Source organism: Breoghania sp. L-A4 (genome assembly GCF_003432385.1).
GTDB lineage: Bacteria > Pseudomonadota > Alphaproteobacteria > Rhizobiales > Stappiaceae > Breoghania.
The window spans coordinates 1,254,269-1,310,761 of record NZ_CP031841.1 but is presented as its reverse complement, the minus strand read 5'-3'; the positions used below and the strand labels follow the sequence as shown (position 1 = coordinate 1,310,761).

Genomic DNA, 56,493 nt, shown 5'->3' with positions numbered 1-56,493 from the left:
CCCCGTGGCACTCGCCATTCAGCGCACGGTGACGTTTCGCGGGCGGCGGAAAATCCTGCTGATCTCGACCCCGACGATTGCCGGCGTGTCGCGGATCGAGAAGGCCTATGCGGAGAGCGACCGGCGGAAATTCTTCGTGCCCTGCCCGCACTGCGCCACGCACCAGGTGCTGGAGTGGTCCGGCGTCACCTGGGACGCGGATTCGCCGCGCGCGGCGTTCTACAGCTGCCGGGCGTGCGGCGGCGTGATCGAGGAACGCGACAAGCCCGACATGCTGGCCAAGGGCGAATGGCGCGCCACGGCGACAGGCGACGGGCTGACGGCCGGTTTCCATCTCTCTGCGCTCTACTCGCCGTTCGAGAGCTGGGGCGAGATCGCGGTGGATTTTCTGGCCTGCAAGTCCGATCCGGTGCGGCTGAAAAGCTGGGTCAATCTGAAACTCGGCGAGGCCTTCGAGGACCGCGAAACGGCCCCGGTGGAGGCGGACACGCTGATGGCCAGGGCGGAAGCCACAGACGGCGAAGATTGGGGCGAGCTGCTGCCGGACGGCGTGGCGCTGATCACCGCCGGAATCGACACGCAGGACGACCGGCTGGAGGCGGAAATCGTCGGCTGGGGGATGGGCGAGGAATCGTGGTCGCTCGACTACCAGGTGTTCTGGGGCGATCCGGCAAAGCCGGACGTGTGGCGGCAGTTGGACGGTTATCTCGCGCGGCGCTTCCGGCATCCGCGCGCGGTGCCGGACTTGGCCGTTGCGGCCGTGGCGATCGACACCGGCGGACACCGCACCGGCGAGGTGATGAAATACGTCCAGGCGCGGCAGAACAGGCGCGTGTGGGCGATCAAGGGGCGCGGCGGGCCCGGCGTGCCGGCATGGCCGAAACGGCCTCCCAAGCCCAAAAGGAACGCGCTTGCGCCGCTGTTCATCATCGGCGTGGACGGCATCAAGCACACGCTGCTGGCGCGGCTGCGGATCACCGAACCCGGCCCCGGCTGCTGTCACTTCCCGGCGGAGCGCGACCGGGACTGGTTTCTCGGGCTGACGGCGGAGCGGCCGGTGCGAAAATGGAAAAAGGGCGTGGCCAAAATCGAATGGGTGAAGGATTCCGGCGTGCGCAATGAGCCGCTGGATTGCCGCGTCTATGCGGCGGCGGCGTTGCAGGGGTGGAGAACAATAGGACAAGATCTTGTTCAAATTGCACTTCCAATTAAATCCATGCAATTACGAAGCGGGCAACCGGAGGTGAGCTTATGCAATAGCACTCCTCAATCATATGAATCCAAGTGGCTGAATTGAGAAAAAATTCTCAAATTTCATTAACTATCCTCTCAAAAACTATTCTAATTCTTTAATAGCCTTCTCTACCGCCTTTAAACGAGCATCTTTATCTTTCTTTTCTTTATCTTCTTCTAGAATTAGCAATATCATATGATATATTATTTCAAATAGCCCCCACATTTATCCTCAGTGTAATCATGTACTCCGGCGCTTAGCATCCCGTATATTTTTTTATTATCCACCATAATTTTAGGTAAATGTTCTTTCAATAGATCTATCTTCTCACCAATTCTCGCTTCTTTAAATTCTTTCATTTCAGCCATATTTTGCTCAATCGCCCTGAGCTCTATTAGACCCTCAAATACTCTTCGTAAATATACAAAGGCACCTATATTAGCACCGTGAGATGCTAAACCTATAGCTTTGTTTAATTCTGACTGATATTCCGAAGTTAAAACGGAACGATACTTACGTAACTCGGCCTTTGAAATATCTGCCAAAGTAGGATACTGACCAATTTTTTGCCAATACGCCACATCGAGCTTCATAATTACATCTATTACATGATCTTTATCCGCAGAGCATTCATATCTAACAAAAGATATGTTTCCTCCAACTTCTTGATGATAAACAATACCATTTGGATGCTGCCTCATTAGAGTTTGCATTCCGCTCTTCACAGAAATGCAGTAAAATATTCTAGTCCTTTTACATATATTGCAGAATCCTTCTATATGTTCATTCTGCAATTTAAGTATGTCGGCACCACTGAAATCATTTATATATTTAATTTTTGAGTATAATGGAAAATCAAAAACAAATTCTGAATGGTCTGCCTTCTTAAATTCATTACTATTTTCGTTTAAATTCGACTCGTCAACTTCATACTCAGACATTCTTTAACCTCACTCCAGGACCATCGCCATTTTGATCAATAAATGTCACGCCCATAACTTCCAACGCCAATCGAACGGCGCCTACTGTCCTTGGTTTTAGTTCTTCTCCGCGCTCCAAGCGCGCGATCGTATCCGGCGATACAGCCGCAAGCTTCGCTAAATCGCGAATACCTAAGCCAAGGGCAGCTCTTGCCATTTTACATTGAACCGCTAACAAATCAGAACACCGTTACGATTATGATTGACGGAAACTGAAAGACGCATTATCGTCTCAGTGTTACGAATTCAGAACATACCACAGGAGCCACGAATGGACACCCATTTTCGTGAACGGCAGAGCTTTGCCCCGCTCTGGCTGACGGTCGAGCCGCAGATGCGCAAACGCATCGAGGCGGCGATTGACGGGCTTGTGGCGCTGCTCGACCAGATCGACGGAGACCCGGACCTGGAGGACGGCGGCGATTTCGAGCCGACCGTGAGCCGGCCGGAATACACCGGCCACTTCGCGCGCCACCCGATGCGCGGCGATTTCCGCGACCAGCCGGAACTCTGCAACGAGGACGGCGAACGGGAAATCGATCACGACCGGGAGGAGGATTATGGTTGATCTCTCCCGCCGCCAGGTCTTCGGCGTGGCGCTCGCCCTTCCCGCCGCATGTCCCGCTGATCGCATTGCCTTCCACGCCCGTGCGCTGAAAGACGCCCTGGACGCGGCCACCTGCCAGCCGGGCAGCCGCTGGTGCTTTGTGATGGCCGGCCGCGCCGGCGAACCCTGCGAGATGCTGGAGGCGAAGCGCTTCGACAGGAGCGCCGCCGGCGAGACAAGCACGCTGATCCTGCCGCGCGAAAGCAAATCGAAATTCGCCCGCATACGTATCTGATACACTTGCAACGGTCCTATTTTTTGTGATACGCCCGTATCGTTATGACCAATGCGCCCCAATACCGCCCCTACAAGAGCTCCACTGCGGTCGCCGTCGCCGGCTGCAAACCCTCAACCTTTCGGGCGTGGTGCAACCGGAATGGCCTGTTCAAGGATCGATACCAGGACAAGGGCGATAAATGGGCCAGGTTCACGGTCCCCGATATCTGCATGCTGCGCCTTGTGGTGGTGCTGACGAACATGGGCATTTCCGCGCAGATTGCCGTTGCCCATGCATCGCTCCTGCAAGCGAAATTCGATGAGCTTTACGACAAGGGCAAGCTGGACAGCTCGATTGTATTTATCAGCGCTCAGCCCGACGAGGACGACGAGGAAGACGCCTACTACATGGACGGATTCGACTATCAGCCGGTCGCGGTTGCGATGCGCACCGCCGAATACGGCGGTCGGTTTCCCAATGGAACCGCGATTGTCATCGACCTGATCACTCTCATGGACGAAGTGCTCTTCCAGCTCGACAAGCTCGACGCGCCGGAGTCCCCCCCATCACCTCGCAAGCCGATTTGGAGCGGATGGCGTGCGACGTGCTGATCGAGGTACTGGACCCGGGAGACGAGGAGGACACCGAATGATCGCCGCCCTGTCCCGCCTGTTTCGTCGTTCCGCGCCGGCCCTTGACGCCGCCGGCGGCGGGCGGCGTTGGCGCGACAGCGGCGTGATCTCCAACGCCGCCACGGTTCACGCGCTGGCCTCCACCGTGGCGGCCCGCGCGCAGCACTACGCGCTCAACAACCCCACCGGCGTGCGGATGCTGGAGAGCCTTGCCACCAACGTGGCCGGCGACGGCATCAAGCCGCGTTCCGAGCATGAGGACGAGGCGACGCGGCGCATGCTGCACCGGCGCTTCAAGGCCTGGACGGACGAGGCGGACGCGGACGGGCGCACCGATTTCTACGGCCTGCAGCAACTGGCGGTGCGCGATCTCGCCACCTTCGGCGAGGCGCTTTTTCTGATCCTGGGCAATCCCGAGACCGGCGCGCCGCAGCTGCGCCGGCTGCACCCCGAACAGCTGGACCGCTCCAGGACCCAAAGCCTCGCCAACGGCGGCGCGATCCACCAGGGCGCGGAATTCGACGCCTCGGGGCGCATCGCCGCCTACTGGATTCGCCGGGCAGCGCCCGGCGATGCGCTCGCCGGCATTCCGCTCGCGCCCGTGCGGATGCCGGCGGGCGGTGTCATTCACCTGTTCCGGCAGCTGATCCCCGGACAGATTCGCGGGCTGTCGTGGTTCGCCCCGGTGCTGGTGCCGGCGCGCGAGCTGGACAGCCTGACCGACGCCATGCTGGTGCGCGCCCGCGTGGCCGCACTGCACGCCGGCTTCATCACCGACCCGGACGGCACCCCGCCCTATGACGGCGAACAGGCCGACGCCACCTTGCAGGCGGGGCTGGAGCCGGGCGCGCTGATCAACCTGCCGATCGGCAAGCATATCGAGTTTCCCGACGCCCCCGACCAGGGCGGCGCGGGACCGCTGATGGACACCACCTTGCGCATGATCGCCGCCGGCATGGGCGTGACCTACGAACAGGCGACCGGCGATTATTCGCACACCAACTATTCCAGCGCGCGGGCCGCGCTGATGGAATTCCGCCGCTTCTGCCAGTCGATCCAGCACCACACGCTGGTGTTCGGCCTGTGCCGGCCCGTGTGGCGCGGCTTCGTGCGCGCGCAGGTGCTCACCGGCGCGATCCCGGCGGCGCGCTACCAGAGCGACCGCAGCGCGCTCGAGGCGGCCAAGTGGCTTCCCCCGGCATGGCCCTGGGTGGACCCGCAGAACGACGCGAAGGCGGCGGAAATCGCCCTTGCCAACCGGCTGCGCTCGCGCTCGGAAATCATCGCGGAACGCGGCTACGACGCGGAAGACGTGGACGCCGAGATTGCGGCGGACGCGGCGCGGCTCAAGACCCTGGGAGTTGAACAGGAGGCGACGCAATGAACGCTCCGGTGACGATCCGCGCGGGCTTTGAGCCCGTCAGCATCGACGACAAGAGCCGCACCGTGGACCTGGTCGCCTCGACCGGGGCGGGCGTGGAGCGGCGCGACATGGACGGCCCCTTCGTGGAGGTGCTGGAAGTCTCCGAACAGGCCATCGACCTTTCCCGGCTGGACGGCATGCCGCTGCTGGACAGCCACCGCCAGGACGGGCTGGAGAACGTGCTGGGCGCGGTGCGCGCCGTGCGTTTCGAGGCCGGCAAGCTGATCGTCAAGGTCCAGATTTCCCCCCGTCATGACGCCTTCTGGCAGGACATCAAGGCGGGGATCATTCGCAACGTGAGCGTCGGCTATCTCCCGAAAGACTGGCGTGACGGCAAGGATGCGGCGGGCGCACGCATCCGGACCGTCACCGCCTGGGAGCTGCGCGAAGTGAGCCTTGTGCCGGTGGGAGCCGACCCCGCCGCACGCACCAGAGGACAGGACATGCCTCCAGAACTTGAGACGCCGGAAGCGCCCCCGGCAGAAACCAGGGTGAACACACCGCCGGCGGAAACCCGTGCGGCGGTCAATCAGGAAATCCGTGCCCTGGGCACCACCTTCGATCTCGGATCGGATTGGGCGAATGGCCTGATCGATCGCGGCGCATCGGAGAACGAAGCCCGCGCGGCGGCGCTGGAGGCCATGCGGGAGCGCCAAAGCGGCGCGCCCACGGCCCGCACCAGCATCATCGCGCAGCACGACGACCCGGCGGCGATCGCCACCCGCATGGGCGAGGCGATCTATGCCACGCGCGTCAACCCGGCGCACGAGCTGTCGGAACCGGCGCGCGCCTATGCCGGCATGACGGTGCTGGACATGGCGCGCGACTGCCTGCGGCGCGGCGGGATCTCCACCACCGGGCTGAACCGGGCGGAGACGATCACGCGGGCGCTGACCACCACCAGCGATTTCCCGGTGATCTTCGGCGACACCGGCAACCGGGCGCTGCGGGCGGCGTATCAGGCGGCCCCCGCGCCGCTCAAGATGCTGGCGCGGCAGACGACGCACAGCGACTTCCGCGCCAAGACCAAGGTGCAGGCGGCGGACCTCGCCAAGCTGGAGAAGGTGAACGAGCACGGCGAATACAAGCACTCCGGCTTCATCGAGGCCAAGGAGACCTACGCGATCGGCACCTATGGCACGATCGTGGGGCTGTCGCGCCAGGCGCTTGTGAACGACGACCTGGGCGCGTTCACCGACCTTGCCGGCAAGCTGGGCGTGGCCGCGGCGGAATTCGAGGTGCAATTCCTCGTTGACCTGCTGGTCAAGGCCGCGGGGCTTGGCCCGACGATGGACGACGGCAAGGCGGTGTTCCATGCCGACCACGGCAACCTCGCCGCAGCCGGCGGGGCGATTGCCGTGGACACGCTGTCCGCCGCACGCCTCGCCATGCGCCGGCAGACCGGCCTCAACGGCCGGCCGATCTCGGTCACCCCGAAATACCTGCTGATCCCGCCGGAACTGGAGACCACGGCGGAAACCATCCTCGCCAGCATCCAGCCGAACAAGACGGAAGACGTGAACCCCTTCGGCGGCAAGCTGACGCCGCTGGTGGAGGCGCGGCTGGTCGATGCGGCACGCTGGTACATCGCAGCCGATCCGGCGACCATCGAAGGGCTGGAATACGCCTACCTGCAGGGATCGGAGGGACCGCAGACCGACAGCCGCGCCGGCTTCGACATCGACGGCGTGGAGGTGAAGGTGCGGCTGGACTTCGGCGCGTCGTTCCTGGACTGGCGCGGCTGGTACATGAACCCCGGCGAGTGAGGCTGAGCCATGGCCGAAACGCTTGAAGCCCTGCAGACGCGCCTGGACAAGCTGCGCGACGCCCGCGAATGCGGCATCCGCAGCGTGCGCTACGGCGAGGATGAGGTCGCCTACAAGTCGGACGCCGAAATGGCCGGCGCAATCGACGCCCTGGAACGCCGCATTGCCGCGCTCCAGGGCAGGAAACCGGTGCGAACCGTCTACATCAATTCCACAAAGGGACTGTGAGCCATGCAGAATTTTGTGCAAGCCGGCGGGACGATTACCGCCACAGCGCCGAGCGGCGGGGCAACCTCCGGCGACGGCGTTCTGATCGATCACCTGTTCGGCGTGGCCGCGATCACGGCGGCCGAGGGCGCGGAGGTGGAGCTGGTCACCGAGGGCGTGTTCGATATCGCCAAGGAAGCCGGCGCGGCGTTCGCGGCCGGCGCGCCGGCCTATTGGGACGCATCCGCCAAGGTCACCACCCCGACCTCGACGGGCAACATGCGCATTGGAACCGCGATCGCGGACGCTGCGACCACGGACGCCACGGCACGCGTCAAGCTTTTGGGACATGCGATCTAGCGGCGGGGTGCGAGGGGCGGCGCGGTCCCGCCTCAAGCGGTTGCCTGCCGCCGCAATGCCCTTCCAGGCAACCGCAGACCGCTTTCATTTGGAGACAAGGCTATGGCAACAGCAAAGCTGAACCTGCAGGTGCAGCCCTACCGGATGCTGAAAAAGTCGGAAGCGGCATCCTATTGCGGACTGCCGGCGGCGAAACTGGCGACGGTCTGCCCGGTTGCGCCCGTGCAGTTCCCCGGCGGCGCGCTGCTTTGGGACGTGCGCGACCTGGACGCATGGCTGGAAAGCCTCAAGACCGGCGCGGCGGACAGCGACGACGCCATTCTCGGCAGGCTCGACCCGTCATGAGCATCGTGCGCATCAAGGGCTTCCAGATCTTTCGCGACCGGTTCGGCAAGATGCGGTGCTACCACCGCAAGAGCCGGACGCCGGTCAACCTGGACAATGCCCCGCTCGGCTCTGCGGCCTTCCTCGCCGAATGCACGCGCATCAACGCGCTGGAAGCACCGCCGTCGAAGCCCGGCACCCTGGGCGGACTGATCGAAAAGTACCGGGCAAGCCCGGCGTTTCTCGATCTCGCCCCGCGAACGCGCTCCGACTACCAGCGGGTATTCGATTATCTCCAGCCGATCCGCGACACGCCGCTGACGCGCTTCACGACGCCGTTCATCGTCAAGCTGCGCGACAAGACGGAACACAGGCGCAAGCGGCGGTTCGCCAACTATGTGCGGGCGGTTCTTTCCTCGCTGTTCTCATGGGGCAAGGAACGCGGATACCTGAAGGAGAACCCGGCCCTGGGCGTGCGCAACGTGCGCAAGCCGAAGGGCACTCCCGACGCCAACCGGCCATGGTCCGATTCCGAACGCCACGCCGTGCTTGAAGCCGCATCGCCGCAGATGCTGCCGGCGATCGCCCTGATGATGTTCACCGGGCTGGGGCCGCAAGATGCGCTCACCCTGCCCCGCACGTTCTATCGCGACGGCGACATCGCCACCAGGCGAAGCAAGACCGGGGAGCCGGTGTTCTGGCCGGCCATAAGCCCCTTGCGGGACGCCCTGGACGCGGCCCCGGAGCACGACGCCATCACCCTTTGCGCGAACTCTCGCGGCCGTCCCTGGACCGTGAGCGGCTTTCGCGCGTCATGGCGGCCGTTGCGCGAACGGCTGGAGAAGGAAGGCAAGGTGCAGCCAGGCCTGACGCTCTACGGCCTGCGCCACACCGTGGCGGTGATTCTGAAGGAACTCGGCTACGACGACCGCAGCATTGCCGACGCGCTCGGGCAGAAGACCGAGGCCATGGCGCGGCACTATTCGAAGGGCGCGAACCTGCGCCAGAAGATGACCGGCGTCGCCGCCAGTCTGGAGGCGGAAGTGAACAGCCGGCGAACAAAAGTTGTCAAACCGGACGTAAAATAACGTCAAACTCGGAGGCTTGCGAAATGCAGCGGAACGAGAATGCCAATGATTTCAATGGGGGAAGTGGTGCCCGGAGGCGGATTCGAACCACCGACACGCGGATTTTCAATCCGCTGCTCTACCAACTGAGCTATCCGGGCCTGTCCGGGGCGTTGAGCGCCTTGGCGCCGTCCCGTGAGGTTCGCGTTTTATAGAGAAGGCTATTGCCGCTGTCCAGCGCCTCGCTGGCATTTATCCAACGCTGAATCCGAATTGCCGCACCGCCGCGCAGCGGACCCGAAAATACACGCCGGCGGCGCGCGATTTCCGTTCAACGCCAAGGCATTGCCGCGGCGCAAGGCAATCGCCCCCGCACGTCCCGGCTTCGGCGCTGCACGCGCCACGCTACTCCTCGAACTGCGAGGGGTCGATGTCGTCGAGTTCGACAACCGGCACGGAATAGGCCGCGTTGAGCCAGCGGTGCAGGTCGACGTCGGCGCAGCGCTTGGAGCAGAAGGGGTAGAATTTATCGACCGAGAGTTTCGAGCAGTTCGGACAGGGCCGCGCGCGGCGCGCGGGCCGCGTCTCCTCGGTCTCGCCGCCGGAGGCGGGGCCCTTTGCAGGATCTTCGGTGTCGTTACTCATCGCATTGTCCGCCAAGGCAGGTTTGGAATGGATCAGGGCGCCGCGTGAGGCGGGGCTCCATCGATGCAGGATAACTCTGGCGCGCGGGGCGTGGCCAGCGTCACCAATTGCGGCATCGCGCGCGCGTCACGCTCAGCCTTCCGCCATCGACAGCGGATCGCTCCAGTTGGCGCGCAACGGGTATCCCGCGCCCCCCAGCAGGCTCGCGGTCTCATAGAGCGGCAGGCCGACCACATTCGAGTAGGAGCCGACCAGCTTGACGACAAAGCTGCCTGCGAGACCCTGGATGGCATAGCCGCCGGCCTTGCCGCGCCATTCGCCGGAGGCGACGTAGTCGTCCACTTCCTCGCTGGACAGCCGCTTGAAACGCACACGCGTCTCGACCAGCTTCTGGCGGACCGCGCCGTTGGGCGCCATCAGGCACAGTCCGGTATAGACCCGGTGCGCGCGGCCGGACAGAAGCCGCAGGCACTGTTCGGCTTCCTCGGACAGCTCCGCCTTGGGCAGTGCGCGGCGTCCGACGGCGACAACCGTATCGGCGGCGAGAACCAGCGCGCCGGCGTATTCGTCGTCGCGTTCGGCCGAGCGGCGGGCGGTCTCCGCCTTGATCCGCGCCAGACGGGCGGCGAGCGCCCGGGGCGTCTCGTTCTTTTCGGGCGTCTCGTCGGCATCCGACGGCAGCAGGTAGTCCGGCTTTATTCCAATCTGCTCAAGCAAAGCGAGCCGCCGAGGCGACCCTGAGGCAAGAACCAGCAACTTGCGATCCGTCATCGCGCACAACCCGTCAACGCATGAAAATGGTCAGACTGCGAGCCGAAAGAGCCCGCGGCCGCCCCGAGATGAGCATCTGTCGCAAAAAGGGAGCCGCTTGCGCACCGCAAACCGGCTCCGGAGCCCCGGAACCGCGGCGGCGTCCTGTCGCCCATGCAGCCCCATACGCGCGAAAAACGCCCCCGGTGGCGACCTTGCAACATCTACTTGAAACGATAGGTGATGCGGCCCTTGGTCAAGTCATAGGGCGTCATTTCAACGAGCACCTTGTCGCCGGCAAGAACGCGAATGCGGTTCTTGCGCATGCGGCCAGCGGTGTGCGCGATGATCTCGTGGTCGTTTTCCAGCTTTACGCGAAAGGTCGCGTTGGGCAGAAGTTCCGTGACCATGCCCGGAAATTCCAATATTTCTTCTTTAGCCATTCGGTTTCCTGGCTCTCCTGTTCCAATGTGCGCGCGAACCTAGCGGATTGCCGCGAGAAATGGAACAGTCCAAAGACGGTGCCGCGCACGTATTCCCATTCCCTCCCGCCAAATCGCTTCAAGATCAGCGCGGCAACGCGAAAAGAATGTTCCGCGGATGCTTGACGCCCGCCCGCCGACGGGGTTCCGCCGCCTTGGCGCGCGCGCGCGCGCGCGCGCAAGCGCTAGCCGCTGGGCGACGGCCGCCAGCCCAGGCGCTGCTTGATGCGCGCCATCAGCTGATCGCGCACCGCGCGGTAGGCATCCATGATCTGCTCGCGGCTGCCGGTGGCCAGCGTCGGATCGGGGGTGGGCCAATACTCCACATCCAGCGCCTGCGTGCGGGTCAGTTCAAGCGCCATGTGATGGGCCTCGGGCGCCAGCGTGATGACCAGATCGAAATTGGTGTCCTCGAGCTCCTTCAGCGTATGCGGCTCGTGGGCGCTGATATCGAGGCCGATTTCCTCGATCGCGGCGGCGACGAAGGGATCGCGCTCGCCCTTGCGGACGCCGGCCGATTCCACATAGATCTGACGCGGAAACAGGTGCCGGGCGATGGTTGCGGCCATGGGCGAACGCACCGCGTTCATGCCACAGACAAACAGCACCGCGCCCGGCCGGGCTGGCGCGCCGCCGGCCTCCGGACCGGGATCCGGAGCATCGGGCGTCGGCGCGCCGCGATCATCGCCCCCGGGGGCGCCTCGCGCATGCCGTTCAACCCTTCCAATGCAGCGCGCAGACCAGCGTGAACAAACGCCGCGCGGTGTCAAAATCAACCGTGATCTTGCCCTCCAGCCGCTCGACCAGCAGCTGCGAGCCGTCGTTGTGCACCCCGCGACGGCCCATGTCGATCGCCTCGATCTGGCTCGGCGTGGCCGTCTTGATGGCCTCGAAATAGCTCTCGCAGATGAGAAAGTAATCCTTGACGATACGCCGGAAGGGCCCGAGCGACAGGATATGGGTGACTACCGGCTCGCCGCTTTCGCGCTCCACCGCGAAGACGAGCTTCTTTTCCACCACCGCGATCTTCAGCCTGTAAGGGCCGCCGGTATCGCCGGCCGGCTCGAACTGGTTGTCGGCCAGCAAATCGTAGATCGCGACGGCGCGCTCGTGCTCAATGTCAGGCGTGGAGCGCTCGATCGACGTCTCGTCGAGATCGATTGCGATCAGACGCGCGCTGTCCCTCACCCTGTTCTCTCCCGCCCCGCCCGTGCTCATGCGCCGATGCCTGCCGTGTCCAAGTTCGCCGTGCCAGAATATCCCGTCGCGCGGAAGTGTCGCCGCGATGGTGCGCGCGATCCATCCTTCATTTGTTCAAAGGGCCGATTTGCGCACCAGGTCCCGATGGTCCAGCCGGCCGGACTGCCCTAGAGATTGAGCCGGATCGCCACGGAGCGTCCATGGGCATCCAGCCCTTCGGCCGCGGCCAGACGCATCGCGGCAGGTCCGATCGCGCGCAGAGTATCCGGATCACAGCGCAGGATCGAGGTGCGCTTGACGAAATCCAGCACCGAGAGACCGGAGGTGAAGCGCGCGGAACGGGCCGTCGGCAGCACGTGGTTGGAGCCGCCGACATAGTCGCCCACCGCTTCCGGCGTGTAGCGGCCCATGAAGACGGCGCCGGCGTTGCGCACCCGCGCGAGCATGGCCTCGGGATCGGCAACCGCGAGTTCCAGATGCTCGGGCGCGATGCGGTCGACCAGCGGCACGGCGGCGGCCAGATCGTCGACGACGATCACCACGCCGAAATCCCGCCAGCTCGCGCCGGCGATTTCCGCGCGCGGCAGGGTCTTGAGCTGCCGCTCGACCGCAATCTCCACCTGTCCGGCCAGCTCCGCGCTGTCGGTGATCAGGATCGACTGGGCGAAGGCGTCGTGCTCGGCTTGGGCCAGCAGGTCGGCGGCCAGCCAGTCGGGATCGTTGTCGGCGTCGGCAACGACCAGCACCTCGGAGGGACCCGCGATCATGTCGATGCCGACGGTGCCGAAGACCTGGCGCTTGGCGGCGGCCACATAGGCGTTGCCGGGGCCGACGATCTTGGCGACGGGGTCGACGGTTTCCGTGCCATAGGCCAGCGCGGCCACGGCCTGCGCGCCGCCGATACGATAAATCTCGCTCACGCCGCCCAGCCGGGCGGCGGCCAGCACCAGCGGATTGAGAATGCCGTCGGGGCTGGGCACCACCATGGCGATGCGATCGACGCCGGCCACCTGCGCGGGCACGGCGTTCATCAGCACGGAGCTGGGGTAGCTCGCCGTGCCGCCGGGCACGTAGAGACCGACGGATTCAATCGCCGTCCATTTGGAGCCGAGCTCCACGCCAATGGGATCGGTGTAGCGGTCATCCTTGGGCATCTGGCGGGCGTGGTGCGAGCGGATGCGGTCACGCGCCAGCGTCAGCGCCGCCATGGTCTCGGCATCGATCTCGGCAACCGCCGCGTCAATTTCCTCGACCGTCACCTTGATGCCGCGCTCGCCCAGATCCAGCCGGTCGAACCGCTGCGTGTAATCGATCAGCGCGGCATCGCCACGGCTGCGCACATCCTCCAGGATGGCGCGAACAGCCGCGTCCACGTCGTGGGAGACCTCGCGCTTGGCGCCCAGAAGAGCCGCGAAGCGGGCCTCGAAATCACTGTCCGTGCTGGTCAGGCGGATCGCCACGTTCTTGTCTCCTGCCGTTCAGGCTCATTGCCGGCGCACGCCGTCCGCAGGCATCGCCACCGCATCTCGACGTTTAAGAGCCGTCAGGCCTCGTCGAGGTCATGTTCGGGTTTGTTGTCCGTGGCCCAGGCGGCGCCCAGATCGGCAAGCTGCGCCTCGATGCACTCCACATCAAGCTGCACCGCGCCGCCGCCGGCGAACACCAGCGTCAGCTGTCCGGCCGGCGCTTCGGATTCCTCGAAGGCCAGCGCCAGCAGTTCCAGGACCGCGTCCTTGTTGGAACGATCGATGCCCGAGGAGCGCACCGCCATTACCCGGTTGAAATGCAGGGCCGACCGGCGCCGCTCATACTGCCGCTGGCGCTTGCCCGTGACGCTGTCCCAGACAAAGCGGTTGACCACGAGCATGAAGCGCTGCTCGGCCGGCTGCCAGTGCATGTCCGCGAGCTTGACCACCGCGTCCTGCACATGCGCGGAAACGACCTGAAGGTCTTCTGCATCCAGGGCGGCGAGTTTCAGTTGATCGATGCTGGTCAATGTCCGTTCCTGAATTGCCGGGTCTCGCGCGTCGGCTTTCCGCCGCGCGGCGGCGCCCGCTGGTCCGCATTCGCCCGCCCTGAACTAATGACTCGCAGGCTGTTTGACAATCCGTCACAGGCGCGCATGCGGCCTGCTGGGTCGCATCAGTCCTCAGTGTCCCGTCGGAAACGCAGATCCGCCCGCACCTCTTCCGGCGTCGCGCGGCGGCGAAACAGAGACTTGCCCAACCATAGGCCGCCGATGCAGACCGCCGCGCCCGCCATGACGCCCGGCCAGCTTCCAAGGACGACAAAGATGCCAAAGCCTCCAATCAGGAATGCCAGCTGCACCAGAAATCGCAGGGAGGCGGCGGAAAGGCGCCGTTTCGCCATATGCCACAGGCTCCGGAAATGGCGCTAGCCCGACACGCGCTCGATCGAGGCGCCGCAGCGGGTGAGCTTCTCTTCCAGCCGCTCGAAGCCGCGATCGAGATGATAGACGCGGTTGACCGTCGTCTCCCCGTCCGCGACGAGACCGGCGATCACCAGCGACACGGAGGCGCGCAGATCCGTCGCCATGACGGGGGCGCCGGTGAGCGTCTTCACGCCCTCCACGGTGGCGACCTGGCCGTCGAGGCTGATCTTCGCGCCGAGCCGGGCCAGTTCCTGCACATGCATGAAACGGTTTTCGAAGATCGTCTCGGTGATGCGCGAGGCGCCCTCGGCCTTCGTCATCAGCGCCATAAACTGCGCCTGGAGATCGGTTGGGAAGCCCGGGAATGGCGCGGTGGTGATATCCACCGGGCTGATGCCCGAGCCGTTGCGCCGCACGCGAAGGCCGGAATTGGTCTCGGTGATCTCCGTCCCCGTCTGGCGCAGCGTGTCCAGCGCGGATTCCAGCAGATCGGCGCGCGCGCCCTCGAGCATGACATCGCCGCCGGTCATCGCCACGGCCATGGCGTAGGTGCCCGTCTCGATCCGGTCCGGGATCACCGAATGCCGGTGCCCGTGCAGACCCTCGACGCCCTGGATATGGATGGTGGGGGTGCCGGCGCCCTCGATCTTCGCGCCCATGCCGATCAGGCAATTGGCCACATCGACGACTTCCGGCTCGCAGGCGGCGTTCTCGATCACCGTTTCACCGCGCGCCAGACTTGCCGCCATCAGCACGACATGGGTGGCGCCGACCGACACCTTGGGAAAACGGATGCGTCCGCCGACAAGGCCGTTCCTGGCCGCGGCCACCACATAGCCGCTCTCGATATCGATGTCCGCGCCGAGGTCCTTGAGAGCCTCGATGAAGAAGTCGACCGGCCGGGTGCCGATGGCACAGCCGCCCGGCAGCGATACGCGCGCCTGGCGCATGCGCGCCAGCAACGGACCGATGACCCAGAAGCTCGCGCGCATCTTTGAGACCAGTTCATAAGGCGCCGTGGTATCAACGATCGAACCGGCGGTGAGATGCACGGTCTGGCCGGTCAGCGCGTCCTGACCCGGCCGCTTGCCGTTGACCGAATAGTCGACGCCGTGATTGGACAGGATATGGGTGAGCTGCTGCACGTCGCGCAGACGCGGCATGTTGTCCAGCGTCAGCGTTTCCTCGCTGAGCAGGCTGGCGATCATCAACGGCAGCGCCGCGTTCTTGGCGCCAGACACCGGGATGACGCCGTTGAGGCGCGCGCCTCCCACAATCTTGATCTTGTCCATGAAGTGTCCCGGTTCGAAGCAAACTGACTGACTATATGACGGCTACGGTATCCGACGGCCCCGCGATCCGCACGTCCGGGGCATCGAACCCCCGAGCGCCGCGTTCCCACATGACGGAATACGGCATATGGCAATGGCGTCGACACGCCCGGCGAACGTCTATCGCAAGGTTGCGGCGGAGACAAGGCAGCCGGCTTGGGCGCGTTCCCGGCGGTGCGGGCCGCATCAGGGCTCTTGCGTCTCCCCGCCGCTGCCGGAGGGGCCTGCTTCGCGGTCCTGATTGCGCCGCTCGCGCGTCTGCGCCTTGCGCCGGCGCAGATTGGCGCGCAGGGCCTCCGCGAGACGCTGTTCGCGCCGCTCCTTGGCGGAGCGTTTTCCACCTGTTTCCGGCTTTTCGGTTTCACTCATGCGGCATGAATATCCCAGCCGGAGCATGAGGAAAACCCGCATCCGCACCGCAAGCCCCATGAAAAATCACGGGCGCGGCGGATCTCCCCTTGCACAGGCTCCGCGCCTATGGCACATACCGCCGCGATCACATGCGAACGCGTCGTCGTCGGCAACGGCCTCCCATGGTCCCGCCAGCCACCCGGCAGCCCTCACCCGAGAGCGACCCGGACGACCCGTCCACGGGGATCCAAAACGGTCCGCTGCCGTAGCTCAGGGGTAGAGCACTCCCTTGGTAAGGGAGAGGTCCGGGGTTCAATTCCCCGCGGCAGCACCATTTATCCAATTGAAATTACAGCCTGTTCTTGCGACATCACAGGTGACCGCATCGGCTGCAATATGCAGAACGCTGCAAGAACATTCAGCACTTGCGGCCCGTTTCCGACGCGGCATGTCCAACGGGCATTTTCTCAAGGCGTCGCAACCGTCATGCGCATCCAACCCGTAATGCCGCAGTGGACTTACGTTTCACTTGCCGACCGAGAGGCGGGCCGATAGCCTTGGCATCGCAGGGGTCTCCGCAAAAACACGCGAAAACGCGACCGCGGCGACTGTCCAAGCGAATTGCATCCGGGGAGAAACATATGAGCACCACCAAGGGAATTCTTCTGTCTGCCGCGCTGATGTTCGGCGCAACGCAGGCGCAGGCCGTCGAATTGCGCCTGTCGCATTGGGTTCCGGCCAGCCATCCGATCCAGAAACTAGGCATCGAACCGTGGATCGAGTCGATCAAGAATGCATCGAACGGCCGCATCAACATCACGATCTTTCCGGCCCAGCAATTGGGGCCTGCGCCCGATCACTACGACATGACCGCGCATGGCATCGCCGACATCGGCTACGTCAATCCCGGCTATCAGGCCGGCCGCTTCCCCATCGTCTCGCTCGTGGAAATACCGTTTCACGCCAACAACGCCAAGCGCGGCGCCAAGGCGATGCACGAATGGTATCTCGACTACGCCGAGCAGGAGATGCCGGAGGTCAAGGTCTGCGTGCTCAATCCGCATGACCCGGGCACGATCCATTCCAAGAAGCCGATCCACATGCCCGACGACGTCAAGGGCCTGAACGTGCGCCCGGCCAACGCCACCATCGGCCGTTTCGTGCACATGATCGGCGGCGCGAGCGTACAGGTCTCCGCTCCCGAAGCCCGCGAGGCCATCGCCAAGGGCGCGGCCGACGCCATCACCTTCCCGTGGAATTCGATGTACATCTTCGGCATCGACAACGAAACGAAGTACCATCTCGACATGCCGTTCTATGTCTCCATGCAGACGCTGTTGATCAACAAGGGCGTCTACGACGGACTTGAAGAGCAGGACCGCGCGGTGATCGACGCGCATTGCACGCCGGAATGGTCGGAGAAATTCTCTTCCGGCTGGGCCGACAACGAGGCGGGCGGGCGCCAGAAGATGATCGATTCCGGCGAACACACCCTCTACGAGCCGACCTCCGACGAGGTGCAGATGTGGCGCGACGCCGCTGCGCCGCTGTTGGACGAGTGGAAGACGGCGGCCGGCGCCAAGGGTATCGACGTCGACAAGGCCTATGCCGACTACGTCGAGCGGCTCAAGGCCAACGATTCGCTGTTCGACTGAGCGTTCCGATTCATTCAGCCACTCGCGTTAGAGACAGGCCCCGGGATCTTCAGGATCCCGGGGCCTGTCACATGGATACGACGAACCGGACGGGCGGCATTCGGTTGCTATGATGCACGCAGGATGTGCTCGGGACAGTTCTCCCGGATTTGGTACAACAGTTCCTGTTTGCGTTCCTTGGCTCTGTCGCGCTGTTCGCGATGGTTTGCGGCTTTTTCCTTCAGTTGCTCAATGCGATTTTTGAGGTCGCGCAACTCGGATTCATCTTCCGATTTGGACCACTTCAGGTTCTGCTGCCTGTCACGCAGATCCCAGGTCCGATCGCTCATGCTCCAGAGCGTATTGCTGATCTGCTCAACCCGGTTCGACAGCTCTCTGCGCTTGCCCTCGGTGAGCTTGTTTCCCCATTCGTCCTTGTTCCACTCGAGCATGCCCGACTTTTTCGTGCGCTCCGCCTCAAGCGCTTTCTTCTTCTCAGCGTATTCCTTGAGCCGGGTTTCGATGGTTTCCATTTCCTGCTTCAGGCGCGCGATCTCGTTTTTCTTCGCGGTGACATAGCCCTGCTTTTCCTTGATTAACTCCCCGGCGCGCCTGTTTTCGTAGTCGGATTTTTCGATAATCTCTATCTGATGCATGTGAGCTTCCGCCAGCTCATCACAATCGACAAACATCTTCAAACCTCCAAAAGACCTTCCCACATTCAGGTGAAGACAATAGTGTTGCCGTCAGGCAATATCATCGCCGTGATAATTGCCACATGAAACACTATCAAAGAATCACGCTGCGTCACTTTTAAGGGAATCTATTGAAGCGGATGAATGAACGGCCAGGGCGCGACCTCGTCGGCAGGGTCAACCGTCACCTCGATCAGCACCGGCGCATCGGCCGCAAGGGCCGCGGCCAGCACGGGCTTGAGTTCCTCCGGCGAAGTCACGCGATGCGCCTCGATCCCGAAGGACGCCGCAAGCATCATGAAATCCGGATTGACCAGCTCCGAGCCGATCAGCCGGCCTCCGAACCCCACCTGCTGGTCGCGCTTCACGTTGCCGTAGGCGTTGTTGTTGAACAGCACAGTGACCAGGTTCAGCCCGTATTGCTTCGCGGTGGCCAGTTCCTGAACACCGAACAGAAAGCCGCCGTCGCCGGTGATGGAGATGACGGGAGTCTCCGGGTGGGCCGCCTTGACGCCAAGCGCCGTCTGGAAGCCGAAGCCGAGCGTGCCCTGGTATCCGGCGGAAATGTAAGTGCGCGGCGCAAACACCGGATAGGCGAAATAGGACGCGAAACCGGCCTGACAGAGCTCCTCGACAAAGATGCCGTCACGCGGCAGGGTCTCGCGGATCACGGCGAGATAGTCCACATGCGGGGTCACCGTCGCGATCGCGGCCCGGGCTTCTTCCTTGGCCGCCGCGATGGCGGGGCGACGCGCCGCATCCGGCTTCGCGCGCAGCAATGCATCCAGCAGCGCCCCTGCGCCTGCCGCTGAATCCGCGACAATGGGCGCGTGCGGGCGCAACCTCAGCATCTCGGACGGATCGATGTCGATGCGGATCAGATGCGGCGGGGCCTGCGGCCTGTCGACAAGATCCATCATGCCGGCCCAGCGCATGTAGGGCATCTCCAGCCTCGATCCGATGCCGATCAGCACGTCGATCTTCGGCCACAGGCAACGGGCCGCATAGGACGACAGACCCAGCGGATGGTCCTCGGGCATGATCCCGCGACCGCTGCGCAAGGCCGCGACTGGCGCATCGAGCGCCTCGGCGAGCGCGCGTATCTCTTCGGCCGCGTGCTGCGCGCCGCCGCCAACCATGATCATCGGCTGTCTGGCGTTGCGCAGCAGGTTTGCCGCCCTCTCGACCTCTCCGGCCTGCGGGGCTTCGGCCGGAGCGATTTCGGCTCCGGGCAGCGGCCGCACGTGCTGCGAGCTGGCCATCACGTCCCAGGCCATTTCAACCGCCACAGGCCCCGGGCGGCCGGAAAGCATCTGACGGAAAGCCTCGTCGAGAATGCGCGGCGCATCGGCCGGACGTTCGATCCGCGCGGCCCATTTGACGATACCACGCAACGACCCAAGCTGGTCCGGCAGCTCATGAAGATGCCCACGGCCACGGCCGATGAACGGCGCCGGCACCTGGCCGGTGATGCACAAAACCGGCGCGTTGCAGCCCGCCGCCGTGCACAGGGCGCCGAAGGTGTTGAGCACACCGGGACCGGGCACGACGGAATAAACCGCCGGCCGTCCGGTGGAGCGCGCCTGGCCGAAGGCCATGTAGGCGCAGGCCTGCTCGTGCCGCGCGCCGATGGTCTGGATCCGCGCGCCTTCGCGCTGCAAGGCATCGAACAACGGATACATCTGCGCGCCCGGAATGCCGAACACCCGGTCGACGCCATTGGCGATCAGGCTGGCGACAATCGCCTCGCCGCCCGTCATGGTCCGCGCGTCGTTGGAAAGTGTCATCGAAGTCTCCGTATCCGCCAATCGGTCACCGCCCCGCTGCCGGAGCGAGGCCCACCGCACTGATGAGCCGTCCTCAATCCGTCATCCCGAACAGTTCGCGGAACCGCCCGAGGTTCTCCTCGCTGGGCTTCATCGGATCGTATCCCGACTCGGGCAACGGTTGCACCACGTCCCAGTGCTCGGCCATCTGGCCGGTGTCGTTGAAGCGCACGAAATCGGCGATGACCACGTGGCGCAGCAGCTTGTGCAGGATCACCATGTCGCCGCAGGCAAACAGCTGGATCGGCCGCCAGTCGCGGCGGCCCGGCCGCTTGTGCGCGATGTTGACGAGATAGCTGCGCAGGCCCTCGCGGCCCTGGCCAATGCCCGGTGTGTGCTGGATGTAATCCGGCGCCACGCACCGCTCGATCAGGCTCATGTCGTCGCCATGCATGCAATGGATCATGAAATCGAGCACCGTCTGTTCATTGGCGCTCAGATCGGTCCGCTCGAACGGATCGTATGGATTAGGGTACGTCATTCAGTCCTCCCGGCATGGCTCTTCGCCATTGAACCCTCATCTTCTGGCACTGCGCCCCGCACGTCAGCGCGGCCGACGGTGCCGCGTCAATGCCCCCTGTGTCCTTTCGTCCTGTGGCGCTTTGCATCCATTCAAACCATATTTCTCTCACAGACCAAGAAAATTGGCATGCTAAATATTTTGAGGGGGATACTGAATGGCGCATTGGCTTCGGTTTGAATACGACGGACGGACAGGCTTCGGAATACTCGACGGTGATGTGATCGCCGTGCATCAGGGCGACATGTTCGATGCACCCACGCCCACGGGCGAACGCATCCCGACGGACACGGTCAAGGTTCTGACCCCGTGCGATCCCGGCAAGATGATCTGCCTGTGGAACAATTTTCACGCACTCGCCGCCAAGATGGAGGTGGCGGAGCCGGCGGAACCGCTGTTCTTCCTCAAGGCCTCGAGCTCCTTCATCGCAGACGGCGACACCATCCGCCGCCCCGCGTCCTATGACGGCCCGGTGGTCTACGAGGGTGAATTGGGCATCGTCATCGGCAAACGCTGCACCGCCGTGGGCGAGGACGATATCGCGGCGCATATTTTCGGCTACACCTGCGTCAACGACGTCACGGCGGCGAAAATCATTTCAAAGGATCCGACCTTCGCGCAATGGACGCGGTCGAAAAGCTTCGACACGTTCGGCGTTTTCGGCCCCGTGATCGCAACGGATCTCGACCCGATGGCCTTGTCCGTCAAGACGATACTGAACGGTGACGAGCGGCAGAACTATCCGGTTTCCGACATGATCTTCCCGCCGCACCGGCTCGTCAGCATGCTGTCGCACGACATGACGCTGATGCCCGGCGACGTGATCGCCTGCGGCACCTCCGTCGGCGTCGGTTCCATGAAAGAGCCATCGAACGACGTCCGGATCGTCATCGACGGCGTCGGCACGCTGAAGAACACATTCGTTCAGTAAGCCAGACCTTACCGTCCCCCAGCGCCGCGAGCACCGCTTCGCGGCGCGGGATCGGGGCGATCGCGCCGAAGCCCGCAACCGTGTGCGCGGCGACCACGGCCGCCCTGCGGCCGGCCTCGAACGGGTCGCCAGTCTCCAGCCAATAAGCCAGAAAGCCGCCCGCGAAGGCATCGCCCGCGCCGGTCGAATCCACGGCATTGACCGCCACGGGCGCGATGGTCTCACGCCGCTCGGCTGTCGCAATCCGCGCGCCCTCGCCCCGAGCTTCAGCGCAACGATTCTCGCGCCCAGCTCGAAATAGAAATCGATAATCGCGTCGGCATCGCTGAGCCCGGTCAGATGAACCGCGTCGTCATAGCTCGGGAATGCCAGATCCGCCTTGGCCATCGCGGCATGCACCACCTCACGGGCCTTTTCGATCGGCCACAGACGGAGCCTCAGGTTGGTGTCGTAGGAGACCGCCACTCCGGCCGCGCGCGCGACCTCGATGGCCCGCATCACGGCGTCCGCGGCACACTCGCCGATAGCCTGTGAAATGGCGGAGACGTGAAGGACCTTGGCTCCCGCCACGTAGTCGACGGGTACGTCGGATGCCGAGAACAGGCTCGCAGCAGAACCCGCGCGATAGTAGATGAAATGCCGCTCGCTCTCGTGCGGATGCACGAAATAGATGCCGGTCGGCGCATCATCGCTGAGCGCGACGCGAGAACAGTCCACACCCTCCGCCCGCCACAGATCGCGGATGGCATCACCGAAATCATCACGCCCGAGCGCTGTCAGATACCCGACCCGCGCGCCCTGACGCGCCGCGGCGATGGCCGTGTTGGAGGTGTCGCCTCCCACGCCTGGACGATAGTAGACGCCCACCTGGGGATGCTCCGCGCGCAAAAACTCCGCCAGCGGCTCTCCCATGCACAGGATGTCGGCGGCGCCGGGCTTGGCACCCTCCTCCGCCCCTGTCACGAGACCGCCGCCAGCGCCTGGCGGGCGGCCTGCACAATGGCGTCCGTGTTGCCGGCTTCCAGAGCGGCGACATCAACCAGTTTGCCGCCCATGCCGACGCAGATCGCGCCCGCATCCAGATAGCTCCTGGCGTTGTCCGCCGTGATGCCGCCAGTCGGCATGAGGGCAATATCCGGGTAGACCGAGCGCAGGGCCTTGAGGAACCCGGGGCCGCCCAGTTGGGCGGCGGGGAAGATCTTGACCCCGGCCGCGCCCATTTCGTGCGCGGCGAGCACTTCGCTCGGCGTCGCCGCGCCAAGGAAGAACGGAATGCCGGCATCGCGCGCCACGTCGGCGACGGCGGGCCGCAGGGCGGGCGCCACGAGGAAGCGCGCGCCCGCGTCGATCGAGCGGCGCGCCTGATCGCTGGTCAGCACGGTACCCGCACCCATCACGACGCCCTCGGCATCCGCGAAGCGCCTGATCACGTCCTCGCCCTGCGGCGTGGTCAGCGTCATCTCGATGAGCCGGAAGCCGCAGTCCGCCAGAACACGGATTGCGGTTTCGGCCTGATCACGCGTGGGCGTGCGCACCACAGGCACAATGCGCGCACGCGCGAAGTCCTCAAGCGACACAGTGGGGATGATTGGCCGGCGGATGCGCCGGCAGGCGGGACGGAGGTCATGGTGCTCTTTCCGGCTGTGATGCGGGTGGGCGCAGAGCCAAGCCATACCACCGATCGTCTCGGCCCGACCATGCTCCGGTCGAAAGACTCTGCAGCCCGTTCGCGGAAGGTCTAGCGCGAATTTCAATCGATTTAAATAGCGTGAAGACGGAAATGCGTCACGACATGCCGGACACGACCGCGACGATCGCGCCGCCCCCGATCCGACCGGCATCCGCCGGGACGAGAACCGGCGAAGCGCCCGGCGAGTCAGGCGCGTCGCAGCACGGTTCCCCGAGCGGACCGGCATCCTCGCCGGGACCGGCGATCCGGGCGCCGATGCTCGCGGCCACACGGCGCAAGGTGTCCATGTGCATGCAGGAGGGACGGGCCGCGGATCCGCCCTCGGGCGTCACCGCAATGTGCAGACTGCCCGCGCAGGCGGGTATCGCGTCATCGACGATCCGCACAGAAATCGTAATGGCTGACGGGTTTCCCCGCGCCACGCAATCGATCATCATGATGATGAACGCCTGCAGGACGGCGGGGTGCCTGACCAGCAGCACCGGCTCCCGCGGCGCCTCGAACGCGAGATCGACACCGTTCAGGCGCGCTTCGTCGCGGTAGGCCTCGATAGCCCTCACGATCGCTGAACCCACGTCCACAGGCTGAGACGGGCGTGCGATCGCCTCGGGGCTCCCCACACCCGACAAGGTATCGAGCAGTTCGCGCCTGGCGGAGACAAGCCCGCCGGCAACCGTGCCGAAAGCGTCGTGACGGTTCTCCGCGCCCTCGTCCTTCCGCGCATCCGCGCCGCTGGAAAGCGCAGCATCGAAGGTCCGCGACACAGCGTTCAGATTCGAAAGCGCCTGCAGCCAGACGGCGCTTCCGCCGGCAAGAGCGTGGTCCCGCTGCGCCTCAAGATCCGAAATCCGTTGCTTGAGATCCAGTTCCACTTGCCGGGTGAACAGCGCGGAGGAGATGACCAGCTCCAGCGCCTTTTCCGAGAGATCGCCCTTGCACAGAAATCCCAGCGCGCCGGCGCGAATGCCAAGATCCTCGATTTCACCATTGTTGAGATTGGTCAGTACGACGATGGGCGCGCGCGAATGCATCTCGCCAAGTTCGCCGATCAGCGGAATGGCGGTCTCATGCATCAGCCAGAAATCGACCAGGTAGAGATCGAAACGGCGCCCGGAGTCGGCGGCAATCGCCTCTTCCGAGGAGGTCACGTGCACGATGTCGAACTTGTAGCGGCTGATGCAGCCAAGCACCCAACAGATGTACTTCGCATCCACCTCGTCGTCATCGACGAGCAGCACCGAGAGCTTTCGCATGTCGGCCAGCTTGGCGGAAACGGTTCCGTCGCGATCAAGCCGATGCTCGCTTTCATGCGCCAGCGCGCCATTCGCGGCATCCCGGACGGTACGTTCCCTGTCCCGTGCATCGAACGCGTTCCGAACTTGCATCATGAGCACCCTCGCAACGTCAAAAGCGGTCCGGCCCGAAATACCGAGCCTCCAGCAAAAATTGGAAATTCATTTGTCGTTTACCATATACAACTTCATCTATTTTTTAATTGTCAAATTTTACTAGTAAATATAGTGACTTATTCGTAGTAACTACTATGAGTTTGGAATGTCGGTCCCGATAAATTCGAAAACATGACTGAATGGTCGTGCAACTCAACTGCGCGACACCGATTGGTGGCACGCGGGCAGCGTCGTTCCTGACACCGCAAGCTCAAGAGGGCAGGCACCGTCAACGATCTGATTTGTTAGGAAAATAAGGCGGCCACCAGGATACTTCGGGGGGGATGCACCTGCTGGCCGCGAGTGGTTTGGGACATTGTCTTTTTGGAAGACCACGTTTTCGTGGCTGTCCCCGTTCTACCACCGCTGCCGCCCTAAACCGATCCCACAGAATACGGATGCATTATGCCGATGCCGGCAAACGCGGTCATGTGAACCAATGCCGGCGAGCACTAATTGCCGGAGGCGGCCGTGTCCTGCCAGATCTTCTGGCGGTTGCGAATCTCGCGCGGCGCGGGCCCGAAATAGCTTGGCGTCTTCACGAAGTCGCGCGGTTGCAGGATCACGGTGGACACACGCTGGTACAGCGCCTTGGCGGAAATCGGTTTGGACAGCAACTCGTGGATACCCAGGCGGCGCGCTTCGATGATGCGCGAGCGCTCGGTGTGACCGGTGACCATGATGATTGGAATATAGGCGAATGGATTCTGCGGCGTGCGGATCATGCGTACCATGTCCGCGCCGTCCAGAATGGGCATCACCCAGTCCAGGATCAAGATATCGGGGTTGGCGCGCTCCATCGCTTCCAGACCGGAAGCGCCGTCTTCTGCCTCGACAATGCGCCGCGCGCCGAACCCCTGCAACATCGTGCGCAGGATCGTACGCATATACGCGCTGTCTTCCACAAGCAGAAAGGTGAGCGAAGCCAGATCAAGACTCACCGTGTATCACCTCCATGTCTGCACAAGATCCCTCACAAATATGAAAAGACCGTTAGGAATCCGTATGTGCTTGGCCGTGCCGCGCACGAATTCCGAAGGCGCCACGCACGACACGCAGCCAGGATGATCTGTATCAAGGTGGACGCGTGTGGGGTTTGCCATTGTCCGGGGCGATGATGCGCGGTCTCATGGGAGAGCGTCGGATCTTATCGGGGCCGCCCGTTGCGGAAAAATCGCCGGAGGGGTGGCGATTTATACGAATTCCCGACGGCTTGCCGGATGTTGGATGCGGTCTTATGGCGACTTGCGGGGATTCCGGCGGGCCGCTATTTCATTTCCGCGACAAACTGGCATTCGACAGCGGCGACCGAAAACGGTAGTTTGTAGTTTAGAACTGATAAAAGGACGGACTGATGGATTATCAGGCCATATTCGAGAAGGCCGTCGGCGCGCTGCGCGAAGAAAAGCGCTACCGGGTCTTCGCGGATCTGGAACGGGTATCGGGACGCTTTCCCTATGCCATCTGGCGGGCGGAAAACGGACTGGAACGTGAAATTTCCGTCTGGTGTTCCAACGACTATCTCGGCATGGGCCAGCATCCCGACGTCACCGGCGCCCTGAAGGACGCCGTCGACCGCATGGGCGCGGGCGCGGGCGGCACACGCAATATTTCCGGCACCAACCACCCGCTGGTGGAACTGGAAGCGGAACTTGCCGACCTGCATGCCAAGGAAGCCGCCCTGGTGTTCACATCCGGCTTCGTCTCCAACGAGGCGGCGATCTCGACCATCGCCAAGCTGCTGCCCGATTGCCTGATCCTGTCCGACCAGCTCAACCACGCCTCGATGATCGCCGGCGTGAAAAGCTCCGGCATGCACAAGCAGGTCTGGCGTCACAACGATCTCGAGCATCTTGAAGAGCTGCTGAAGGCCGCGGGCCCGGACCGCGCCAAGCTGATCGTGTTCGAATCGGTCTACTCGATGGATGGCGACGTGGCGCCGATCGAGAAAATCGCGGATCTGGCCGACAAATACGGCGCGATGACCTATATCGATGAAGTGCACGCCGTCGGCATGTACGGCCCCCGCGGCGCGGGCATCTGCGAACGCGAAGGGGTGATGGACCGCATCGACATCATCGAGGGCACGCTGGCCAAGGCCTATGGCGTCATGGGCGGCTATATCACCGGCTCCAGCGCATTGGTCGACGCCGTGCGCTCCTATGCGCCGGGCTTCATCTTCACCACCGCCCTGCCCCCCGGATTGACCGCGGCGGCCACCGCCTCCATCCGGCATCTGAAGAAATCCTGCACAGAGCGCGAGGCGCAGCAGCGTCAGGCGCAGCGCGCCAAGGATGTGCTCTCGGCCGCCGGTCTGCCGGTGATGCCGTCGGAGACGCACATCGTGCCGATCCTCGTGGGCGATCCGGAGAAGTGCAAGGCGGCCAGCGACATGCTGCTGGACAGTCACGGCATCTACATCCAGCCGATCAACTATCCGACCGTGCCGCGCGGCACCGAGCGCCTGCGCATCACGCCGACGCCGCTGCATGACGACGTGCTGATCGACAGCTTGCGCGATGCGCTGGTCGATGTCTGGACCCGCCTTGATCTGCCGCGCGCCGACACCGACCCCAATGTCACGGCGACAGCCGAAAAAATGGATCAGGACATCTTCACCGCCGCCGGCGGCTGACCGGACAAGGTTCCGAAAAGACTGAAAAACCCCGCGCCCGCAAGGACGCGGGGTTTTTCATGCGCTGAGAGTCACCCCGGACGGTCTGCGGCGAAGCCGCATGGCCAGATCCGGGATCCAGCACCAGCCGGCGCGGCAGCGCCGTCATTGCACTACGCGATCTTTCAAGACACTGAAAGGCATGCAAATTGGCGCTGGGCGCGCGATAGATGCGCTTCGCGCCCATTTTTCCTGGATTCCGGATCTCTCGACGCGCGCTTTGCGCGCGCTCGGTCCGGAATGACGCTCCATATTCGCGAGCCAGCCCTATCGCCTACTCCCGTCGTTCCCTCTCGTCCTCCGGCAGGTCATCGTCCGAGAGAATCCGCCATTTGGCGCCTTCCAGATCGTCGTACTGGCCGGATTTCAGCGACCACAGAAAGGCCGCGAGGCCGAGGGCTCCGAGCAGCAGCGCAACCGGAATGAGAAAGATCAGAACGTCCATACCGGAAAACCTAGTGCAAAGAGGACGAAGGACAAGCGCCCATTGGGGCTAGGATTCCGCACGCCACCGCAGCCGCAGCGCATTGGCCGTGACCACGATGGACGACCCGGACATGGCGAGCGCCGCCAGCAGCGGAGTAACGAAACCGGCGACCGCGAATGGCACCGCAATCATGTTGTAGCCGGCCGCCAGCCAAAGATTCTGATGCATGACGGCGCGAGCGCGTCGCGCGATTGAAAGCGCAGAGCCAACCGCGCCAAGCTTGTCGCCCAGAAACACCGCATCCGCCGCCGCCTGGCTCAGATGCACCGCCGTGACCGGCGAGATCGACACATGCGCGGATGCCAGCGCCGGCGCGTCATTGAGCCCGTCGCCCACCATCAACACGGTCCGACCCTGCGCCTTGAGCGCGTCGAGCCGGGCGATCTTGCCGCGCGGATCGAGGCCGGCGGCAAAGGTCGCGATGCCGAGCGCGCGAGCAACCTCCCCAACGGCCGCCTCACGGTCGCCGGAGAGAATCTCGATCGCGTAGCCCGCGCGGGCGAGGTTTGCGACGACCGAAGCTGCATCGTCGCGCAGCCGCTGTTCGACGAGAAACAGGACCGGCGGACGTTCGCCGTGACGCAGCACGATGACGGACGCCGCGGGATGATCCGCCAGCGCCGCCTCAACCGCGTCCGGCTCAGCGCCGCAGAAAGACGCGCTGCCCAGACGGACCATCGCGCCGCTGATTTCCGCTTCCACGCCAAGCCCGGCAATCTCGCGGGCGCTGACAACCGGAGAAAGGCTCCCAGTGGCGCGCACGAGAGCCGCGGCCAGAGGGTGGCGGCTGGCCTGCGCCATGCGTCCGGCGAGCGCCAGATCGTCCTCCGCGATCGCGTCGCGGTTGGCGAGATCGGGTTCGGGCAGGGTCAGCGTTCCGGTCTTATCAAAGACGATGGTGTCGACGGTGGCCAGACGCTCCAGGGCATCGCCGGAATTGAGCAGCACGCCCTTCTTGAACAACAGACCCGAGGCCACGACCTGGACCGCGGGAATGGCAAGGCCGAGCGCGCACGGACAGGTGATGATCAGCACCGAGATGGCGATCACCAGGGACGGCTGCCAGCCGAGACCCGCCAGCAGCCACCAGCCCAGGAAGGCGAGCGCCGCCGCGCCATGCACAAGCGGCGCGTAGAGGGACGCGGCGCGGTCGGCAAGGCGTACGTAGCGCGACTTGACCTGGCTGGCCGTCTCCAGCAGCCGGTTCACCTCATCCAGCAACGTGCCGTTCGCGGCGGCCGTGACGCGGATCTTCAACGGTCCCGAAGCATTGAGCGTCCCCGCGAAAACCTGCGCCCCGCGGCCGACCGCCGCCAAAGCGGTTTCGCCCGTCACCAGGCTTTGATCGATCTCGGACGTGCCCTCCTCGACCACGCCGTCGACGGAGACGCGCTCACCGGCCCGCACAAGCACCAGATCTCCCGGATCGACCTTCGACAAGGGCACATCGCGCAGGCTGCCGTCGGAGAGGATCTTTGTCGCCGTCTCGGCGCGCAGGGCAGCGATATTTTCCGCAAAGGAGCGGGTCTGCCGGCGCATGTTCTGGTCGAGAAAGCGGCCGATCAGCAGAAAGAACAGCAGCATGATGGCGCTGTCGAAATAGGCGTGCTCGGCGTGCTGGATCGTCTGCAGAAGCGACAGCATCAGCGCCAGCGTCACGCCTATGGAAATCGGCACATCCATGTTGAGGCTGCGCGCCGCAACGGCCCGAAAGGCGCTCTTGAAGAACGGCCGGCCCGCATAGGCAACCGCCGGCAGGGCAATCAGAGCCGAAATCCAGTGGAAGAAGTCGCGGGTTTCCGGGGTTATGTCCGTTACGTTGCCCGACCATACCGAGATCGACAGCAGCATCACGTTCATCGCGGCAAAGCCCGCCACCGCGAGGCAGCGCAGCAGCGCCCGCCCCTCCTCGCCGTCGCGCGAGCGCGCCGCGGCCGGATCGAAAGGATGCGCCTTGAAGCCCATGCCCTCGAGCGCGCCGACAATGCGGCCCGCGTCGATTTCGTTCTCGCGCCAATCGATCGCCAGACGGTGGGTGGTGAGATTGAGCCGGGCCGCGCTGACTCCGGCAAGCCCGCCGAGGCCGCTTTCGATGCGGCGCATGCAGGCAGCGCAATGGACCCCTTCGACGGCAAGGTCCATGTGCGCGTCACCCGCCTCGCCCGGCGTGACGAACGCGCTCCAATCCCTGACGTGAACATTCATGGCGGCGCCTTGCCTTGCTTGTTTCAGACCACCGGCTCTATTCGCTCAGGAACACCCGGTTCCTGGACCGAAACCCCTGCCCCTTGCTGTCATCGACCTTGATCAGCAGATCCCACTGGCCGGCACCAAGACCGGCGACGGAGCCCGAGTAGACACCCGCCTCTCCTTCGACGAGCACGATCTCGCGGTCCTCGGCGCGGTGGGTGGGACGTTGCAGCGTGGCGAGCATCGGCAGGCCGGTGAGCGGGGCGGTGTTTGCGTCATGGGCCAGCACGCGCAGATGCGCGCTGCCATCCGGTGTCCGGTTCAGCTTGGCGGCGATATCCCAATTGCGGGCCGCCTGTGCGTGTGCGGCATCGATTTCGCTCTGATAGACCTGTCCGGCCTTGTAGGAACTCTCGACTTCCAGTCCCGTCCAGCTGGTCAGCGCGAACCAGACGAGAAAGCCGTTGGCGGCAAACATCACACCAAAAAAGCAGCCCAGCCAAAGCAGCATCGAACGCCCGGTGAACTCGCGCACCGATTTTTCGCCCGTCTTCATCATCAACGCCTGTCCGCTCATCGGTCCTGCCCCTCAGCACTGTAGCGCATCACGGCGCCTTGAAGTAATCCCGCGCGGTGACCGTGTCGCCGGTCTCCGTATCGACAATCCGGAAGCGCAGTGGGGTCGACGGCGGCATGGTCTCACCCGGCGTGGAGAACAGCAGCACGCGGATTTCGCGCGTGCGGTCCGGACCGACGTTGATCACCGGATAACCGCCGATGGTCTCATCCACGCCAATGGCCTCGATCCGCGTGCCGAACGGCATGTTCTCGATGCCCATCACGAAGCTGCGGTTCAGCGGCCGCATGTTGAGCAGGCGAATGGTGTAGCCGTTGCGCACGGTGCCGTCGCCCTGCACCACGTAGATCGGGTTGCGGTCGTGCAGCACGTTGATGCCCTCGAAGGCGCGCGTGGTCAGCGTGTAGAGCATCACCAGACCGATCACCGCGATGAGCGCGGCATAGATGACGGTGCGCGGCCGCACGATGTTGTAAACCGGGTGGCGGCCCTCGGCGCGCGCCTCGACGTTCGCGTCCGTGTCGTACCCGATCAGCCCCGTCGGCTTGCCGACCTTCTCCATGATCGCGTCGCAGGCGTCGATGCACAGACCGCACTGAATACAGTCGAGCTGCATGCCATTGCGGATGTCCACGCCGGTGGGGCAGGCCGCGAAGCACTGATAGCAGTCGATGCAATCGCCCGCCGGCAGGCCTTCAGCCTCGCGCTTAGTGTTCTGCTTGAGCGATCCGCGTGGCTCGCCACGGTCCCAGCGATAGGTGACGTTGAGCGCATGCTCGTCGGTCAGGGCCGCCTGAATGCGCGGCCACGGACACATGTAGACACAGACCTGCTCGCGCATGTGCCCCGCCAGCGCATAGGTCGTCGCCGTCAGGATGGCGATCCAGGCGTAGGCCGCGAACGCGGCCTCGCCGGTCGCCAGATCCCAGACCAGGGTCGGCGCGTCGTTGAAATAAAGGACCCAGGCGCCGCCGGTCCACCAGGCGATCATCAGCCACAAGGTATGCTTTGCGAGCTTGGCGCCGACCTTTTTCAGGGTCCATGGCTCGCCGTCCAGCTTGATGCGGTCACGCCGGTCGCCCTCGGTGAAGCGTTCGACGGCCAGAAACAGATCTGTCCAGACGGTTTGCGGGCAGAGGTAGCCGCACCACAGCCGCCCGGCGACGGCATTCATCAGAAACAGCGCCATCGCGGCGAGGATCAAGAGGCCGGTGAGATAGTAGACCTCTTGCGGCCAGATCTCGATGAAGAAGAAATAGGCGCGCTTGCGCTCGAGGTCGATGAGCACCGCCTGGTCGGGCGCGTGCGGACCGCGGTCCCAGCGGACGAACGGCAGGAAGTAGTAGATGCCCAGCGTGATCGCCAGGATCGCCCATTTGATCCGGCGGAAACGGCCGTGCACGGCCATGGGATAAATCTTCTTCGCCGATGCGAACCACGCATCGTTGTCGGTCGCCTGACTGGCAATTGGATCGCTTTCGGCGCGCATGTTCAATCCGTATTCCAAGGTTACCAAGGACCCGTACCGCCAGACCTTCCCGGTCCGGGAACGCATTCAGGTCTCTGCATGTGGCCAATCTAGGCGCGCGGCCGGCGCCTGGCATTGCGGCAAGTCAACACCGCGACGATCCGTCGCCTTTCACGCGCTTGCCGGGATATCCCGATACGCTCGGCGGAAAACGCAATGCACCAGGGCGCCGACAAGACGCCCTGGTGCATGTTGCCTGCTCCGGGTCAGCGGACCGTTACTGGCCACCGCCCAGCGAATGGACATAGACGGCCAGTGACTTGACGGTGACAGGATCGAGACGAGCCTCCCACGCCGGCATGACGCCATTGCGGCCGTTGGTGATCTGCAACTTGATCTCCTGGATCGAGCCGCCATAGAGCCAGATTGCGTCCGTCAGGTCGGGCGCGCCCATTTCCTGCAGGCCCGTCCCATCCTCGCCGTGACAGGCGGCGCAATTGTCCGCGAACACGGTCTGTCCGGCTTCCAGATCGACTCCCTCTTCCGGGGCACCGCCCGAAAGGGTCGCCACGTAGTTGGCCACCTGGGTGATCTCCTCGCGGCTCAGGATCTCGTCGCGGCCAAAGGCCGGCATATCGCCGACGCGGGCTTCGTCATGCCCCGACCGTATGCCGTAGCGAACGGTGGTGAGGATGTCCTCCAGGCTACCGCCCCACAACCATACGTCGTCCTGCAGATTCGGATAGCCCGGTGAGCCCGTGGCGCCGGAACCGTGACACGGCGCGCAGTTGTCGCCAAAGGCGGCCCGGCCGCTGGCCATGGCGAACTCCAGCATGGCGGTTGTCGAGCGGATGTCCTCAAGCGAGGCATCCAGAATGCCCTGGCCGCCGACGCTGCGTTCCGCGATGCCGGTCTCCAGCGCCGCAAGCGCCTGCTCGCGCTGCGACGATCCGAGCAACCCGGTCGTATAGCTTGAAACCAGTGGCCACGCCGGCATCGCGATCCAATAGAGAACCGCCCAGATGATGGTCAGATACATCGTGTAGAGCCACCAACGCGGAAGCGGGTTGTTGAGCTCTTTCAGACCGTCCCATTCGTGGCCGGTCGTCTCGACGCCGGAAATCTCATCGATGTCGTTCTTGTCCCCAGCCATCGCTCAATCCTCCCTCAGCGGGATATTGGCCGCATCTTCGAACCGTTCGCGGTTCTTCGGCCACAACGCGTAGGCGAGAACGCCCGCGAAAATCACCACGAAATAGACCAGTCCCCATGTCTGGGCGAATTTCGCGACTTGCATATAGGTGTCCATGATCGCGTCTCCGCCCTACCTGAGGTTGGCCTTGTCATCGTAGATCGAGAAATCGACGAGCGTTCCCAACATCTGGAGATAGGCGACCAGCGCGTCCATCTCGCTCAGGATCTCGGGATTGCCGTCGAAGGACCGCACCTGAGCGCCCGGATAACGCTCAAGAAGCCCGTCGACATTGTCGTCGTCGGGATTGGTCTGGGCGATCATGTCGGCACGGGCGTTCTCGATCATCTCGGCGCCGTAGGGAACGCCGACGATGGCATTGGCACTCAGATGGTCGGCAATATCGCGCGTCTCCAGCTTGGCTTCATTGAGAAACCTGTAGCCCGGCATCACGGATTCGGGGACCACCGAGCGGGGATCCGCCAGATGGTCGCGATGCCACTCGTCCGAGTATTTGCCGCCGACCCGGGCGAGGTCCGGCCCCGTGCGCTTGGAGCCCCACTGGAAGGGGTGGTCGTACATGGATTCAGCCGCAAGGCTGAAGTGACCGTAGCGCTCCAGTTCATCGCGCATCGGACGGATCATCTGCGAATGGCACAGATAGCAGCCTTCGCGGATGTAGATGTTGCGCCCGGCAAGCTCCAGAGGCGTGTAGGGCCGCATGCCCTCCACCTTCTCGATCGTGCTCTTGAGATAGAACAGCGGCGCGATCTCAACCAGGCCGCCGATTGCGACGACCACGAGAATGCCGACAAGAAGCACAAAGGAATTCTTCTCGACAAACTGATGTTTCTGCCAAAGTGACATGGTTCGCCCCCTTACTCAGCTGGCGCCAGGGCGACATGTCCGGCTTCGACCTCATCGGCCTCGCCATAGTAGACAGTCATCCAGAGATTATAGGCCATGATCAGCGCGCCGAAGAGGAACAGGAACCCTCCGAAAGCCCGCAGAACGTAGAACCAATGCATCGCGGCAACCGTCTCCACGAAGGAGTACTCCAGGAAGCCGAGAGCGTCGTAGGCACGCCACATCAGACCCTGCAGGATGCCGGAGACCCACATCGACGAAATATAGAAGACGATGCCGATGGTGGAGACCCAGAAGTGCCAGTTCACCAGCCTGAGCGAATAGACCTCCTTGCGGTTCCACAGCCACGGAATGAGGCAATAGAGAGCGCCGAAGGAGATGTAGCCGACCCAGCCCAGCGCGCCCGAATGCACGTGGCCGATGGTCCAGTCGGTATAGTGGCTGAGACCGTTGACCGCGCGGACGGACATCAGCGGGCCTTCAAAGGTCGACATGCCGTAAAACGCGATGGAGACGACCATCATGCGGAGCACCGGATCGGTGCGCAGCTTGTCCCATGCGCCCGAAAGCGTCATCAGGCCGTTGATCATGCCGCCCCATGAGGGCATCCACAGGATGATCGAGAAGGTCATGCCCAGGGTCGAGGCCCATTGCGGCAGAGCCGTGTAGTGCAGGTGGTGCGGTCCAGCCCAGATGTAGAGGAAGATCAGAGCCCAGAAGTGCACGATCGACAGGCGGTAGGAATACACCGGCCGGTTCGCCCGCTTGGGCACGAAGTAGTACATGATGGCCAGGAAGCCCGCGGTCAGGAAGAAGCCCACCGCGTTGTGGCCGTACCACCACTGCACCAGCGCGTCCTGAACGCCCGACCAGACGATGTAGGACTTGGTGCCGAACACCGAGACCGGAATCGTCGCATTGTTGACCACATGCAGCATGGCGATGGTCACGATAAAGGCCAGGTAGAACCAGTTGGCGACATAAATGTGCGGCTCGCGGCGTTTCCACAGGGTTCCCATGAAGACCAGCAGATAGGCGACCCAGACAATGGTGAGCCACAGATCGGCGTACCATTCCGGCTCGGCATATTCTTTGGACTGGGTTGCACCCAGCAGGTAACCGGTGCCGGCAATCACGATGAAGGCGTTGTAGCCGAGCACCACGAACCAGGGCGAAATCTGGCCCGGCATGCGCGCGCGGCACGTGCGCTGCACGACGTAGAATGACGTCGCAATCAGCACGTTGCCGCCAAAGGCGAAGATCACCGCGGAGGTGTGCAACGGGCGCAAACGGCCGAAGCTGGTCCAGGGCAGGTCGAAGTTGAGCACCGGATACGCCAGTTGCAGGGCGATCAGCAGTCCGACCGTGAAACCGGCGATGCCCCAGAATACGGCCGCGACGGAGGCGAATTTCACCGGACCCATGTTGTAATTGGGCTTGCCGTCGATTTCCTGCGGCGCCTGCGCGCCGTCAGTCTCGAAGTAAACCTTGAAGATCATGAAGGCGCCTGCAGCGGCGCATAGCGCGCCGAATGCGGTGTGAAACGCCATCACCTGATCATAGGTCTTGCCTGCGATGATCACGCAGGCAAACGCCAGGATGACAAGGAAGAAGGCAAACCCTGCCTGCTCCATCGTCAGATATCGTGCTTGAGTCCGTCCAGCCATCGTCAGCCCCGAGGTTTGAGAAACGGGCATGCGCATCCGTCGACCGCATTCGCGACTCCGGATCCCCAACGATGGGTACGGCTGGACCAGCCCCACCGCGTTGACCTATGTCAATCGCACGCGAACATACAGCGAGAAACGGGATCACTACGGATTTCAGACGCTTGTTCGCGCCGGTTCGGAACGCTCCCGGCACCGCTTCGCGTCAATCGGCGCGGGGCGCGCGCCAATCCCGGCCCAGGACGAGACGAACCGCCACAGGCAATGCAAACACCATCACCATGTACCGCACGAGCTGGTGGGTGGCGACATAGGCGGGGTCGAGACCCAGCAGGAAGGCCAGCAGCGTCATCGCTTCGAGCCCGCCCGGCGCATAGGCCAGCAACGCCTGGCCGAACGGGATGTCGGTCAGCGAGGCGATCAATGCGGAAAATGCCGCCGACACGGAAATTCCCACCGCGAACGCACCGACGGACGCCCACAACGCGCTGACAAACAAGCGCAGGCTGGCCCCGCCAAAGCGCGTGCCGATCATGGCGCCCAGACCAATGTAAGCCGGGGCCACGGCCACATCGGGAATGGTCAGTTCGACGAATCCGGTGCCGTTGAGCAGCGAGGAGAGGAAGAAAGAGCCCGTCAGCCAGCCGGCCGGCACCGCGAAGCGCTCCGCCAGCCAGCCAGCCGCGGCGCAGGCCACAAGCGTCGCGATCAACACACCCAATTGCAGCGGACCGGACTGCGCGAACCGGCTTCCCGCCCCGCCGCGCCGTTGCTGATCAGCGGCGGCAGGATCGCCACCAGGAAAAACAGTCGAGTGGTCTGCGACACCGCCACCAGACGTAAATCGGCCGAGCTTTGCGCCGCAAGCGCCAGCACATAGGACAGGGCGCCGGGGATGGCGGCGAAAAACGCCGTCTGTTCGTTCCATCTGGCGACAAACCGAAGGAAGACGAAGGTTGCCGCGGCGATCGACGCGATCAGCACCAGCAGCAGGAGCAACGACAGCGGCCAGTGCGAGATCCGATCCACCACGTCGGGCCGCACGCCGGTCCCCATCGACAGACCGAGCACCACAAAGAGCGCATTGCGCAGGCCACTGGGCAGCACCGTCGGCGCACCGGAGAGCGTCGCAATGGATACGGCGACCATCGAACCCGAGAGCCAGGCCGCCGGCATGCCGACGAGCAGAAACATGTAGCCCCCGGCGCAGCCGATCGCCAGTGTCAGAGCGATGCGACTGAGAAAGAGAACCGATGGGCGTTCGAAAGCCATGAGCAGTACCCAGAATGCGGAATCGACCCGGCCCATGCCGCAAATACGCACCAGAGCAGGTCCGCTCCTTGCAGATTCCGACGGCGGCCGCAACGCTTCGGCTTTCGCACGAATCCGGATCGGTCGTCGGTTCCTGTCCCGGAAAAGGTCCGGGACAGAGATATCCTGGATCTGCTCAGGAGCGGCGCGTCCGAAACGCTTGGCCAAGGGTCGGCAGGGAGAGGCGAAATTTGTATACTACCGGATACGGTACAACACCAGACGCTTGATGTCGATCAAGGACGCCCGGTGTCCGCACCGGTCATATGGCGTCATGACCGACATTCAGACGCGCTACGCGGAGCGCAATGTACCGCGCTACACATCCTATCCGACCGCCCCGCATTTCAACGCGGGCGTCACCGGCACGCGCTACGCGGGCTGGCTGCAGACATTGCCGGAGACGGACCTGTCGCTGTATCTGCACGTGCCGTTCTGCCGCGAGATCTGCCACTATTGCGGCTGTCACACCAAGGCCAGCCGCAAGGATGCGCCGATCGAGGCCTATGCGCGGACGCTTGTCGCGGAAATCAAGCTGATTGGCGCGGCGCTCAACGCGACCGGTGGCCGGTCCCGTCCGGTGACCCATATCCATTGGGGCGGCGGCACGCCAAGCCTGCTGCCGCGGGACTCCTTTCTCGCCGTCATGCAGGCGCTGCGCGAGGCGTTCGACATCGCGCCTGAGTGCGAACACGCCATCGAGCTTGACCCGAGATATGTCACGCGGGACCTCGCCGCGACCCTCGCGTCGATCGGCGTCAACCGCGCCAGCCTCGGCGTCCAGGACTTCGATCCCGGCGTGCAGCGCGCCATCGGCCGAATTCAGCCGCTGGAAATTGTAAGCGCGGCGGTCGCGGCACTGCGCGGCGTCGGCATCGACGCAATCAACTTCGATCTCATGTATGGCCTGCCCGGCCAGACGCGCGATGCGATTACCGCGACCGCCCGGCAGACACTGGAGCTTGCCCCCACGCGCGTCGCGTTATTCGGCTATGCGCATGTGCCGTGGATGAAGAAGAATCAGCGCTTGATTGACGAGGCAGCCTTGCCCGATGCGTCCGGGCGGCGCGCGCTGGCGGATGCCGCGCGCGCGGTCCTTCTCGACGGGGGCTTTGAGGCAATCGGCCTTGATCACTTCGCACGGCCCGAGGATGCCATGGCGCAGGCCCACCGGTCGGGAACCCTGAAGCGCAACTTTCAAGGATACACCTGCGATACCGCCGAAAGCATCATCGGCCTGGGCGTCTCCTCAATCGGCCGTCTGCCTCAGGGCTACGTTCAGAACGCGCCGGATGTCTCGTCGTGGCACAGGATGGTTGAGGACGGCATTGCGCCTGTGGCCCGCGGAATCGCGCTCGACGACGACGACCGCGCGCGGGCCGCGATCATCGAGGCGGTGATGACCGACTACAGCGCCGACTTCGCCGCCATCGGCGCGCGCTACGGCTTCGCCAAACAGCACTTCGACGACGCGGTCGAGCGATTGCGCGAGATGCAGGACGATGGCCTGGTGACGCTCAGCGACGAAGGGCAGCTCGAGGTGACACCCGCGGGCCGCGCGTACGTGCGGGTGGTGGCTGCGGCGTTCGACGCCTACCTGGAGGAAAACCGGGCACGTCACTCTGTCGCCGTATGAGCGATATGAAAAGGCGGGACCCGTGGGCCCCGCCTGAAATCGATTATTGGCGGCGATCAAACTGGCCGTTCAGGCCGTTCAGTGCATGCCCGTGATCTGGCACATGCCGCAAACGCGTGTGATCAGGATGCGGTCCTGCTTCTCGATCTTCACCAGGCCGCGACGCTTGAGTTCGGATATCGCGCGGCTGACCGTCTCGATCGTGAGACCCAGATAATCAGCGATCTCCTGACGCGTCATCGTCAGCTCGATCATCTTCTCGTCGCTGTCACCCTCGGGACCCGGGCAGTCCTGCATGCCACGATTGGGCACCATGCGCATCAGGAAGCTCGCGACCCGCTCCATGGCCGATTTGCGCCCGAGCAGCATGGCGTGCTCGTGCATCGATTCCATCTTGGCGATCAGGCAGCGTCCGACGTGCTGCTGCAGGCCGAGCGAGGTGTCGATATCGCGCCGGTCCAGAATACGGATTTCCGCGTCGGTGAGCGATTCCGCCGTGCAGTCGTAGTATTTTCCGTACTGAAGGCCGAAGAGATCGCCCTGGCTGATAATTTCAACCACTTGCCGCCGTCCGTCGGGCAGCAGCTTGTAGAGCATGATGGTACCGCTGACGAGTTCGTACATCCGCTCCGCGGGATCGCTCTCGTAGAACACCACCTGATGCGGCCGCAGATGCTGCCGCTTGACCTTTGTGCTGCCGATATGCTCGGCCCAGATCCGGTCGACATCCGAAACGGGATGGCCCTCGTTCAAACCAGTGGCCGCCGTGCGTTCCATGTAAGCCATGAACTCCCTCCAATTCTTACTCAGCAAGCACCCGTCCGATGCGTCAAATAGCCAGTACAATCCCACGTCGATTGTGTTCTCGCGTCGTCACCACACTACCACCCGCGATCACTTCATGCATCGCAATTTCACGCATACAAGAACCCGAGAACCCGGCTTCCCAGCCGACATAACGCCGCATCCGTGTTTTCACACAGTCGACCATGCCGGCGTGTCAACCGCGTGTCACCACCCATGTTTCGGGGTGCAGGGACCGGCAAGCAGACACCTCTTTGGCGCCGAATCCGACCCGAACACGTGAGGATGAGCCCGATCCGGTTTCACACAAGATCCATCCGGCAAAACCCGGTTGGCCAATGTTCAGGAGCGGCTGAGCGCACGCATTCGCGGGTCGTTATCGCCTGATCGATCCATTGTGGCGATCCTGACCAGGCCAGAATCCAAAGCGGCGATCATGGCAAAATACGTATTCTCATCAACGTGAGCATTACCATGTTACCGGCATTTCCAAGGCCGGGTAATTCGGTAGCATGCGTACGTAATTATACGCAGTACATCGATCCCGGACGAACCGTGACGTATGTATGCACTGTTCGGCAAAAGCGTGTCGGCACACTTGACGGCCGTTCTTTCCAAGACACACCGCAAACATTTTCAAAGATATGCGGTGATGTTGTCTTCGGTCAGCGGTTTGCGGATGATGGTCGGTTGGGGAATCCCGGCCAGTTGCTCGCCAATGGCATTCTGGGACTGGCCGGACATCACCACCACACGGGCGGGGCGCTCAACGCCATGAGCCACCGGATGACCTGCACACCGGAAATTCCCGGCAAATTCAGATCCACGATGACCAGGTCATCGGTCGACGGCGGCATGGCGGCAAAAAAGCCTTCGGCACTGAGATGGGGCGCCACCTCGTGACCGTATTGCTCGAGAAGCAGAACCAATGCCTCGGAGACGGTCGGCTCATCTTCCAGAATGTGTATGACCACCGCAATGTTTCCCAAGTGCTACTGGCGCATCGGCCGCCAGCCGTCGATGTCCTGCCAAACGGCGTTGAGCCCCCATGGCCAGACGGCTATGAGGACCTCCCCATGCGCGATCCGAGGAAGCGGAATGCACTTGCGCATTCACAGGCTCCCCTCGACCTGCGCAGTCCTTGGATGAGGCAGGTTTCAAGCACCGGCGATTGTCCGCGAGCGGCCGCCAACATACATCGGTGATATCACGTAGCATCGGCCGAATTTGCGTGTTGAAACGCAAATTCGGCCGACACGTGTCGCGCTGTCAGTCGGACTTTTCGCCGGTGAGCACGATGCGAACCAGATCGGCCGCATTGCGGGCACCAAGCTTTTCCATGATACGCGCGCGGTGAACCTCAATCGTGCGCGGGCTGATACCCAGCGTGCGCCCGGCTTCCTTGTTGGACGCCCCGCCGGTGATCTGCTCCAGCACCTCGCGCTCGCGCGGGGTCAGTGTCTCGTGGCCAGGGAAAGCTCCAAGTCCGCTCTGAACTTCCTTGCGCCGCTCGGTCGCTTCAATGGCCTCACGCACCCGCTGCACAACGGTATCCGCGTCAAAGGGCTTTTCGATGAAATCGAATGCACCCTGCTTGATCGAGTTCACCGCCATCGGGATATCGCCCTGTCCGGAAATGATGAATATCGGCGCGGCGTATTCATCGGCGTTCAGGGACTTGAGAATGTCGATGCCGGAGCGGCCCGGCATGTGGACGTCAAGAATGACACAGGCCGGCTCCTTTTGCGTCGCGGCATTTAGGAATGCATCACCGTTGTCAAAGGATTCAACGGCGAAATCCTCCATGTCGAATATGATGGAAAGGGCATCCCGCACCGCGGGATCGTCATCGACAATATAAATGAGGTTGGAAGTGCTGGTCATTCTTGCGCTCCTCGTCCTTGATCTCAGGCCTCTGAAACATGGCCTGCAAAATCGGTCCAATTACAATTTGCTTGATAGTGCTATGCTCCCGCGTCCCGACCGCAACACGTCATGGCGCAACGTCCTTGCACACAAGCGGCAACCGTAACGTGAAAGCCGCACCGCGGCCATCTCCGCCCGCATCAACCGTCAGGTCTCCGCCATGGCTTTGGGCAATCGACTTGGAAATCGCCAAACCGAGGCCCAACCCCTTCTTCTTCGTGCTCGAAAATGCCCGGAACAGGTTGCGCAGTTGCGCAGCCGGAATACCCGGGCCTGAGTCGAGAACCTCGACAACGATGAAGTCGCCGGACCGGCGGGTCGCAATGCGAATCCATCCGTCGTCGCTTCCCTTGATCACTTCCAGAGCATTGCGCATCAGGTTGACGAGAATCTGCTGCACCTGCACCGGATCCACGTCGACGTCGGGAAGGTCGTCCTCATCGTCGCGAATGACTCGCACGCTCAAGGTGTACTGGCCGAGCAGCACCAGTTCGAGCGCCTCGTCGATCAGGGAAGGGACATCAACGCTTCTGCGTTCCGCTTCCCGCTTTTCGACAAATTGGCGCATGCGCTGGATGATCTGGCCCGCACGCCTAGCCTCGCGGATCGTCTTGTCGAGAATCTCGCGAATCTTGTCATCGATCCGTCCGTCGTTGGTCTCGGTCTTCCGGTTGACCGCCTGCAGGTACAACATCACGGCGGTCAGCGGCTGGTTCAATTCATGCGCGATGGCCGCACCCATTTCGTCCATCGCATTCATGCGCGCGAAATGCACCAGTTGCGACTGCATCCGGTTCAGCCGGTCTTCCTGGATCTTTCGCGGCCTGAGATCGCGGAGAATGCCGACGAACTGCCGCCCCTCCGGCGTGATTGCCTCACCCACGGAAAGCTCGACAGGGAATTCCTTGCCGCTCTTATTTCGGGCGCGCACCTCGCGGCCGATTCCAATGATGCGGGCCTCGCCGGTCCCCAAATAGTGTTTTACAAAACTGTCGTGATCGCGCGCATAGTCTTCCGGCATGATGATCTTGACGTTGCGGCCAACGACCTCGGCGCTCGTGTAGCCGAAGAGACGTTCGCAGGCCGCGCTGAACACCAGAATCCGCGCCGCGTCGTCAATGACAACGATGCCGTCCACAGCCGTGTCGAGAACGCTGGACAGCCGCGCATCCGACACGGTCGGTGCCTGTACCAGATTGTCGCTCAGGTCGCTGCGCATCGCTTACTCCGCACCGCTGTAACCCATTCGTTCATGGCGCCCCGACAGGGGTCCGGCAACGTCCTGTCTCGCGCATCACACGTTTAGAATCCGTAGCTTACGCCGATTGTACGGTCGAGTGCCATAGGCTCCGCAAAGATGAATGACCGAGACGCCGCACGCCCTCGCCGATCTGGCTGGATCCGGCAAGCGTCCGGATGGCGAATGACGCCGTGACCGACGTGTGGCCGAAGCCGCGGCCACAACGACACGCGTGGGCGCGATGCCGAAGAGACAGGCGCGGACATCGCTCACGAGTGCGGTCAGACTCTGAAAACCCTTACAGAGACGTCGGTCCATGCGCGCTCCCCGCCGCAATCGCATATCCACTGGCTTCGGCTTGCAATACCCGAGCGTTCCGGCAACCCAGCATATCTCTCTCACAAGGAAATACTTCCATTACACTTACAGCGTAACAGTCAGAAGTGACGGAGAGAAGGTCAATTTTGACGCGTCTAACACACGATGCATTGATGCAATTGACAATAAATTCCGATTTAATACCCATCTACAGCCATTTTCAGGAAAACATCGCAGCCTCGACTATTGCCCCAACTGGATTGAGTCGCGCACGTTCCCTGGCGGTATGATCGTTGCGGATGGGCGTCATGGGAGCGGCATCCGCATTGTCTCACTGCGGGGCGGCGCGCCTTTCAAGACGATCCTCACCCTCCACGCGCATGAGACGGCGAACGACGAGCGGGGCGGATCCCTTAGACCCACGCGCGGCCCCCGCGCTCCGGCTCAACCGTCATGTTGTCCCAGCAGCTTGATATCGACCGGCTTTCGCCAATTCAGCCGAGAACCCGGGGGCAAAGCCGATCTGGACAAGATTTCGCAACTGTGTTCGGATCACGCACTTTCGGAAACATTCTGTGGCCACGCAGGCCGAAGAGGACCGATGCTTCAAGGCTGGGTCGTCGCCGTTTCGGCGCTCGTCTATATCGGACTGCTATTCGCCGTCGCCAGCTACGGCGACCGGGCGGCGCGCACCGGACGTCCCGGTCGCGGCCGGGCGATGATCTACGCCCTTTCGCTGGCCATTTACTGCACCTCGTGGACGTTCTTCGGTTCGGTGGGATTGGCCGCCCAAGACGGGTTCGAGTTCCTGACCATCTACATCGGGCCCGCGCTGCTTTTCGCCGCCGGGTTCCCAATCATCCGGCGGATCATCCGGCTGGCCAAGGCCGAGCGCATCACCTCGGTCGCCGACTTCATCGCCGCGCGCTATGGCAAGAGCCAAACGGTGGCCGCCGTTGTCACGATCATCGCGGTGATCGGCTCAATTCCGTATATCGCTCTGCAACTCAAGGCCGTATCGCTCTCCGCCTCCACCCTGCTGGCGCCGATGGGACCGGAAGCCGGGCTGCATTCCAACTGGCTCATCGGTGACATCGCCCTGCTGGTGACAATTGGCATGGCGATCTTCGCGGTGCTGTTCGGCACGCGCCACATCGACGCCACCGAGCATCAGGAAGGGCTGATGCTGGCGATCGCGGCAGAATCGATCGTCAAGCTCGTCGCGTTTCTCGCCGTCGGTACCTATGTCACCTTCGGCCTCTTCGACGGGCCGTCCGACCTGCTGCGCGCGGCGCGCGCCATGCCGGAAGTCACAGAGGTCTTTTCGCGCGAGCTCAACGGCGGCACCTGGATGGTGCTCACCATGCTGTCGATGTTCGCGGCGATCCTGCTGCCCCGGCAGTTCCATGTCGCGGTTACCGAGAACAACGACCAGAAGGAACTGCGCCTGGCGGTCTGGCTGTTTCCGCTCTACCTGGTGCTGATCAACCTGTTCGTCATTCCGATCGCCGCCGCCGGCATGTTGCGGTTCGGCAGCGCGGTGGACGCCGACATCTTCGTGCTGGCGCTGCCGATGACGGCCGACGAGCCGCTGATCACGATGGTCGCCTTCATCGGCGGACTGTCTGCGGCAACGGCCATGGTCATCGTTGCCAGCGTGGCACTGGCGATCATGATTTCCAACGACCTCGTAATGCCCCTGGTGCTTCGCCGTCGCTTCGATGACGTGAAGGAGCTCAAGGACATGGGGCGCTTCCTGCTCTATGTCCGGCGCACCGCGATCTTCACCACCTTGCTGCTGGGATATGCTTATTATCGCGCCGCGGGCGACAGCGCGGCGCTGGCCTCCATCGGGCTGTTGTCGTTTGCCGCGATCGCCCAGCTCGCGCCGGCGTTCTTCGGCGGGCTGATCTGGCGGCAGGCCACGGCCCGCGGCGCCATCGCCGGCATGGTCTCGGGCTTCCTGGTGTGGTTCTACACATTGCTTCTGCCGACCTTCGCCGCATCCGGCATCCTTCCGGCGACGCTGCTCTCCGAAGGGCCCTTCGGTTATGCGATGCTGCGGCCACAGGCGCTGTTCGAACTGACCGCCGATCCTTTCATCAACGGCGTCTTCCTGAGCCTGTCGATCAATCTCATCGCTTATATTATCGGATCCCTGAGCCGATTGCCGGAGCCAACCGAACGCTTGCAGGCAAACGTGTTCCTGCCCAGCGACTTCTCGCCCAGCCCATCGCTTCGGTTGTGGCGCACCTCGGTAACGAACGACGATCTGCGCAGCACCGTGGCACGCTATCTCGGCGAGGAACGCACCAATCGCTCGTTCGACAGTTTCTGTCGCGAACACGACATCAACATCGATCCGAACGCCCCCGCGGAAGCGCAGGTGCTGCGTTTTTCGGAGCAGTTGCTCGCCAGTGCCATCGGCGCCGCCTCCTCGCGACTGGTGCTGTCGCTGCTAGCCAAGCGCCGCGACCCCGCGTCCAAGGGTGCGATGAAGCTGCTGGACGACGCCACGACGGCCATCCAGTACAACCGCGATCTGCTGCAGACCGCGCTCGACCAGGTGCGCCAGGGCATTTCCGTGTTCGACAAGGACCTGCGGCTGATCTGCTGGAACCGGCAGTTCAGGTCTCTGCTCGGGCTGCCGCCGGAATACGGACAGGTCGGCACGCCGCTGGATGCGATCCTGCGCTATCAGGCGGAGCGCGGCGAATTCGGTCTCTCGTCGGTTCAAGCCCAGGTTTCGGAACGCCTCGACGCCCTGGCCGTGCGGATGGAAACATTCCAGGAGCGGATCGCCTCGACCGACATGGTGCTTGAGGTGCGCACCAATCCGATGCCCGGCGGCGGTATCGTGACGACCTACACCGACATCACCGACCGGGTTCTGGGCGAGCAGGCGCTGGCACGCGCCAACGAGACCCTGGAGCGCCGCGTGCGCGAGCGCACCGAGGAACTGACCCGGGTGAACCAGGAACTGATCCGCGCCAAGGCGACCGCGGACGACGCCAATCTGGGCAAGACACGCTTCCTGGCTGCCGCCGGACACGACATCCTGCAACCACTCAACGCCGCGCGCCTTTACGCCTCAAGCCTCGTCGAGCGCTTTGAATCGGGCCGCGACTACGAATTGGTGCGCAATGTGGAATCCTCGCTTGAGTCGGTCGAAGAGATCATCGGCGCGGTGCTCGATATCTCGCGGCTCGACGCGGGCAACATGCAGCCCGAGCTGTCCGCCTTCCGGCTCGACGAGATCCTCAATCAGTTGCGCATGGAGTTCGAACCGGTCGCCCAGGAGAAGAACCTGAAGCTGACCATCATGGAGACTTCGCTGGCGGTACGCTCGGACCGCCGGCTGCTCCGGCGGCTGCTGCAAAACCTTGTCTCCAACGCCATCAAGTACACGGGCTCCGGCCGGGTCCTGGTCGGATGCCGGCGGAGGCACGGGCGCATCAGTGTCGAGGTGTTCGACACCGGGATCGGCATTCCCGTCTCCAAGCGCAAGGCGATCTTCATGGAATTCCATCGTCTCGACGACGGCGCCCGGGTGGCCCGGGGACTGGGGCTCGGGCTGTCGATTGTCGACCGCATCAGCCGTGTGCTGGAGCATCCCGTGCAGATCACCTCGCAGGTGGGCGACGGCTCGCGATTCTCCGTGGAAATTCCGCTCGCCGCGGCGCAACCGGAGAAGAAAAAGAAACAGGCCCCGCCTGTCAGCCAACGCAACCTTGACGGCATGCTGGTGCTGGTGATCGACAATGAGCCCAACATCCTGTCGGGAATGGATGCGTTGCTCGCGGGCTGGAACTGCCGCGTCCAGACCGCGCTCGATCCGAGCCAGGGCGCTCTTCAAATCCAGGATCTCGGCGAGACCCCGGACATCCTGCTGGTCGACTACCATCTGGACAATTGCAGCGGCATTGACGCTGTGGCGGAACTGCGCGGGCTGTTCGGCACGGACATTGCCGCCATCCTGATCACCGCGGACCGAACCCCCGCGGTGCGCAAGGAGGCTTCCGCGCACGGCATTCATATTCTCAACAAGCCGGTCAAACCCGCCGCACTGCGTGCGCACCTGATCCGGGTGCGCAACCTTCAACGCCAGGTAGAACGGCCTGCGGCGGAATAGGAATCGCCGTTGCTAAGAGGATTATTCGGAGGTGGCCAACTGCCACTGGCCGACTTCGATCTTGGACGCGGCAATGACCGCCTGAGTGCGGCTCTCCACCCCAAGCTTCTGCAAGATCGCCGAGACATGGGCCTTGACGGTCGCCTCCGAGACACTGAGCTCATAGGCGATCTGCTTGTTCAGCAGGCCTTCACTGAGCATCATCAGCACGCGTACCTGCTGCGGCGTCAGGGTTGCGAGCTGTTGAACGAGTCCGGCGGTTTCATCCTCAGCCTCAAGGTCCACCTCCGGCGGCGACCAGGTGCCCCGCGCATCACCGCCAGGACGGCGCCGCGGATGACATCGATGCCGAAGGATTTGGGAATGAAACCGGAGGCGCCAAATTCCATGCACGTGCGGATGGCGACCGGATCCTCGTTGGCGGAGACAATGACGATCGGGATGCCGGGATGCTGAGCGCGCAGGTACATCAGGCCTGAATAGCCGCGCATGCCCGGCATGGTCAGATCGAGCAGGATCAGATCGACGTCGTCGGACACATCCAGCCGCGCCGCGACATCGTCAAGCGCGCCCGCCTCCTCGATGACGGACCCGGGATACACACTCTCGATCGTCTGCCGCAAGGCACCGCGAAACAACGGATGATCGTCCGCAATGATGAAGTGATGCGACGACTGCTCAGCCAACTCGTCTTCCCTCCCGATTGTGCCTGATGTCCGGCGGCGGCCCCCAAGCCCTTGCCGGGTATGGCACGGTCCGCGGTTCCTCCCGATCTTTCGCCGGCGGCGGACTGTTTTGTTATTGATAGGAGGTATCACACCGTCAAGCAAATACTCAAAGACGAAACGGCGCGCTTAACGCGCTGGATCCGGGAGTCCGGCGCCGCGCAGCTGCGTGAGGATCGCGCTGGTGAAAGGCACCGCCCGGCGGCAATACTGGGCATGCGAAATACAGACGCCCGACCCGTGGCAATTTCGATGAGGGAAGTCCGCGAGCGGAAGTCCCGGCCCGAACGGTCGCGGGTATGTCCTGCGCTCTGATCATGACCGAAGCACAACGGATGCGTCGAGAGTGCCGCTTTGAAAAGGAACTGGAAGAAACCGGCCGGCGAACACCAGATTTTTCGCAGCACAAACCATGGAGATCTTGGCGAACGTCGAGCGCGGATTGAACCGCCGCCCTGCTCTGCTTGCCGCACCAATCCGGGCGGCCGCGAGCAAGAACGGCCACCTGCGGCGCTGTCTGCGCGGTCCTCCGGACTGCCCTGAACCATGCACGCTTCATACTCCCCGCAAAGAGCATTTCCCTGCAGCATCGCACGCGCCGGACATTGAATCAGGCCGGCTTGGCATGACGCGGCGCGGAGGGTAGCGTGTGCCCGATCCAGCGCACATCGCGTGCGCCATCTCATTCTGTCCGGTCCCCGCCCATGCCCCTGCCCGATCCCACTGTCTTCTCCGACGAGGCCATCAGCGACGAGACCCGCCGCTTCAACGCGGAGACCCTCGCGACGCTTTCCGCGCTTCCCGACCAATGGAGCGTGCCCCCCGACGTGATACGGCGGCTGCGCGCCGAAGGACGCGGCCCCTTTCCCCTGCCGCCCAAGTGCCCGCGCGCCGAGACCGTGACCATCGACGGGCCGCACGGCCCCGTGCCCTTGCGCATCATCCCTCCGGAAAACGGCACGCCGACGGGTGTTTTCCTGCATGTCCACGGCGGCGGCTGGACGTTCGGCACGGCGGATTCGCAAGACGACCGGCTGGACGAGATCACCCGCCGCACCGGAGCCGCAGTGATATCGGTCGAATACCGGCTGGCGCCCGAACATCCCTACCCGCAGGGTCCCGACGATTGCGAAGCGGCCGCGCTGTGGCTCCTGCGCGAAGCCACGACGCGTTTCGGGACCGACCGCCTTGCCATCGGCGGGGAATCCGCCGGCGCTCATCTCGCCGTTGTGACCATGGTTCGCCTGCGCGACTGGCACGGACTGACACCGTTTTGCGCGGCCGCCCTGACGGCGGGATGCTTCGACATGCGGCTGTCGCCCAGCGCCCGGAATTGGGGCTCCGACAAGCTGATCCTGAACACCCGAGACATCACCAAATTCGCGCAGGGCTTTCTTGGCGATGGACAAGACCGGTCCAATCCTGATATCTCCCCGATCAACGCGGATCTCAGCCGTCTGCCTCCCGCACTGTTCTCCATAGGCACCCGTGATCCTCTGCTCGACGACAGCCTGTTCATGGCCGCCCGCTGGCAGGCCGCCGGATGCGGCACGGAGTTGAGCGTCACTCCCGGCGGATGCCACATGTTCCAGGCCTTTCCGTTGAGAATCGCGCACGAGAGCAATGCGGAAATCGACGGCTTCCTCCGCGCCCATATCGGAGCGCCGTCCGTCTAGCCGGACGCAATGCTCTGACATCCGTTCGCCGATCAATGCGCCGGTTCCGGGCGAATGCCTCACCGCCCGGCCGATCTGACCGGCATTCCGCCGTACTCCGGCTTCTGCGCGATCCGCAATACCCGCGCCAACCTCGGGATAGCTGCAATGCCGGCAATCGATACACTGCATTCTTTTGTAAACACATGGGAATGCGACGAAAACGACCACCTCAATGTTCAGTTCTATTTCGCGAAAATCGACGAAGCCGACCGCCAGTTCCGCTTCCTGACCGGATTGAGCGACGCGGTTGTCGGCGTGCGGCGCGTGCGCCACGTGCGCTACCATGGCGAGCTGTTCGCGGCCGCGCTCATCACCGTGCGCTCGTCCGTCGCGTTTGACGGTCCGCATGTCCTTTCCGTGGTGCATGAGATGATCGACGCCTCCAACGGACGCCTCGCGGCAACGGTTCTGGACGGCTATGCTCCCCAGCCCAAGGCCGCGAAGGATCTGCGCAAGCGCTTCGCCGACGTGGATGCACCCATGCCCGAGATGGCCGCACCGCGCAGTTTTGATGCGCCCGCGGCGGCGACCACCGACACGGCGGACGTCCTGTTGAAAGCCGGCGCGCTCTCCGTCAACCGCGCCACCGTAATGCCGCGCGACTGCACCGCAGAAGGCCGCGCGGAAGACCGCTTCCTGCTGAACTGCTTCACCGACGGCGCACCGCATCTTTGGGAACGCACCGCCATGACGCGCGCCTGGCTGGAGAAGAACGACTACGGCCGGGTGGCCATGGAAATGAAGCTGAGCTACGGCACCGTGCTCAAGGCGGGAACGCCGGTCCAGGTGATGTCAGGCTTCACGGGTGTCTCGAAAAAGACCTTCAGCTTTCGCCATCATCTGTTCGACAGCGCGGCGGGCCGTCTCGCCGCGGTGATGGATGTGACCGCGCTGGTGATGGATCTCGAGGCCCGCAAGGCGGTGCCGTTGTCCGATGCCGCGCGCGCTGACATCACCCGGCTTCAGTTGAAGCCATAGTCCAGACACCAATCCGCGGGATCACCGGAATGCGGTCCTGCGGGTTTACAAGCCCTTTTCGTATTCCTCGCGCATTGTCTTCATGAAGCCGAAGAAACGACGCATGGCGTGCTCGCTGAAATCGACGAACTTGTCGATCTGACGTTTTTCGCTTTCCGTCAGCTCGGGCTCCTTGCGCGGCTTCGTGGACGGAGCGTTTTCCGCGCCACCCTCACCGCTGCGTGGCAATTCGGTTTCGGCACTGCTGGCGATATCCCGCAGCCGGGCCTCAAGCTCACTCACGCGCGCGATCAGCCGCTCGTTTTCCTGCTCCAGGGCGTAGATGTCGGCATCCAGCGCCACTTGCGCATCCGGCACGGGCACGCAGGACCAACGATCCTCGCTTCCCTTGCAAAGAGACACCGCGCCCGTCTTGCGGTCGAGACGCAGGAATCCGTCGGACGTTTCGCTCATGGTGTAACGCTGCGCGTCGTCCCCATCGGGCGGCGCACCGCGACCGACGTCATCGCTCAGGGCCACGCCCGGCACCAGACAGGCGGCGACCGTGGCGGCCAGCATTGTCCCGCGCATCCCATACTCCCTGTTGCGAACGCGCTCCGCGAGTTACCCGATCTTCAATGACGCGAAACTGTGGCGGGGTTCGGGCGCCCCGGAAGGCTCGAGGGCGCCCGCCGCTTTCATCAGGCCGCGGGGCTCACGGGCCGATAGGGCGCACGGCCGGAACTCAGGGCATCGTCCAGCAAATCGAGCCGGTCCTGGCCGAAGAAGACCTCACCGTTGAGCACATAACTGGGCGACCCATAGACACCGGCATCGATCGCGGTCTTGCAGTTCGCCTCGTAGGCCGCCTTGATCTCGTCGGACTTGGCTTCCGCGAGCACCGCCGCGCTGTCCTCGCCGATGGCGTCGAGAATTCCGGCGATCGTCGCCTCATCGGCCAGTTCCTGATCCTGCGTCCAGCAGGCATTGAAGGCCCGGCGCGAGAAATCCGCGACCTTCGGGCTTTCATGCTTGATCAGGACGATGGCCGTGCAATCGACCAGCACCGGGTTCGTCGGGAAATGCGCGGGCTGAAGCTTGAGCGGCACGCCGCGCTTCTCGCGCCAGCGCTGCAGTTCCAGGAACCTGTAGTCCTGGCGCGCCGGGTGACGCTTGGCGAGCGGCAGTCCGCCCGTCTCCGGAAACACCTGGCCGAGGTTCACCGGGCGAAAATTGATCTTTGCGCCGTGCTTCTTCGCCAGTTCCATGAAGGCGTCATGGCCGAGAAATGCCCATGGAGAGATATGCGAATAATAATAGTCGAGCGTTACCGTCATGATGCCCCGTCCCTTGCTGATTTGGTTTTCAGAACAATGCGCTGCCCGGCCGGCGGCGGCAAGCCAAAGCCGATCACGGCCGCGTCACTGCACCTCGTTCCATCGAACAGAACCACGGAGGACGGCCGGGGCGCCCTCTCGCGCCCCGTCCGCCCCCCGATCAGGCGGCCTTGTCGGAGCGCGCCTGGCCCGCGCCCTTGCCGAAGCGGCCATAGAACGTCTCGCCGTTCTGCGCCATCTCGCGCAGCAGCTTGTTCGGCTTGAAGCGGGGGCCATATTTCTTGGTGAACGCCTTGCACAGATCCAGGAACGTCTGGGTGCCCATGCCGTCGATGTAGGACAGCGTACCGCCGGTGAACGGCGCGAAGCCGAACCCGAGGATTGAGCCGACGTCGGCCTCGCGGACATCGGTGAGCACCTTTTCCTCGAAAATGCGCGCGGTCTCCAGCGCCTGCATCACCAAAAGCCGCTGCTTGAGCTCCTCGACATCGAAACTGTCAGCGGCTTTCGGCGCGCCAGTCACGTCGGTCAGTGCCGGCCAGAGATGCTTCTTGCCGCCCTCGGGATAGTCGAAAAACCCCTTGGCGTTCTTGCGCCCGAAGCGTTCGCGCTTGACGACCATTTCCTCCAAAATGTGATCGAGCGGACCAGCAACATACTTGTCGCCCATGTCCTTGCGGGTGGCGGAGACGATTTTCCAGGCGAGATCGAGCGCGACCTCATCAGCCAGCGTCAGCGGGCCAACCGGCATGCCGGCCATGCGTCCGACGTTCTCGACCATCGCGGCCGGAACGCCGTCGCCCAGCATGAGAAGGCCCTCGCGGATATAGGTCATGACGACGCGAGACGTGTAGAAGCCGCGCGCGTCATTGACCACGATCGGGGTCTTCTTGATGGCGCGAATATAATCGAGCGCCATGGCCAGCGCCGAGTCGCCGGTTTTCTTGCCCAGGATCACCTCGACCAGCATCATCTTGTCGACGGGCGAGAAGAAGTGAATGCCTATGAAATCCTTCGGCCGCTTGGATGCCTGCGCCAGCGAGGTGATCGGCAGCGTGGAGGTGTTGGAGGCAAAGATCGCCCCGCTCTTCATCTGGGCCTCGGCGGCTTCCGTGACGCCCTTCTTGACCTCGCGGTCCTCAAACACCGCCTCGATGACCAGATCGCAGTCCTTGAGATCCGCGTAGTCGTCGGTGGGCTGGATACGCGCGAGCAGCGCCTCGCGGGCCTCCGGCGTCGCCCGGCCGCGCTTCACCTGCTTGGAGATCAGCTCGTCGGAATGCGCCTTGCCCTTCTCCGCCGCGGCCATGTCGCGATCGAGCAGCACCACGTCGATGCCCGCCTTGGCGGTCACAAACGCCACGCCGGCACCCATGAAGCCGGCGCCGAGAATGCCGACCTTCGCAATCGTGTTGGCGGGCTCCGCCTCGGGGCGCCGCGCGCCCTTGTTCAGCTCCTGCATGGAGACGAACAGCGAGCGGATCATGGCGGCTGCTTCCGGGCTCTGCAGCACGTGGGCGAAGTAGCGGCTTTCGACCTGCAGCGCCAGATCCATCGGCAGTTGCAAGCCTTCATAGACCGACTGCATGATGGCGCGCGCGCCGGGGTAGTTGTCGAACGTCTCGCGCCGGTAGATCGCGTTGGCGGCCGGCCAGAACTGGAAGCCCTGTGGCGAATAGATCCGGCCCGCGGGCGGCTTGAAGCCCTTCTTGTCCCATGGCTGGACGGGATCGAGACCGGCCGTGATCAGGCTCTTGGCCGTGGCCACCAGCGCGTCACCCGGCACCACATCGTCGATCAGCTTCATGCCCTTGGCCTGCTTGCCGCCGAGCTGGCGGCCCTGCAGCAGGAACTGCAGCCCGGCCTGGGCCTCGCACATGCGCATGACGCGCTGGGTGCCGCCGGCGCCGGGGAACAACCCCACCTTCACCTCTGGCAGTCCGATCTTCAGCTTGTCGCTGTCGGATGCGACGCGGGCGTGGCAGGCCAGCGCCAGCTCCGTGGCGCCACCCATGCAGGTGCCGTTGATCGCCGCCACCCACGGCTTGCCGCAGGTCTCAAGCCGCCGGTAGAGCAGCGACAGACGGCGCGAACCGTCAAACAGGGCCTTCGCGGCCGCTTCCACATCACCGCTTTTCCGTTCGGCATGGTAGCTGCGCAGCAGACCATCGAGCATTGTCAGATCGGCGCCACCGGAGAACCCTTCCTTTCCGGACGTGACAACCACACCCTTGATGGCCTCGTCGGCGGTCACATCGGCGATGATCTGTTCCAGATCGTCCATCACATCGATCGTGAAGACGTTCATCGACCGGTCCGGCATGTCCCAGGTGACAAGCGCGATGCCGTCGGCATCGGTTTCAAGCGTGAAATTCTTGTAAGCCATGATTTCCTCCTCAAGGGACGATCGGGGGCGCCAGCAGCGGGCGCGATGCCGCTCGGTCGCCTGATGAAAATTCGGATGCCGAAGTAACCGATTTTTCAATCGCTTCGGCGCAGATTGGCGGCAATCGATTCTGTCTGGATGCAGGAAAGGGCGGGCAATGGTCTCTTGCCAGGGATGCAGCGACGGCGCGGCGCTCGACTTCGAGTTCACGATGGCGTTTCAGCCGATCGTTGACGTGATTGAGGCTCGCGTGTGGGGCTACGAGGCGCTTGTGCGCGGTCCGCAGGGACAGTCCGCGTATTCCGTGCTCTCGAATGTGACAGAGCAAAACCGCTACCGCTTCGACCAGGCCTGCCGCGTCAAGGCCATCGAAATGGCCGCGGAGCTGTTTCCGAACGACGCCACGCACCTGTCGATCAACTTCATGCCCAACGCCGTCTACGAGCCGGCAGCCTGCATCCGCGACACGCTGCTGGCCGCTGACCGCACCGGCTTCGACTGCAATCGCATCATGTTCGAGTTCACCGAAAACGAGCCGATGATCGACACCGATCATGTCAACCGGATCATCTCCGAGTATCGCAAACACGGCTTCATCACCGCGATCGACGATTTCGGCGCCGGCTTCGCCGGCCTCAAGCTTCTCGCCGATTTTCAGCCCGACCTGATCAAGCTCGACATGGACCTCGTGCGCGACATCCATCTCAGCGCCGCGCGCCGGGCCATCGTCGCGGCCGTGGTGCAGATGTGTCGCGAACTGGACATCCGGCTGTTGGCGGAAGGCATCGAGTGCGAGGAGGAGGCCATGGTGCTCAAGGCGGCCGGCATCCGTCTGATGCAGGGCTATCATTTCGCCCGTCCGGCCACGGGCGCGCTGCCGGCGATCGACGCGTCGCGCGACATTGCCGCCGCCTGAGCGAACGAGCGGGCGCAATACAGTCTCCAGCAGATGGGGCCGGCCATGCCGGTGTCTCTCGCTCAGTACGGCGTTCCATCCAGATGCGTGAAAAGGGCCTTGCCGGTGCTGGAATCATAGAGCAGATCCTCGCCCGGATAGTGGCCGCGCTCGCCGTTTGAGCGCGTGCCGATCTCCAGCAGCACGACATCGCCATCGCTGCGGTTGACGATGCAATGACCGACCGCGACGTTGGCCTTGAACCCGGCCGCCTCGCCGGCCTTGAGCACGGTTTCCGCATCGCCTTCCACCAGCACCGCCTCGCCCTCCAGGACGAACACCAGTTCGTCCTCCTTCTCGTGCCAGTGCTTGAGCGCGGAGGCGGCGCCCGGCGCAAGCCGCGTCAGGTTGACGCCGAACTGGTCGAGCCCGACCGCATCGCCGAGCTGCTTGCGCGCGCGGCCCTTCACTGCCTCGGCCAGCTTGCCCGGATAACCGGTGGAGGTGCGCACCGGAAGGGAAGCAATATCGATCTTCGGCATTCGTCTCGTCCCGTCTTCTGGCTGCTCCGCCGTCTCACGCACGCGTGTCGCGCACAACGGCAAGCCGGTAGCTTTGAACAATGCACGTCATGATGCCGCCGGTGACGGCGGGATCCTCTCCCACAAAGGCCTCGGCTTCGGCCCGCGTTCCGGCCTCGAAAATCACCAGACCGAGGGTTCCCTCCGACAGCCACCCGGCGGCGTCGGTGTCATCGGTGCGCCCGGCGAGCATCACCCGGCCCGCGGCGGCCTCCGCCTTCAACCGCTCGAAGTGCGCGGCGCCAGCGGCCGTATCCGCCTCGCTCCAGGCGGCGGGGTCACGCAAGTCGGGCCGCAGCCGATAGACGCCAAGCCAGAGACCAATCCCGCCGGACACGGGTCACACCCGCTCGATGATCGTCGCCGTCCCCATGCCGGCGCCGATGCACAGTGTGACCAGCGCCACGTTGAGATCGCGGCGCTCGAGCTCGTCGAGCACGGTGCCCAGGATCATCGCGCCAGTGGCGCCGAGCGGATGGCCCATGGCGATGGCGCCGCCGTTGACGTTGACCTTCGATGCATCCAGCCCCAGCGCCTGCTGGTAGCGCAGCACCACGGAAGCGAAAGCCTCATTGATCTCGAAGAGGTCGATGTCGTCGACCGTCATCTTCGCCTTCTTGAGCAGCTTGTGCGTCACATCCACGGGGCCTGTGAGCATCAGGGCGGGATCGGAGCCGATGTTGGCGAAGGCGC

Annotated in this window: 56 protein-coding genes, 2 tRNA genes and 2 pseudogenes (2 of these 60 only partly in view); 19 read left to right on the top strand and 41 right to left on the bottom strand. The window is 63.5% G+C overall.

Annotated features, from left to right (window positions below):
- Positions 1-1,297, top strand: partial view of a phage terminase large subunit family protein gene (locus D1F64_RS06140; protein WP_117411702.1) — the 3' portion only. It extends 572 nt beyond the left edge of the window; the window shows 1,297 of its 1,869 coding nt (coding positions 573-1,869); the start codon falls outside the window, past its left edge; it ends in the stop codon at positions 1,295-1,297.
- A 140-nt stretch (positions 1,298-1,437) separates the two neighbouring features.
- Here D1F64_RS06140 and D1F64_RS23140 read toward each other — a convergent pair whose 3' ends face one another.
- A complete protein-coding gene (locus tag D1F64_RS23140) occupies positions 1,438-2,175 on the bottom strand; it encodes a hypothetical protein (protein ID WP_162901335.1) in 738 nt (245 codons plus the stop codon).
- On the bottom strand, positions 2,168-2,392 hold the full coding sequence (locus tag D1F64_RS06135; protein ID WP_256372889.1) for a helix-turn-helix transcriptional regulator: 225 nt from the start codon (positions 2,390-2,392) through the stop codon (positions 2,168-2,170). The genes D1F64_RS23140 and D1F64_RS06135 overlap by 8 nt, the downstream gene beginning before the upstream one ends.
- A gap of 93 nt (positions 2,393-2,485) precedes the next feature.
- On the opposite strand from D1F64_RS06135, the gene D1F64_RS06130 reads away from it, so the two are divergent.
- The 9 genes from D1F64_RS06130 (at position 2,486) to D1F64_RS06090 (ending at position 8,838) form a co-directional block, all read left to right on the top strand.
- The gene (locus D1F64_RS06130) at positions 2,486-2,782 is read left to right on the top strand and encodes a hypothetical protein (RefSeq protein WP_117411700.1); all 297 of its coding nucleotides are present in this window, start codon (positions 2,486-2,488) and stop codon (positions 2,780-2,782) included.
- The gene (locus D1F64_RS06125) at positions 2,775-3,056 is read left to right on the top strand and encodes a hypothetical protein (protein ID WP_117411699.1); all 282 of its coding nucleotides are present in this window, start codon (positions 2,775-2,777) and stop codon (positions 3,054-3,056) included. Before D1F64_RS06130 ends, D1F64_RS06125 begins: the two co-directional genes overlap by 8 nt.
- Before the next feature lie 212 nt (positions 3,057-3,268).
- On the top strand, positions 3,269-3,649 hold the full coding sequence (locus D1F64_RS06120) for a hypothetical protein (protein WP_162901334.1): 381 nt from the start codon (positions 3,269-3,271) through the stop codon (positions 3,647-3,649).
- A gap of 37 nt (positions 3,650-3,686) precedes the next feature.
- The gene (locus D1F64_RS06115; protein WP_117411697.1) at positions 3,687-5,054 is read left to right on the top strand and encodes a phage portal protein; all 1,368 of its coding nucleotides are present in this window, start codon (positions 3,687-3,689) and stop codon (positions 5,052-5,054) included.
- A complete protein-coding gene (locus D1F64_RS06110; protein WP_117411696.1) occupies positions 5,051-6,859 on the top strand; it encodes a prohead protease/major capsid protein fusion protein in 1,809 nt (602 codons plus the stop codon). The genes D1F64_RS06115 and D1F64_RS06110 overlap by 4 nt, the downstream gene beginning before the upstream one ends.
- Before the next feature lie 9 nt (positions 6,860-6,868).
- Positions 6,869-7,087 (top strand): hypothetical protein, encoded by a 219-nt coding sequence (locus D1F64_RS06105; RefSeq protein WP_117411695.1) that lies wholly within the window; start codon positions 6,869-6,871, stop codon positions 7,085-7,087.
- A gap of 3 nt (positions 7,088-7,090) precedes the next feature.
- Entirely contained in the window at positions 7,091-7,426 is a 336-nt protein-coding gene (locus D1F64_RS06100; protein WP_117411694.1) for a DUF2190 family protein, read from the top strand.
- Positions 7,427-7,528: 102 nt separating this feature from the next.
- On the top strand, positions 7,529-7,771 hold the full coding sequence (locus D1F64_RS06095; protein ID WP_117411693.1) for a hypothetical protein: 243 nt from the start codon (positions 7,529-7,531) through the stop codon (positions 7,769-7,771).
- Positions 7,768-8,838, top strand: coding sequence for a tyrosine-type recombinase/integrase (locus D1F64_RS06090; RefSeq protein WP_117411692.1), 1,071 nt, complete (start codon positions 7,768-7,770; stop codon positions 8,836-8,838). Before D1F64_RS06095 ends, D1F64_RS06090 begins: the two co-directional genes overlap by 4 nt.
- A gap of 64 nt (positions 8,839-8,902) precedes the next feature.
- On the opposite strand, the gene D1F64_RS06085 is transcribed toward D1F64_RS06090, so the two are convergent.
- The 11 genes from D1F64_RS06085 to D1F64_RS06035 form a co-directional block, all read right to left on the bottom strand.
- Positions 8,903-8,978, bottom strand: a tRNA-Phe gene (locus D1F64_RS06085).
- A 244-nt stretch (positions 8,979-9,222) separates the two neighbouring features.
- A complete protein-coding gene (gene yacG, locus D1F64_RS06080) occupies positions 9,223-9,462 on the bottom strand; it encodes a DNA gyrase inhibitor YacG (RefSeq protein ID WP_117414463.1) in 240 nt (79 codons plus the stop codon).
- A gap of 132 nt (positions 9,463-9,594) precedes the next feature.
- Positions 9,595-10,233: a Maf-like protein gene (locus D1F64_RS06075; protein ID WP_117411691.1), complete on the bottom strand. Its 639-nt coding sequence runs from the start codon at positions 10,231-10,233 to the stop codon at positions 9,595-9,597.
- A gap of 203 nt (positions 10,234-10,436) precedes the next feature.
- Positions 10,437-10,655, bottom strand: a complete 219-nt coding sequence (infA, locus tag D1F64_RS06070) for a translation initiation factor IF-1 (protein ID WP_117411690.1) — start codon at positions 10,653-10,655, stop codon at positions 10,437-10,439.
- 224 nt (positions 10,656-10,879) lie between these two features.
- Positions 10,880-11,302, bottom strand: a complete 423-nt coding sequence (locus D1F64_RS06065; protein WP_117411689.1) for a low molecular weight phosphatase family protein — start codon at positions 11,300-11,302, stop codon at positions 10,880-10,882.
- A gap of 106 nt (positions 11,303-11,408) precedes the next feature.
- The gene (locus D1F64_RS06060) at positions 11,409-11,882 is read right to left on the bottom strand and encodes a UPF0262 family protein (protein WP_248304641.1); all 474 of its coding nucleotides are present in this window, start codon (positions 11,880-11,882) and stop codon (positions 11,409-11,411) included.
- A gap of 179 nt (positions 11,883-12,061) precedes the next feature.
- Complete coding sequence (hisD, locus tag D1F64_RS06055; protein ID WP_117411687.1) at positions 12,062-13,354, bottom strand: histidinol dehydrogenase; 1,293 nt, start codon at positions 13,352-13,354, stop codon at positions 12,062-12,064.
- An 83-nt stretch (positions 13,355-13,437) separates the two neighbouring features.
- Positions 13,438-13,881: a DUF2948 family protein gene (locus D1F64_RS06050; protein WP_117414462.1), complete on the bottom strand. Its 444-nt coding sequence runs from the start codon at positions 13,879-13,881 to the stop codon at positions 13,438-13,440.
- Positions 13,882-14,036: 155 nt separating this feature from the next.
- A complete protein-coding gene (locus D1F64_RS06045) occupies positions 14,037-14,264 on the bottom strand; it encodes a hypothetical protein (protein WP_117411686.1) in 228 nt (75 codons plus the stop codon).
- Positions 14,265-14,288: 24 nt separating this feature from the next.
- The gene (gene murA / locus D1F64_RS06040) at positions 14,289-15,578 is read right to left on the bottom strand and encodes a UDP-N-acetylglucosamine 1-carboxyvinyltransferase (protein WP_117411685.1); all 1,290 of its coding nucleotides are present in this window, start codon (positions 15,576-15,578) and stop codon (positions 14,289-14,291) included.
- Positions 15,579-15,803: 225 nt separating this feature from the next.
- Positions 15,804-15,986, bottom strand: a complete 183-nt coding sequence (locus tag D1F64_RS06035; protein WP_117414461.1) for a hypothetical protein — start codon at positions 15,984-15,986, stop codon at positions 15,804-15,806.
- Between the two features lie 241 nt (positions 15,987-16,227).
- On the opposite strand from D1F64_RS06035, the gene D1F64_RS06030 reads away from it, so the two are divergent.
- Together D1F64_RS06030 and D1F64_RS06025 are read left to right on the top strand one after the other, a co-directional pair.
- A tRNA-Thr gene (locus D1F64_RS06030) sits at positions 16,228-16,302 on the top strand.
- A gap of 307 nt (positions 16,303-16,609) precedes the next feature.
- Entirely contained in the window at positions 16,610-17,623 is a 1,014-nt protein-coding gene (locus tag D1F64_RS06025) for a TRAP transporter substrate-binding protein (protein ID WP_117411684.1), read from the top strand.
- A gap of 107 nt (positions 17,624-17,730) precedes the next feature.
- Here D1F64_RS06025 and D1F64_RS06020 read toward each other — a convergent pair whose 3' ends face one another.
- The 3 genes from D1F64_RS06020 to D1F64_RS06010 all read right to left on the bottom strand — a co-directional run bounded on the left by D1F64_RS06020 (position 17,731) and on the right by D1F64_RS06010 (position 20,604).
- The gene (locus D1F64_RS06020) at positions 17,731-18,294 is read right to left on the bottom strand and encodes a hypothetical protein (RefSeq protein ID WP_117411683.1); all 564 of its coding nucleotides are present in this window, start codon (positions 18,292-18,294) and stop codon (positions 17,731-17,733) included.
- 131 nt (positions 18,295-18,425) lie between these two features.
- Positions 18,426-20,084: a thiamine pyrophosphate-dependent enzyme gene (locus D1F64_RS06015; protein ID WP_117411682.1), complete on the bottom strand. Its 1,659-nt coding sequence runs from the start codon at positions 20,082-20,084 to the stop codon at positions 18,426-18,428.
- Between the two features lie 73 nt (positions 20,085-20,157).
- Positions 20,158-20,604 (bottom strand): nuclear transport factor 2 family protein, encoded by a 447-nt coding sequence (locus D1F64_RS06010; protein WP_117411681.1) that lies wholly within the window; start codon positions 20,602-20,604, stop codon positions 20,158-20,160.
- A gap of 196 nt (positions 20,605-20,800) precedes the next feature.
- Here D1F64_RS06010 and D1F64_RS06005 point away from each other — a divergent pair, with 196 nt between their 5' ends.
- On the top strand, positions 20,801-21,574 hold the full coding sequence (locus tag D1F64_RS06005; RefSeq protein ID WP_117411680.1) for a fumarylacetoacetate hydrolase family protein: 774 nt from the start codon (positions 20,801-20,803) through the stop codon (positions 21,572-21,574).
- On the opposite strand, the pseudogene D1F64_RS06000 reads toward D1F64_RS06005, so the two are convergent.
- The 4 genes and pseudogenes from D1F64_RS06000 to D1F64_RS05985 all read right to left on the bottom strand — a co-directional run bounded on the left by D1F64_RS06000 (position 21,531) and on the right by D1F64_RS05985 (position 25,599).
- Positions 21,531-22,486, bottom strand: a pseudogene (locus D1F64_RS06000) (sugar kinase). The gene D1F64_RS06005 and the pseudogene D1F64_RS06000 overlap by 44 nt on opposite strands.
- Positions 22,487-22,533: 47 nt before the next feature.
- The gene (locus D1F64_RS05995) at positions 22,534-23,247 is read right to left on the bottom strand and encodes a bifunctional 4-hydroxy-2-oxoglutarate aldolase/2-dehydro-3-deoxy-phosphogluconate aldolase (RefSeq protein ID WP_162901333.1); all 714 of its coding nucleotides are present in this window, start codon (positions 23,245-23,247) and stop codon (positions 22,534-22,536) included.
- Between the two features lie 112 nt (positions 23,248-23,359).
- On the bottom strand, positions 23,360-24,652 hold the full coding sequence (locus D1F64_RS05990; protein ID WP_117411678.1) for a response regulator: 1,293 nt from the start codon (positions 24,650-24,652) through the stop codon (positions 23,360-23,362).
- A 512-nt stretch (positions 24,653-25,164) separates the two neighbouring features.
- On the bottom strand, positions 25,165-25,599 hold the full coding sequence (locus D1F64_RS05985; RefSeq protein WP_248304752.1) for a response regulator: 435 nt from the start codon (positions 25,597-25,599) through the stop codon (positions 25,165-25,167).
- Between the two features lie 467 nt (positions 25,600-26,066).
- On the opposite strand from D1F64_RS05985, the gene hemA reads away from it, so the two are divergent.
- Positions 26,067-27,347, top strand: coding sequence for a 5-aminolevulinate synthase (gene hemA / locus D1F64_RS05980; protein WP_117411676.1), 1,281 nt, complete (start codon positions 26,067-26,069; stop codon positions 27,345-27,347).
- Between the two features lie 313 nt (positions 27,348-27,660).
- Here the strand turns inward: hemA and ccoS are convergent, their stop codons facing one another.
- From ccoS to D1F64_RS25030, 10 genes are all read right to left on the bottom strand, one after another.
- Positions 27,661-27,831 carry a cbb3-type cytochrome oxidase assembly protein CcoS gene (gene ccoS, locus D1F64_RS05975; RefSeq protein WP_117411675.1) on the bottom strand — a complete coding sequence of 57 codons (171 nt, stop codon included), beginning with the start codon at positions 27,829-27,831 and terminating at the stop codon, positions 27,661-27,663.
- A 48-nt stretch (positions 27,832-27,879) separates the two neighbouring features.
- Positions 27,880-30,078, bottom strand: coding sequence for a heavy metal translocating P-type ATPase (locus D1F64_RS05970; protein WP_117411674.1), 2,199 nt, complete (start codon positions 30,076-30,078; stop codon positions 27,880-27,882).
- Between the two features lie 37 nt (positions 30,079-30,115).
- Complete coding sequence (locus D1F64_RS05965) at positions 30,116-30,640, bottom strand: FixH family protein (protein ID WP_117411673.1); 525 nt, start codon at positions 30,638-30,640, stop codon at positions 30,116-30,118.
- Between the two features lie 28 nt (positions 30,641-30,668).
- On the bottom strand, positions 30,669-32,048 hold the full coding sequence (gene ccoG / locus D1F64_RS05960; protein ID WP_117414460.1) for a cytochrome c oxidase accessory protein CcoG: 1,380 nt from the start codon (positions 32,046-32,048) through the stop codon (positions 30,669-30,671).
- Positions 32,049-32,385: 337 nt separating this feature from the next.
- Positions 32,386-33,261, bottom strand: coding sequence for a cytochrome-c oxidase, cbb3-type subunit III (ccoP, locus tag D1F64_RS05955; protein ID WP_117411672.1), 876 nt, complete (start codon positions 33,259-33,261; stop codon positions 32,386-32,388).
- A gap of 3 nt (positions 33,262-33,264) precedes the next feature.
- Positions 33,265-33,420 (bottom strand): cbb3-type cytochrome c oxidase subunit 3, encoded by a 156-nt coding sequence (locus D1F64_RS05950; protein WP_117411671.1) that lies wholly within the window; start codon positions 33,418-33,420, stop codon positions 33,265-33,267.
- A 12-nt stretch (positions 33,421-33,432) separates the two neighbouring features.
- Positions 33,433-34,167, bottom strand: coding sequence for a cytochrome-c oxidase, cbb3-type subunit II (gene ccoO / locus D1F64_RS05945; RefSeq protein ID WP_117411670.1), 735 nt, complete (start codon positions 34,165-34,167; stop codon positions 33,433-33,435).
- A gap of 11 nt (positions 34,168-34,178) precedes the next feature.
- Positions 34,179-35,834 carry a cytochrome-c oxidase, cbb3-type subunit I gene (ccoN, locus tag D1F64_RS05940; RefSeq protein ID WP_117414459.1) on the bottom strand — a complete coding sequence of 552 codons (1,656 nt, stop codon included), beginning with the start codon at positions 35,832-35,834 and terminating at the stop codon, positions 34,179-34,181.
- Positions 35,835-36,039: 205 nt separating this feature from the next.
- Positions 36,040-36,546, bottom strand: coding sequence for an AbrB family transcriptional regulator (locus tag D1F64_RS25035; RefSeq protein ID WP_162901332.1), 507 nt, complete (start codon positions 36,544-36,546; stop codon positions 36,040-36,042).
- Positions 36,543-37,313 carry an AbrB family transcriptional regulator gene (locus tag D1F64_RS25030; RefSeq protein WP_162901331.1) on the bottom strand — a complete coding sequence of 257 codons (771 nt, stop codon included), beginning with the start codon at positions 37,311-37,313 and terminating at the stop codon, positions 36,543-36,545. Before D1F64_RS25030 ends, D1F64_RS25035 begins: the two co-directional genes overlap by 4 nt.
- A gap of 106 nt (positions 37,314-37,419) precedes the next feature.
- On the opposite strand from D1F64_RS25030, the gene hemN reads away from it, so the two are divergent.
- Complete coding sequence (gene hemN, locus D1F64_RS05925) at positions 37,420-38,781, top strand: oxygen-independent coproporphyrinogen III oxidase (protein ID WP_117414458.1); 1,362 nt, start codon at positions 37,420-37,422, stop codon at positions 38,779-38,781.
- A 78-nt stretch (positions 38,782-38,859) separates the two neighbouring features.
- On the opposite strand, the gene D1F64_RS05920 is transcribed toward hemN, so the two are convergent.
- The 4 genes from D1F64_RS05920 to D1F64_RS05905 form a co-directional block, all read right to left on the bottom strand.
- Positions 38,860-39,567: a helix-turn-helix domain-containing protein gene (locus D1F64_RS05920; RefSeq protein ID WP_117411667.1), complete on the bottom strand. Its 708-nt coding sequence runs from the start codon at positions 39,565-39,567 to the stop codon at positions 38,860-38,862.
- 761 nt (positions 39,568-40,328) lie between these two features.
- Positions 40,329-40,559 (bottom strand): response regulator, encoded by a 231-nt coding sequence (locus tag D1F64_RS05915; protein ID WP_248304640.1) that lies wholly within the window; start codon positions 40,557-40,559, stop codon positions 40,329-40,331.
- 295 nt (positions 40,560-40,854) lie between these two features.
- Complete coding sequence (locus D1F64_RS05910; protein WP_117411666.1) at positions 40,855-41,469, bottom strand: response regulator; 615 nt, start codon at positions 41,467-41,469, stop codon at positions 40,855-40,857.
- A 109-nt stretch (positions 41,470-41,578) separates the two neighbouring features.
- On the bottom strand, positions 41,579-42,730 hold the full coding sequence (locus tag D1F64_RS05905) for a PAS domain S-box protein (RefSeq protein WP_117411665.1): 1,152 nt from the start codon (positions 42,728-42,730) through the stop codon (positions 41,579-41,581).
- Between the two features lie 940 nt (positions 42,731-43,670).
- Between D1F64_RS05905 and D1F64_RS05900 the strand changes: the two genes are divergently transcribed.
- The gene (locus D1F64_RS05900; RefSeq protein ID WP_117411664.1) at positions 43,671-47,201 is read left to right on the top strand and encodes a NahK/ErcS family hybrid sensor histidine kinase/response regulator; all 3,531 of its coding nucleotides are present in this window, start codon (positions 43,671-43,673) and stop codon (positions 47,199-47,201) included.
- Between the two features lie 21 nt (positions 47,202-47,222).
- Here the strand turns inward: D1F64_RS05900 and D1F64_RS05895 are convergent.
- Positions 47,223-47,887 (bottom strand): annotated as a pseudogene (locus tag D1F64_RS05895) (response regulator transcription factor).
- A 743-nt stretch (positions 47,888-48,630) separates the two neighbouring features.
- Here D1F64_RS05895 and D1F64_RS05890 point away from each other — a divergent pair.
- Entirely contained in the window at positions 48,631-49,602 is a 972-nt protein-coding gene (locus D1F64_RS05890; protein WP_205470669.1) for an alpha/beta hydrolase, read from the top strand.
- Between the two features lie 147 nt (positions 49,603-49,749).
- On the top strand, positions 49,750-50,622 hold the full coding sequence (locus D1F64_RS05885; protein ID WP_117414456.1) for a thioesterase family protein: 873 nt from the start codon (positions 49,750-49,752) through the stop codon (positions 50,620-50,622).
- 45 nt (positions 50,623-50,667) lie between these two features.
- Here D1F64_RS05885 and D1F64_RS05880 read toward each other — a convergent pair whose 3' ends face one another.
- From D1F64_RS05880 to D1F64_RS05870, 3 genes are all read right to left on the bottom strand, one after another.
- A complete protein-coding gene (locus tag D1F64_RS05880) occupies positions 50,668-51,180 on the bottom strand; it encodes a hypothetical protein (protein WP_117411663.1) in 513 nt (170 codons plus the stop codon).
- Between the two features lie 122 nt (positions 51,181-51,302).
- Positions 51,303-51,938, bottom strand: coding sequence for a 2-hydroxychromene-2-carboxylate isomerase (locus tag D1F64_RS05875; RefSeq protein WP_117411662.1), 636 nt, complete (start codon positions 51,936-51,938; stop codon positions 51,303-51,305).
- A 160-nt stretch (positions 51,939-52,098) separates the two neighbouring features.
- The gene (locus tag D1F64_RS05870) at positions 52,099-54,324 is read right to left on the bottom strand and encodes a 3-hydroxyacyl-CoA dehydrogenase NAD-binding domain-containing protein (protein WP_117411661.1); all 2,226 of its coding nucleotides are present in this window, start codon (positions 54,322-54,324) and stop codon (positions 52,099-52,101) included.
- Positions 54,325-54,481: 157 nt separating this feature from the next.
- Here D1F64_RS05870 and D1F64_RS05865 point away from each other — a divergent pair, with 157 nt between their 5' ends.
- Complete coding sequence (locus D1F64_RS05865) at positions 54,482-55,240, top strand: EAL domain-containing protein (RefSeq protein ID WP_117411660.1); 759 nt, start codon at positions 54,482-54,484, stop codon at positions 55,238-55,240.
- Positions 55,241-55,302: 62 nt separating this feature from the next.
- On the opposite strand, the gene D1F64_RS05860 is transcribed toward D1F64_RS05865, so the two are convergent.
- The 3 genes in view from D1F64_RS05860 to D1F64_RS05850 are tightly spaced (at most 34 nt apart) and all read right to left on the bottom strand, a layout consistent with a single transcriptional unit that may run on beyond the window.
- The gene (locus D1F64_RS05860; protein ID WP_117411659.1) at positions 55,303-55,761 is read right to left on the bottom strand and encodes a cupin domain-containing protein; all 459 of its coding nucleotides are present in this window, start codon (positions 55,759-55,761) and stop codon (positions 55,303-55,305) included.
- A gap of 34 nt (positions 55,762-55,795) precedes the next feature.
- Positions 55,796-56,137, bottom strand: coding sequence for a YciI family protein (locus D1F64_RS05855; RefSeq protein ID WP_117411658.1), 342 nt, complete (start codon positions 56,135-56,137; stop codon positions 55,796-55,798).
- A gap of 3 nt (positions 56,138-56,140) precedes the next feature.
- Positions 56,141-56,493, bottom strand: the 3' portion of a protein-coding gene (locus D1F64_RS05850) for an acetyl-CoA C-acetyltransferase (RefSeq protein WP_117411657.1). The gene runs 856 nt beyond the window's last position; the window shows 353 of its 1,209 coding nt (coding positions 857-1,209); the start codon falls outside the window, past its right edge — the gene reads right to left on this strand; it ends in the stop codon at positions 56,141-56,143.

Excerpts from the sequence above, each read along its gene's own strand:
- D1F64_RS23140 (WP_162901335.1), bottom strand. The coding sequence starts at position 2,175 with ATGTCTGAGTATGAAGTTGACGAGTCGAATTTAAACGAAAATAGTAAT.
- D1F64_RS06130 (WP_117411700.1), top strand. The coding sequence starts at position 2,486 with ATGGACACCCATTTTCGTGAACGGCAGAGCTTTGCCCCGCTCTGGCTG.
- D1F64_RS06125 (WP_117411699.1), top strand. The coding sequence starts at position 2,775 with ATGGTTGATCTCTCCCGCCGCCAGGTCTTCGGCGTGGCGCTCGCCCTT.
- D1F64_RS06120 (WP_162901334.1), top strand. The coding sequence starts at position 3,269 with ATGCTGCGCCTTGTGGTGGTGCTGACGAACATGGGCATTTCCGCGCAG.
- D1F64_RS06115 (WP_117411697.1), top strand. The coding sequence starts at position 3,687 with ATGATCGCCGCCCTGTCCCGCCTGTTTCGTCGTTCCGCGCCGGCCCTT.
- D1F64_RS06110 (WP_117411696.1), top strand. The coding sequence starts at position 5,051 with ATGAACGCTCCGGTGACGATCCGCGCGGGCTTTGAGCCCGTCAGCATC.
- D1F64_RS06105 (WP_117411695.1), top strand. The coding sequence starts at position 6,869 with ATGGCCGAAACGCTTGAAGCCCTGCAGACGCGCCTGGACAAGCTGCGC.
- D1F64_RS06100 (WP_117411694.1), top strand. The coding sequence starts at position 7,091 with ATGCAGAATTTTGTGCAAGCCGGCGGGACGATTACCGCCACAGCGCCG.
- D1F64_RS06095 (WP_117411693.1), top strand. The coding sequence starts at position 7,529 with ATGGCAACAGCAAAGCTGAACCTGCAGGTGCAGCCCTACCGGATGCTG.
- D1F64_RS06090 (WP_117411692.1), top strand. The coding sequence starts at position 7,768 with ATGAGCATCGTGCGCATCAAGGGCTTCCAGATCTTTCGCGACCGGTTC.
- yacG (WP_117414463.1), bottom strand. The coding sequence starts at position 9,462 with ATGAGTAACGACACCGAAGATCCTGCAAAGGGCCCCGCCTCCGGCGGC.
- D1F64_RS06075 (WP_117411691.1), bottom strand. The coding sequence starts at position 10,233 with ATGACGGATCGCAAGTTGCTGGTTCTTGCCTCAGGGTCGCCTCGGCGG.
- infA (WP_117411690.1), bottom strand. The coding sequence starts at position 10,655 with ATGGCTAAAGAAGAAATATTGGAATTTCCGGGCATGGTCACGGAACTT.
- D1F64_RS06045 (WP_117411686.1), bottom strand. The coding sequence starts at position 14,264 with ATGGCGAAACGGCGCCTTTCCGCCGCCTCCCTGCGATTTCTGGTGCAG.
- murA (WP_117411685.1), bottom strand. The coding sequence starts at position 15,578 with ATGGACAAGATCAAGATTGTGGGAGGCGCGCGCCTCAACGGCGTCATC.
- D1F64_RS06035 (WP_117414461.1), bottom strand. The coding sequence starts at position 15,986 with ATGAGTGAAACCGAAAAGCCGGAAACAGGTGGAAAACGCTCCGCCAAG.
- D1F64_RS06025 (WP_117411684.1), top strand. The coding sequence starts at position 16,610 with ATGAGCACCACCAAGGGAATTCTTCTGTCTGCCGCGCTGATGTTCGGC.
- D1F64_RS06020 (WP_117411683.1), bottom strand. The coding sequence starts at position 18,294 with ATGTTTGTCGATTGTGATGAGCTGGCGGAAGCTCACATGCATCAGATA.
- D1F64_RS06015 (WP_117411682.1), bottom strand. The coding sequence starts at position 20,084 with ATGACACTTTCCAACGACGCGCGGACCATGACGGGCGGCGAGGCGATT.
- D1F64_RS06010 (WP_117411681.1), bottom strand. The coding sequence starts at position 20,604 with ATGACGTACCCTAATCCATACGATCCGTTCGAGCGGACCGATCTGAGC.
- D1F64_RS06005 (WP_117411680.1), top strand. The coding sequence starts at position 20,801 with ATGGCGCATTGGCTTCGGTTTGAATACGACGGACGGACAGGCTTCGGA.
- D1F64_RS05995 (WP_162901333.1), bottom strand. The coding sequence starts at position 23,247 with ATGGCTTGGCTCTGCGCCCACCCGCATCACAGCCGGAAAGAGCACCAT.
- D1F64_RS05990 (WP_117411678.1), bottom strand. The coding sequence starts at position 24,652 with ATGATGCAAGTTCGGAACGCGTTCGATGCACGGGACAGGGAACGTACC.
- D1F64_RS05985 (WP_248304752.1), bottom strand. The coding sequence starts at position 25,599 with ATGCGTACGATCCTGCGCACGATGTTGCAGGGGTTCGGCGCGCGGCGC.
- hemA (WP_117411676.1), top strand. The coding sequence starts at position 26,067 with ATGGATTATCAGGCCATATTCGAGAAGGCCGTCGGCGCGCTGCGCGAA.
- ccoS (WP_117411675.1), bottom strand. The coding sequence starts at position 27,831 with ATGGACGTTCTGATCTTTCTCATTCCGGTTGCGCTGCTGCTCGGAGCC.
- D1F64_RS05970 (WP_117411674.1), bottom strand. The coding sequence starts at position 30,078 with ATGAATGTTCACGTCAGGGATTGGAGCGCGTTCGTCACGCCGGGCGAG.
- D1F64_RS05965 (WP_117411673.1), bottom strand. The coding sequence starts at position 30,640 with ATGAGCGGACAGGCGTTGATGATGAAGACGGGCGAAAAATCGGTGCGC.
- ccoG (WP_117414460.1), bottom strand. The coding sequence starts at position 32,048 with ATGGCCGTGCACGGCCGTTTCCGCCGGATCAAATGGGCGATCCTGGCG.
- ccoP (WP_117411672.1), bottom strand. The coding sequence starts at position 33,261 with ATGGCTGGGGACAAGAACGACATCGATGAGATTTCCGGCGTCGAGACG.
- ccoO (WP_117411670.1), bottom strand. The coding sequence starts at position 34,167 with ATGTCACTTTGGCAGAAACATCAGTTTGTCGAGAAGAATTCCTTTGTG.
- ccoN (WP_117414459.1), bottom strand. The coding sequence starts at position 35,834 with ATGGCTGGACGGACTCAAGCACGATATCTGACGATGGAGCAGGCAGGG.
- hemN (WP_117414458.1), top strand. The coding sequence starts at position 37,420 with ATGACCGACATTCAGACGCGCTACGCGGAGCGCAATGTACCGCGCTAC.
- D1F64_RS05920 (WP_117411667.1), bottom strand. The coding sequence starts at position 39,567 with ATGGCTTACATGGAACGCACGGCGGCCACTGGTTTGAACGAGGGCCAT.
- D1F64_RS05910 (WP_117411666.1), bottom strand. The coding sequence starts at position 41,469 with ATGACCAGCACTTCCAACCTCATTTATATTGTCGATGACGATCCCGCG.
- D1F64_RS05905 (WP_117411665.1), bottom strand. The coding sequence starts at position 42,730 with ATGCGCAGCGACCTGAGCGACAATCTGGTACAGGCACCGACCGTGTCG.
- D1F64_RS05900 (WP_117411664.1), top strand. The coding sequence starts at position 43,671 with ATGCTTCAAGGCTGGGTCGTCGCCGTTTCGGCGCTCGTCTATATCGGA.
- D1F64_RS05890 (WP_205470669.1), top strand. The coding sequence starts at position 48,631 with ATGCCCCTGCCCGATCCCACTGTCTTCTCCGACGAGGCCATCAGCGAC.
- D1F64_RS05885 (WP_117414456.1), top strand. The coding sequence starts at position 49,750 with ATGCCGGCAATCGATACACTGCATTCTTTTGTAAACACATGGGAATGC.
- D1F64_RS05880 (WP_117411663.1), bottom strand. The coding sequence starts at position 51,180 with ATGCTGGCCGCCACGGTCGCCGCCTGTCTGGTGCCGGGCGTGGCCCTG.
- D1F64_RS05875 (WP_117411662.1), bottom strand. The coding sequence starts at position 51,938 with ATGACGGTAACGCTCGACTATTATTATTCGCATATCTCTCCATGGGCA.
- D1F64_RS05870 (WP_117411661.1), bottom strand. The coding sequence starts at position 54,324 with ATGGCTTACAAGAATTTCACGCTTGAAACCGATGCCGACGGCATCGCG.
- D1F64_RS05865 (WP_117411660.1), top strand. The coding sequence starts at position 54,482 with ATGGTCTCTTGCCAGGGATGCAGCGACGGCGCGGCGCTCGACTTCGAG.
- D1F64_RS05860 (WP_117411659.1), bottom strand. The coding sequence starts at position 55,761 with ATGCCGAAGATCGATATTGCTTCCCTTCCGGTGCGCACCTCCACCGGT.